At 66.7% G+C, this 56,594-nt stretch carries 50 protein-coding genes and 1 pseudogene (2 of these 51 cut by a window edge); 13 read left to right on the forward strand and 38 right to left on the reverse strand.

Annotated elements, in window-relative coordinates:
- A protein-coding gene (gene guaA / locus BVG12_RS07645; RefSeq protein ID WP_075791909.1) for a glutamine-hydrolyzing GMP synthase crosses the window boundary here: on the reverse strand, nt 1-80 show its start. Its footprint begins 1,531 nt before the window's first position; the window shows 80 of its 1,611 coding nt (coding positions 1-80); it begins with the start codon at nt 78-80; the stop codon falls past the left edge of the window.
- 60 nt (nt 81-140) lie between these two features.
- Entirely contained in the window at nt 141-1,601 is a 1,461-nt protein-coding gene (gene guaB, locus BVG12_RS07650; RefSeq protein ID WP_075791910.1) for an IMP dehydrogenase, read from the reverse strand.
- Between the two features lie 155 nt (nt 1,602-1,756).
- On the opposite strand from guaB, the gene BVG12_RS07655 reads away from it, so the two are divergent.
- The gene (locus BVG12_RS07655; protein WP_075791911.1) at nt 1,757-2,248 is read left to right on the forward strand and encodes a DUF4124 domain-containing protein; all 492 of its coding nucleotides are present in this window, start codon (nt 1,757-1,759) and stop codon (nt 2,246-2,248) included.
- 173 nt (nt 2,249-2,421) lie between these two features.
- Here the strand turns inward: BVG12_RS07655 and BVG12_RS07660 are convergent, their stop codons facing one another.
- Together BVG12_RS07660 and BVG12_RS07665 are read right to left on the reverse strand one after the other, a co-directional pair.
- Nucleotides 2,422-2,721, reverse strand: coding sequence for an RnfH family protein (locus BVG12_RS07660; protein ID WP_075791912.1), 300 nt, complete (start codon nt 2,719-2,721; stop codon nt 2,422-2,424).
- Nucleotides 2,714-3,145 (reverse strand): type II toxin-antitoxin system RatA family toxin, encoded by a 432-nt coding sequence (locus BVG12_RS07665; RefSeq protein ID WP_075791913.1) that lies wholly within the window; start codon nt 3,143-3,145, stop codon nt 2,714-2,716. Before BVG12_RS07665 ends, BVG12_RS07660 begins: the two co-directional genes overlap by 8 nt.
- A gap of 110 nt (nt 3,146-3,255) precedes the next feature.
- On the opposite strand from BVG12_RS07665, the gene smpB reads away from it, so the two are divergent.
- A complete protein-coding gene (smpB, locus tag BVG12_RS07670) occupies nt 3,256-3,705 on the forward strand; it encodes an SsrA-binding protein SmpB (RefSeq protein WP_036228601.1) in 450 nt (149 codons plus the stop codon).
- A gap of 159 nt (nt 3,706-3,864) precedes the next feature.
- Here smpB and BVG12_RS35610 read toward each other — a convergent pair whose 3' ends face one another.
- From BVG12_RS35610 to BVG12_RS07710, 9 genes and pseudogenes are all read right to left on the reverse strand, one after another.
- Entirely contained in the window at nt 3,865-4,326 is a 462-nt protein-coding gene (locus BVG12_RS35610; RefSeq protein ID WP_307189107.1) for an MFS transporter, read from the reverse strand.
- Nucleotides 4,308-5,063, reverse strand: a complete 756-nt coding sequence (locus tag BVG12_RS35615) for a Bcr/CflA family efflux MFS transporter (protein WP_307189108.1) — start codon at nt 5,061-5,063, stop codon at nt 4,308-4,310. The genes BVG12_RS35610 and BVG12_RS35615 overlap by 19 nt, the downstream gene beginning before the upstream one ends.
- Nucleotides 5,064-5,238: 175 nt before the next feature.
- On the reverse strand, nt 5,239-5,925 hold the full coding sequence (lepB, locus tag BVG12_RS07680; RefSeq protein ID WP_075791914.1) for a signal peptidase I: 687 nt from the start codon (nt 5,923-5,925) through the stop codon (nt 5,239-5,241).
- A 103-nt stretch (nt 5,926-6,028) separates the two neighbouring features.
- Nucleotides 6,029-6,220, reverse strand: a complete 192-nt coding sequence (locus tag BVG12_RS33890; RefSeq protein ID WP_156895574.1) for a hypothetical protein — start codon at nt 6,218-6,220, stop codon at nt 6,029-6,031.
- Nucleotides 6,217-6,892 (reverse strand): annotated as a pseudogene (locus BVG12_RS34995) (PepSY domain-containing protein). The gene BVG12_RS33890 and the pseudogene BVG12_RS34995 overlap by 4 nt, the downstream one beginning before the upstream one ends.
- An 84-nt stretch (nt 6,893-6,976) precedes the next feature.
- A complete protein-coding gene (locus tag BVG12_RS07695; RefSeq protein WP_075791916.1) occupies nt 6,977-7,327 on the reverse strand; it encodes a hypothetical protein in 351 nt (116 codons plus the stop codon).
- A gap of 108 nt (nt 7,328-7,435) precedes the next feature.
- Nucleotides 7,436-8,359 carry an SPFH domain-containing protein gene (locus BVG12_RS07700; protein WP_075791917.1) on the reverse strand — a complete coding sequence of 308 codons (924 nt, stop codon included), beginning with the start codon at nt 8,357-8,359 and terminating at the stop codon, nt 7,436-7,438.
- 26 nt (nt 8,360-8,385) lie between these two features.
- Nucleotides 8,386-8,808 (reverse strand): NfeD family protein, encoded by a 423-nt coding sequence (locus BVG12_RS07705; RefSeq protein ID WP_075791918.1) that lies wholly within the window; start codon nt 8,806-8,808, stop codon nt 8,386-8,388.
- Between the two features lie 111 nt (nt 8,809-8,919).
- Entirely contained in the window at nt 8,920-9,285 is a 366-nt protein-coding gene (locus BVG12_RS07710; RefSeq protein ID WP_075791919.1) for a hypothetical protein, read from the reverse strand.
- A 271-nt stretch (nt 9,286-9,556) separates the two neighbouring features.
- Here BVG12_RS07710 and BVG12_RS07715 point away from each other — a divergent pair, with 271 nt between their 5' ends.
- Nucleotides 9,557-10,507: a tetratricopeptide repeat protein gene (locus tag BVG12_RS07715; RefSeq protein ID WP_075791920.1), complete on the forward strand. Its 951-nt coding sequence runs from the start codon at nt 9,557-9,559 to the stop codon at nt 10,505-10,507.
- Between the two features lie 47 nt (nt 10,508-10,554).
- Here the strand turns inward: BVG12_RS07715 and ppsA are convergent, their stop codons facing one another.
- Entirely contained in the window at nt 10,555-12,912 is a 2,358-nt protein-coding gene (gene ppsA / locus BVG12_RS07720; RefSeq protein ID WP_229503980.1) for a phosphoenolpyruvate synthase, read from the reverse strand.
- Nucleotides 12,913-13,290: 378 nt separating this feature from the next.
- Between ppsA and ppsR the strand changes: the two genes are divergently transcribed.
- Nucleotides 13,291-14,139, forward strand: a complete 849-nt coding sequence (ppsR, locus tag BVG12_RS07725; protein WP_075791922.1) for a posphoenolpyruvate synthetase regulatory kinase/phosphorylase PpsR — start codon at nt 13,291-13,293, stop codon at nt 14,137-14,139.
- A gap of 21 nt (nt 14,140-14,160) precedes the next feature.
- Here ppsR and BVG12_RS07730 read toward each other — a convergent pair whose 3' ends face one another.
- Nucleotides 14,161-14,538 carry a winged helix-turn-helix transcriptional regulator gene (locus BVG12_RS07730; RefSeq protein WP_075791923.1) on the reverse strand — a complete coding sequence of 126 codons (378 nt, stop codon included), beginning with the start codon at nt 14,536-14,538 and terminating at the stop codon, nt 14,161-14,163.
- 85 nt (nt 14,539-14,623) lie between these two features.
- Between BVG12_RS07730 and BVG12_RS07735 the strand changes: the two genes are divergently transcribed.
- The gene (locus tag BVG12_RS07735; protein ID WP_075791924.1) at nt 14,624-15,787 is read left to right on the forward strand and encodes an alkene reductase; all 1,164 of its coding nucleotides are present in this window, start codon (nt 14,624-14,626) and stop codon (nt 15,785-15,787) included.
- Entirely contained in the window at nt 15,784-16,506 is a 723-nt protein-coding gene (locus tag BVG12_RS07740) for an SDR family oxidoreductase (protein WP_075791925.1), read from the forward strand. Before BVG12_RS07735 ends, BVG12_RS07740 begins: the two co-directional genes overlap by 4 nt.
- Before the next feature lie 18 nt (nt 16,507-16,524).
- Here BVG12_RS07740 and BVG12_RS07745 read toward each other — a convergent pair whose 3' ends face one another.
- From BVG12_RS07745 to rpsB, 17 genes are all read right to left on the reverse strand, one after another.
- Nucleotides 16,525-17,736: an EAL domain-containing response regulator gene (locus tag BVG12_RS07745; RefSeq protein ID WP_075796253.1), complete on the reverse strand. Its 1,212-nt coding sequence runs from the start codon at nt 17,734-17,736 to the stop codon at nt 16,525-16,527.
- A gap of 51 nt (nt 17,737-17,787) precedes the next feature.
- Entirely contained in the window at nt 17,788-18,588 is an 801-nt protein-coding gene (locus BVG12_RS07750; protein WP_075791926.1) for a TrmH family RNA methyltransferase, read from the reverse strand.
- Complete coding sequence (rnhB, locus tag BVG12_RS07755; protein WP_083684755.1) at nt 18,585-19,250, reverse strand: ribonuclease HII; 666 nt, start codon at nt 19,248-19,250, stop codon at nt 18,585-18,587. Before rnhB ends, BVG12_RS07750 begins: the two co-directional genes overlap by 4 nt.
- The gene (lpxB, locus tag BVG12_RS07760; RefSeq protein WP_370662842.1) at nt 19,247-20,329 is read right to left on the reverse strand and encodes a lipid-A-disaccharide synthase; all 1,083 of its coding nucleotides are present in this window, start codon (nt 20,327-20,329) and stop codon (nt 19,247-19,249) included. The genes rnhB and lpxB overlap by 4 nt, the downstream gene beginning before the upstream one ends.
- Before the next feature lie 58 nt (nt 20,330-20,387).
- Complete coding sequence (gene lpxA / locus BVG12_RS07765; RefSeq protein WP_075791928.1) at nt 20,388-21,176, reverse strand: acyl-ACP--UDP-N-acetylglucosamine O-acyltransferase; 789 nt, start codon at nt 21,174-21,176, stop codon at nt 20,388-20,390.
- Nucleotides 21,176-21,664: a 3-hydroxyacyl-ACP dehydratase FabZ gene (gene fabZ / locus BVG12_RS07770; RefSeq protein WP_075791929.1), complete on the reverse strand. Its 489-nt coding sequence runs from the start codon at nt 21,662-21,664 to the stop codon at nt 21,176-21,178. Before fabZ ends, lpxA begins: the two co-directional genes overlap by 1 nt.
- Nucleotides 21,661-22,719, reverse strand: a complete 1,059-nt coding sequence (gene lpxD / locus BVG12_RS07775; protein ID WP_075791930.1) for a UDP-3-O-(3-hydroxymyristoyl)glucosamine N-acyltransferase — start codon at nt 22,717-22,719, stop codon at nt 21,661-21,663. Before lpxD ends, fabZ begins: the two co-directional genes overlap by 4 nt.
- 90 nt (nt 22,720-22,809) lie before the next feature.
- Nucleotides 22,810-23,334 (reverse strand): OmpH/Skp family outer membrane protein, encoded by a 525-nt coding sequence (locus BVG12_RS07780; RefSeq protein ID WP_075791931.1) that lies wholly within the window; start codon nt 23,332-23,334, stop codon nt 22,810-22,812.
- A 35-nt stretch (nt 23,335-23,369) separates the two neighbouring features.
- Complete coding sequence (gene bamA / locus BVG12_RS07785; RefSeq protein ID WP_075791932.1) at nt 23,370-25,730, reverse strand: outer membrane protein assembly factor BamA; 2,361 nt, start codon at nt 25,728-25,730, stop codon at nt 23,370-23,372.
- Nucleotides 25,731-25,853: 123 nt separating this feature from the next.
- Nucleotides 25,854-27,194, reverse strand: a complete 1,341-nt coding sequence (gene rseP, locus BVG12_RS07790; RefSeq protein WP_075791933.1) for an RIP metalloprotease RseP — start codon at nt 27,192-27,194, stop codon at nt 25,854-25,856.
- A 28-nt stretch (nt 27,195-27,222) separates the two neighbouring features.
- Nucleotides 27,223-28,410 (reverse strand): 1-deoxy-D-xylulose-5-phosphate reductoisomerase, encoded by a 1,188-nt coding sequence (ispC, locus tag BVG12_RS07795; RefSeq protein WP_075796255.1) that lies wholly within the window; start codon nt 28,408-28,410, stop codon nt 27,223-27,225.
- Nucleotides 28,411-28,539: 129 nt separating this feature from the next.
- The gene (locus BVG12_RS07800; protein ID WP_075791934.1) at nt 28,540-29,367 is read right to left on the reverse strand and encodes a phosphatidate cytidylyltransferase; all 828 of its coding nucleotides are present in this window, start codon (nt 29,365-29,367) and stop codon (nt 28,540-28,542) included.
- The gene (uppS, locus tag BVG12_RS07805) at nt 29,367-30,125 is read right to left on the reverse strand and encodes a polyprenyl diphosphate synthase (RefSeq protein ID WP_075791935.1); all 759 of its coding nucleotides are present in this window, start codon (nt 30,123-30,125) and stop codon (nt 29,367-29,369) included. Before uppS ends, BVG12_RS07800 begins: the two co-directional genes overlap by 1 nt.
- A 271-nt stretch (nt 30,126-30,396) precedes the next feature.
- Nucleotides 30,397-30,957: a ribosome recycling factor gene (gene frr, locus BVG12_RS07810; RefSeq protein ID WP_075791936.1), complete on the reverse strand. Its 561-nt coding sequence runs from the start codon at nt 30,955-30,957 to the stop codon at nt 30,397-30,399.
- 28 nt (nt 30,958-30,985) lie between these two features.
- The gene (gene pyrH, locus BVG12_RS07815; protein ID WP_036228558.1) at nt 30,986-31,702 is read right to left on the reverse strand and encodes a UMP kinase; all 717 of its coding nucleotides are present in this window, start codon (nt 31,700-31,702) and stop codon (nt 30,986-30,988) included.
- 100 nt (nt 31,703-31,802) lie between these two features.
- Nucleotides 31,803-32,711 (reverse strand): translation elongation factor Ts, encoded by a 909-nt coding sequence (gene tsf, locus BVG12_RS07820; protein WP_075791937.1) that lies wholly within the window; start codon nt 32,709-32,711, stop codon nt 31,803-31,805.
- A 144-nt stretch (nt 32,712-32,855) separates the two neighbouring features.
- Nucleotides 32,856-33,602, reverse strand: coding sequence for a 30S ribosomal protein S2 (gene rpsB, locus BVG12_RS07825; RefSeq protein ID WP_075791938.1), 747 nt, complete (start codon nt 33,600-33,602; stop codon nt 32,856-32,858).
- Nucleotides 33,603-33,868: 266 nt separating this feature from the next.
- Here rpsB and map point away from each other — a divergent pair, with 266 nt between their 5' ends.
- The 3 genes from map (at nt 33,869) to BVG12_RS07840 (ending at nt 38,197) form a co-directional block, all read left to right on the forward strand.
- The gene (gene map / locus BVG12_RS07830; RefSeq protein ID WP_075791939.1) at nt 33,869-34,693 is read left to right on the forward strand and encodes a type I methionyl aminopeptidase; all 825 of its coding nucleotides are present in this window, start codon (nt 33,869-33,871) and stop codon (nt 34,691-34,693) included.
- Between the two features lie 13 nt (nt 34,694-34,706).
- On the forward strand, nt 34,707-37,286 hold the full coding sequence (locus tag BVG12_RS07835) for a [protein-PII] uridylyltransferase (protein ID WP_075791940.1): 2,580 nt from the start codon (nt 34,707-34,709) through the stop codon (nt 37,284-37,286).
- A 164-nt stretch (nt 37,287-37,450) separates the two neighbouring features.
- A complete protein-coding gene (locus BVG12_RS07840) occupies nt 37,451-38,197 on the forward strand; it encodes a pseudouridine synthase (RefSeq protein WP_075791941.1) in 747 nt (248 codons plus the stop codon).
- 3 nt (nt 38,198-38,200) lie between these two features.
- On the opposite strand, the gene BVG12_RS33895 is transcribed toward BVG12_RS07840, so the two are convergent.
- From BVG12_RS33895 to BVG12_RS07855, 3 genes are all read right to left on the reverse strand, one after another.
- Nucleotides 38,201-38,389, reverse strand: coding sequence for a hypothetical protein (locus BVG12_RS33895; RefSeq protein WP_156895576.1), 189 nt, complete (start codon nt 38,387-38,389; stop codon nt 38,201-38,203).
- A gap of 282 nt (nt 38,390-38,671) precedes the next feature.
- Complete coding sequence (locus BVG12_RS07850) at nt 38,672-42,007, reverse strand: PAS domain S-box protein (RefSeq protein WP_075791943.1); 3,336 nt, start codon at nt 42,005-42,007, stop codon at nt 38,672-38,674.
- A gap of 264 nt (nt 42,008-42,271) precedes the next feature.
- A complete protein-coding gene (locus tag BVG12_RS07855) occupies nt 42,272-44,449 on the reverse strand; it encodes a hybrid sensor histidine kinase/response regulator (RefSeq protein WP_169926800.1) in 2,178 nt (725 codons plus the stop codon).
- 216 nt (nt 44,450-44,665) lie between these two features.
- Between BVG12_RS07855 and BVG12_RS07860 the strand changes: the two genes are divergently transcribed.
- Nucleotides 44,666-45,820, forward strand: a complete 1,155-nt coding sequence (locus BVG12_RS07860) for a PEP-CTERM sorting domain-containing protein (protein WP_075791945.1) — start codon at nt 44,666-44,668, stop codon at nt 45,818-45,820.
- On the opposite strand, the gene BVG12_RS07865 is transcribed toward BVG12_RS07860, so the two are convergent.
- On the reverse strand, nt 45,817-49,578 hold the full coding sequence (locus BVG12_RS07865; protein ID WP_218921051.1) for an ATP-binding protein: 3,762 nt from the start codon (nt 49,576-49,578) through the stop codon (nt 45,817-45,819). The two genes, BVG12_RS07860 and BVG12_RS07865, sit on opposite strands and share 4 nt — an antisense overlap.
- Before the next feature lie 205 nt (nt 49,579-49,783).
- Between BVG12_RS07865 and BVG12_RS07870 the strand changes: the two genes are divergently transcribed.
- The 3 genes from BVG12_RS07870 to BVG12_RS07880 are packed head-to-tail and all read left to right on the forward strand — an operon-like array spanning nt 49,784 to nt 54,769.
- Nucleotides 49,784-50,665 (forward strand): phosphate/phosphite/phosphonate ABC transporter substrate-binding protein, encoded by an 882-nt coding sequence (locus BVG12_RS07870; RefSeq protein ID WP_075791946.1) that lies wholly within the window; start codon nt 49,784-49,786, stop codon nt 50,663-50,665.
- Complete coding sequence (locus BVG12_RS07875; RefSeq protein WP_075791947.1) at nt 50,662-53,538, forward strand: EAL domain-containing protein; 2,877 nt, start codon at nt 50,662-50,664, stop codon at nt 53,536-53,538. The genes BVG12_RS07870 and BVG12_RS07875 overlap by 4 nt, the downstream gene beginning before the upstream one ends.
- 34 nt (nt 53,539-53,572) lie before the next feature.
- Nucleotides 53,573-54,769 carry a pyridoxal phosphate-dependent aminotransferase gene (locus tag BVG12_RS07880; RefSeq protein ID WP_075791948.1) on the forward strand — a complete coding sequence of 399 codons (1,197 nt, stop codon included), beginning with the start codon at nt 53,573-53,575 and terminating at the stop codon, nt 54,767-54,769.
- Here the strand turns inward: BVG12_RS07880 and BVG12_RS07885 are convergent.
- Nucleotides 54,759-56,045 carry a hybrid sensor histidine kinase/response regulator gene (locus BVG12_RS07885; RefSeq protein WP_075791949.1) on the reverse strand — a complete coding sequence of 429 codons (1,287 nt, stop codon included), beginning with the start codon at nt 56,043-56,045 and terminating at the stop codon, nt 54,759-54,761. The genes BVG12_RS07880 and BVG12_RS07885 overlap by 11 nt on opposite strands.
- Nucleotides 56,046-56,111: 66 nt before the next feature.
- A protein-coding gene (locus BVG12_RS07890) for an ATPase domain-containing protein (protein ID WP_075791950.1) crosses the window boundary here: on the reverse strand, nt 56,112-56,594 show its 3' portion. 972 nt of this gene lie beyond the right edge of the window; 483 of the gene's 1,455 nt are visible here — the last part of the coding sequence; the start codon falls outside the window, past its right edge; the stop codon is at nt 56,112-56,114.

The raw sequence follows: 56,594 nt of genomic DNA on the forward strand, positions 1-56,594 counted from the left end.
ACGCCGGCATCGCGCACGCGGCGGGCGATCAGTTGGGTAACCTGGGAACCGAAGTCGAGGATGAGGATTTTGGAGTGCATGTGGTTTTCTAATGACGAATACAAAAACGCGGCCGCTGGCGGCCGCGTTTCGAGGAACGATTATTCCGTACGGTAGTTCGGCGCTTCTTTCGTGATCTGCACGTCGTGCACGTGCGATTCACGCATGCCGGCCGACGTGATCTCGACGAACTCCGCCTTCTCGCGCAGTTCTTCGATCGTCGCGCAACCGCAGTAGCCCATCGACTGGCGCACGCCGCCGACCAGCTGGTAGATGATCGCCAGCACGCTGCCCTTGTAGGCGACGCGGCCTTCGATGCCTTCCGGGACGAACTTGTCGGCCTTGGCCGATGCCTCCTGGAAGTAGCGGTCGGCCGAGCCTTCGGCCATCGCGCCCAGCGAACCCATGCCGCGGTAACCCTTGTAGCTGCGGCCCTGGTACAGGATCACTTCGCCCGGCGCTTCTTCCGTGCCGGCGAACATGGAACCCATCATGACGGTGTGCGCACCGGCTGCCAGTGCCTTCGAGATGTCGCCCGAGTAGCGGATGCCGCCGTCGGCGATGCAGGGCACGCCCGTGCCGGCCAGCGCCTCGGCCACGTTCGAGATCGCGGTGATCTGCGGCACGCCCACGCCGGCCACGATACGCGTCGTGCAGATGGAACCCGGGCCGATGCCGACTTTCACGGCATCCGCGCCCGCTTCCACCAGCGCGCGCGCGGCGGCCGCCGTGGCGATGTTGCCGCCGATGACGTCCACCTGCGGGTACGTGTCCTTGATCCATTTCACGCGATCGAGGATGCCTTGCGAGTGGCCGTGCGCCGTGTCGACCACCAGCACGTCGACGCCGGCTTTCACCAGCAGGTCCACGCGTTCCTTGTCCTTCTCGCCCACGCCGACGGCCGCGCCGACGATCAGCTTACCCTGGGCATCCTTCGATGCGTTCGGGTGTTCGTGCGATTTCAGGATGTCCTTGACGGTGATGAGGCCGCGCAGTTCGAACTCGTCGTTGACGACCAGCACGCGCTCCAGGCGGTGCTTGTTCATCAGGCGCTTGGCTTCTTCGGTGCCGGCGTCTTCCTTGACGTACACGAGCTTGTCGCGCGGGGTCATCTTGGCGCGCGCCTCGGCGTCCAGGTCCTCTTCGAAACGCAGGTCACGGTTGGTGATGATGCCGACCACCTGCTTGCCCTCCACCACCGGGAACCCGCTGATACCATGCTGCTGAGCCAGGGCCAGGACTTCGCGGATCTTCATCGTCGGCGGAATCGTGATCGGGTCGCGCAGCACGCCGGCTTCGAAACGCTTCACGCGCGCGACTTCGCGTGCCTGGTCGCTTGGCCTGAGATTCTTGTGGATGATGCCGATACCACCCTCTTGCGCCATCGCGATCGCGAGGCGGGCTTCGGTCACGGTGTCCATGGCGGCGGACAGCAGCGGAATGTTCAGCGAGATATTCCGGGTCAGCTTGGTACGCAGGGACGTGTTGGCCGGGAGGACGTTGGAGTAGGCCGGAACGAGCAGCACGTCATCGAACGTGAGTGCTTTCTGGAGGAGACGCATAGTTTATTTCCTATAGGCGCAAAAGCGAATTATACAGAAACTCCAGGAAAACGTCGCCAGCCTGGCTAAAAACGACTGGGAATCGTCGATGCCGTCGATTGACAGTGGGCTCCAGTCATGGCGAAATCAGGGACGTGACGCAAGGAAATCAACCAATGAATCTGAACCGCTTCCTCCCGCTGTTGCTGGCCGCGCTCGCCGCCCATGCGCCCGCGCACGCCCAGTACTCGTGGATCGACGACCACGGCACGCGCGTCTTCTCCGACCGCCCGCCGCCGCCCGGCACGCCGCCGTCGCGCATCCTGAAAGCACCGCGTACTTCGGCCGCCGCCGCGCCGTACGCCCCGGACACGCCCGCAGCGCCGGAGCCTGCGAAGCCTGCCCCGCCCTCGCTGGCCGAACGCGACGCTGAGTTCCGCAAGCGCGCGGCCCAGCGCGATGCGGACGAGCGCCAGGCGGCCGAGGAGGCGCGGCGCAAGGCCGACATGGCCGGGCAATGCGCGGCGGCGCGCCGCACCGAAGCGTATTTGAACTCGGGCAGGCGCTTGACGGACCTGGACGACCGGGGCGAACGCGTCGTCGTGACGGACGAGGAAAAGGCACGCCGGCTGGAGCAGGCCCGACGCGTGCTGGCGGATTGCCGCTGACGAAAAACGGTCATTCCCGCGCAAGCGGGAATAGTGCCCCCGGCACTATTCCCTCCGTGCGGAGCAACAGAATTCCGTATCTTGGAAACACGGCAGCGCATGCAGCAAACTGGCTGCGGACATTCAGGACGGGTTCCCGCCTCCGCAGGAACGACGTTGGACAATTTTCTCGATCAGGCCCCTGCCTGCTTCTTGGCCGCACGCTTGCGCCGCGAATCCTTGGGATCGGCCACGAGCGGGCGATAGATCTCGACGCGGTCACGCTCGCGCAGCACGGTCTCCAGCGTCTTCTTCTTGCCGTAGATACCGACCGGCTGCGTCACCAGATTGATGTCCGGGAAGCTGGCCAGCACGCCGCTCTGCTCGATGGCCTGGCCGACGGTCGTGCCGGGTGCCACGCGCAGCGGACGGATGAATTCCTGCTGCGGCAACGCGTACGTCACATAGACTTGCAGTTCCGCCTGCTCAACCATAGATGACCTCGGCGCGCTTGCAGAACGAATCGACCATCGTGTTGGCGATCATGCCGAACACGGGGCCGACGAGCTGCTCGAGGATAATGCTCGAGAACTCGTACTGCATGTCGAAGTCGATCTTGCAGGCGTCGGCACGCAGCGACTTGAAGCTCCACGTGGCTTCCAGCATCTTGAAGGGACCATCGACGAGGTGCATCTTCATCTGCGTCGGACGCTGGTTGTGGTTGGACGTGGTGAAGCTCTGCTTCACACCGTGGAAGTTGATTTGGAGGCAGGCCACCAGCTTCTCGTCGCTGCGCTCGAGCACTTTCACGCCGCTGCACCAGGGAAGGAATTTCGGATAGTCCTCGACTTTAGCGACCAGATCGAACATTTGTTCCGAGCTGTACCCGAGGAAAACTGATTTGTGCACTACTGCCATTGGTCAACCGTTTGTTATGATGTTGGTTACGTTGCATTTTGCGCCTGTATGACATTTCGTCGAAAGCGCGACAACGGTAGTTTAACCGACGCGCGGAAATTAGCGATTTCATGAGTATTATTGACAATAAAAAAGCCTTTTTCGACTACTTCATCGAGGACCGCTACGAGGCCGGCCTCGTACTGGAAGGGTGGGAAGTGAAGGCGATCCGCGACGGCCGCGTGCAGATCAAGGAAGCGTACGTCGTCGTGCGCAACGGCGAGCTGTATCTGTTCGGCGCCCACATCAGCGCGCTCACCACGGCCTCCGCATGGAGCCATCCGGAAGCGCTGCGCACCCGCAAGCTGTTGCTGCACAAGGCGGAAATCGACAAGCTGGTCGGCAAGGTGGAGCGTTCCGGCTACACGCTGGTCCCCCTCAACCTGCACTTCAAGGGCGGCCGCGTGAAATGCGAAGTCGGCCTCGCGAAGGGCAAGAAGCAGCACGACAAGCGCGACACCGAGAAAGACCGCGACGCCAAGCGCGAGGTCGAGAAGGCGATGAAGCAGCATCGCCGCTAGAGGGGTCAGAGCCCGGTGTTGCTGGTTGGGCTCTGACCCCGGTGCTTAGACGCTGCGCTGACCTTGGTGCTTGGACGCGCCGCGGGCCGGAACCGGGGTCAGAGCCCCTAAAAGAAAAACCGGGCTTTGACCCCTACCATCGCTGCCCCTGCCATCGCACTAAAAGAAAAGCCGGGCTCTGATCCCTACCACCGCATTGCCCAGCTGGCATGCGCCGAAGCTGGCGACGAGCCCTACCGTCACGCCGCACGCGAGCTTGAACGCGCTGCCGAACAACAGCGGCGCGACGAGGCCGGAGACGAGCGCGAACGACATCATCTGGATGAACGCGAGCATCGACGACGCGAGGCCGCGGTTGTCCGGGAACAGGCCGAGCGCGCTCACCTGAATCGCGGGCATCGCGACGGCGAGACCGAACGTGTAGACCATCAGCGGCAGCACGGCCCACGGCACGGTGACGGCATCGCCGGCGAATGCCGTATAGCCCACGTTCAGCACGCAGCCGAGCAGCATCGTGGCAAAGCCGATGGCGCGCATGCGCGGCGCCGGAATGCGCGCCGCGCGCTTGCCGCCCCACGCGGAGCCGATCACCATGCCGCTGATCAGGGGATGAACATCCACGCGAACGCCGTCTCGGGCAGATGCAGGATCTCCATCACGAAGTTGGCGGCCGATCCGATGTACAGCGACAGGCCGCCGAACGCGAGGCCCACGGACAGCGACAGCAGCACGAATTGCGGATGCCCCAGCACCTTCAGGTAGTTGCGCGCGATGGCCACGCCGTGGAACGCATGGCGCTTTTCAGCCGGCAGGCTTTCCGGCAGCAGCTTCCAGGTTGCGAGCAGCATCACGGTGCCGAACAGCGCGAGGAAGACGAACGTCGCGCGCCAGCCGAACGTCACGTGCAGCCAGCCGCCCAGCACGGGCGCGATGGCCGGCGCGAGGCCGAACACCATCATGATGTGCGACATGATGCGCTGAGCGTCGGCGCCCGTGAAGCGGTCCTGTACGATGGCCTGGCCGATCACGGAACCGGCGCCGGCCGACATGCCCTGCAACGCGCGGCACAGCAACAGAGCGCCGAACGTGGGCGCCAGCGCGGCGCCGGCGGATGCGAGGGTATAGATCGTCAGCGCGACCATGATCACGGGCCGGCGGCCGAACGAGTCGGACAGCGTCCCGTAGAACAGCATCATGAACGCGAACATGAACAGGAACACCGACAGCGTCTGCTGCACGGCGACGGGCCCCACGTCGAATGCGCGGCCGATGGCGGGGATGGACGGCAAATAGGTGTCGATCGCGAGGGCGCCCACCATGCCGAGGCAGGCCAGGATGACGGTCAGGAGTCTTTGCATATGCATGCCTTGGTTTACACATCGGCACTGCACCATGCGAGCGTCCGAAGGACGAAATTGTAGCCGGAATTGCACGAGCCGTGCCGGCGCGCCGCCGCGCAGAAAGGCGGCGACGCGCAAATACCGAGGGCACGCAGGCGCAGCCAGTGCCGCCTGCGCGCACGCGATCGGAAGATCAATCCGGGCGGTACAGCGACATGCCGAAACGCTCCGTGCGCGGCATCCAGTTGCCCTGGTAGTCGGCGGAGACGAGCACGCGCTCGGCGCGGCCCACGAGCAGCTTGCGCGGCACGAGGCCGATCACGCGCGAGTCGGCGCTGTTGTCGCGGTTATCGCCCAGCATCAGGTATTCGCCCTGCGGCACGGTGACCGGGCCGAAGGTGCGCGGCGCCAGCACGTCCGGCATGATCTGGATGTGGTGGCGCGGCTCGCCGGCCTTGCCGTCCCACGATTCGGCCAGCTGCAACGCGCGCATCGCCGTGCCGCCGACGGAATCGAGCGATTGTTCGACGACACGGTAATCGGCGCCGTGGCCGTTGATGAACAGACGTTCGTCGCGCATCTCGACGACGTCGCCCGGCACCGCGACGACACGCTTGATCAGCAGCGTGCGGTCGCGCGGCGAGCGGAACGTGACGATGTCGCCGCGCTGCGGTTCGCCCAGGTGCGCCAGCACGACATCCGTGAGCGGCACTTTCAGATCGAAGGCGAGGCGGTTCACGAGAACGACGTCGCCCTCGAGCAGATTCGGATGCATCGACGCCGACGGAATCGGATTCCAGTCCGCCACCGCCGAGCGGAACACGCCGAACAGGACGAGAAACGCCAGAAATCCCTTGTTGTTGCGCACCCAGTTCTTCATTCAGGCCCCCGTTCGTGGTTATTGTGCGGATGTTATACGCGGCTTGGCCGGGCACAGGCTTAACAGAGAATTAAAAGGCGCGTATGCATGCCGGCCGCCCGGCTCAATGCGGCGGCCGCGCGGGCCTGAGCGCATGCCACGCGCCCACCAGCACCGGCAGCGCCAGCGCAGTAACGGCGACGAGGTCCCACACGACATCCGCCAGCAGACCCACGACGAGGCCGGCGAGCGTCAGCACGCCCAGCACGACCGGCATCACCCACGCGTGACGGAACGCACTCGTTGGCGGCGTCACCGCGCCTCCCCTTCACGCCCGAGCGCGGGCGCATCGTGCGCGGGCGAGGTGCGCGCGACCGCCCGGCCGCGCCGCAGCCACGGATACAGGCCGCTGCCCAGCACGACAATCGTCGCCGCGTCGAGCAGCGTCCACGCCACCTTGATGCCGGCGCCGCCGTAATCGCCGAAGTGCAGCGGCTGCGACAGCAGCGGCGCCGTCAGATACCACGGCAGGCCGCGGCGGTCCGTGAGGGCGGCCGTCTGCGCGTCGACCAGCACCGGTCGATAGAGCCGCGACGTCAGCGCCGCGCCGCCGTGCAGGTAGATGCCGTGGTGATGCGGGCTCGCGAACGGCGTGCCGGTAAACGCGACGAAGCCGGCGCGCATGCCCGGCACGGCGCCTTCCGCGTGGCGCACCGTCGTCCCGACCGATGCAAGCGTGACAGGTGCCGGCTGGCCCGCATACGGCTTCGTCATCGCCGCGATTTTCCGTGGCCTGCCACACCTTCAGCAGCACGTCGGCCAACGTGTCGACGACGCCCGTCGCGCCGACGACGAGCGCCCACACGAGCGTCACGATGCCCAGCAGGTCGTGCAGGTCGAGCCATGTCAGGCGCGCCGTGCGGCCATGGCGGACCGTCCCGGAATCCAGCTTGCGAATGAACGGCGCGTACAGTGCGACGCCGGACACGGTGGCCTGCGGGCTACGGCTATCTCGTGCTCGGTGCGCCGCGCACGGTGACCGTGTCGGCAACCGTCGGCTTTTAATGGCGGATCAAGTTAATCCGATGTGGATGGCCATGCCCACCCACACGGCGAACGCCGCGGACGCGAGATAGGCGGCGTACGTCATCAACGCGCGTCCGCGCTCCCCGTCGCGACGGCTGCGTACGAGGTAGTAGGGAATCGTCGCCACCGCGCACGCCACGACGGCCACGCTGAGCCAGCGCGACCTTTGAAAACCGCGTGCATCGCTGTCGCCGCGGTACCACAAGAAGCACAGGCAGCTGACGACCGCGCCCACCACCGCATGCAGCTGCGCGGCGGCCTCGGCGTGACCGGCGTCCACCACGCCCGTACCGGCCATCAGAATCATGATCCACAACACGACACGCTGGTGACTCATCGCGGCTCCCGTGCGCCGCCGGCGGAAGGCCCCGCCCCTGTCAGCGCAGTCTGACGTCGACGAACAGCTTACGGAACCCGCTGGATTTGCCGTTGACCGTCATCACAATCACGGCTTTTGCGACTTGACGATCGTGAGGGCCGACGCGATCAAGCCGCTCATGTCCCCCATGTCGGCCGGGACGATGATCGAATTGTTGGTCTTGGCCAGCTTGCCGAACGCGTCGACGTAGTGCTCGGCCACGCGCAGGTTGACGGCATCGATGCCGCCCGGCGACCGGATCGCGTCGCCCACCTGGCGCAGCGCGCTGGCGCTGGCATCGGCCAGCGCGATGATCGCGGCGGCCTCGCCCTGCGCGCGGTTGATGGCGGCCTGCTTCTCGCCTTCCGAGCGGGCGATGGCCGCTTCGCGCTCGCCGCTGGCGAGGTTGATGGCTTCCTGGCGCCGGCCTTCCGACGCGGCGATCAGCGCGCGCTTCTCGCGCTCCGCCGTGATCTGGCGCTGCATCGAATGCAGGATCTCGGCCGGTGGCGTGAGGTCCTTGATCTCGTAGCGCAGCACCTTGACGCCCCAGTTGGCCGCCGATTCGTCGATCGCGTTGACGACCGTCGTGTTGATGTGGTCGCGCTCCTCGAAGGTCTTGTCCAGTTCCATGCGGCCGATCACGGAACGCAGCGTGGTCTGCGCCAGCTGCGTGATGGCGGCGATGTAATTCGACGAGCCGTACGACGCGCGCATGGGGTCCGTCACCTGGAAGTACAGGATGCCGTCCACCTGCAGCTGCGTGTTGTCCTTCGTGATGCAGACCTGCGGCGGCACGTCGAGCGGGATCTCCTTCAGGCTGTGCTTATACGCGATGCGGTCGATGAACGGCACGACGATGTTCAGGCCCGGCGCCAGGGTGGCGTGGTATTTCCCGAGCCGCTCGACCACCCACGCATGCTGCTGCGGCACGACGTTGATGGTCTTGAAGACGAACACCAGGGCGACGATGAAGATCACCAACGCGAAGGTTCCGAACGTGAATTCCATGGGTTTCCTTTCGATGGACGGACAGATCAGAGGTTCGCCACCACGAGGCGGCTGCCCTGCACTTCGACGATACGAAACTCGCCCGCATGGGGCGGGGTGCCCTGCGTGAGCTCGACGTCCCACAGCGCGCCGCGGTACATCACGCGCGCGCGGCCGTTGTCCCAGGCCGGCACGGTCACGCGCTGGCCGATGTCGAGGTTGACGTTGCGGTCGCGCCGCGCATCGGTCTTCGCGGGGTGGCCGAAACGCGAACGGTGCAGCAGGCCGGTCGCGAGCACACCCACGACGGCGGCCGCAATCGCCTGCAGGGGCGTCGATGCGCCGGCCAGCGCGACGATGCCGCCGATCGCGAGGCCGATGGCGATCATCAACAGGTAAAAGGTCCCGGTGAACAGCTCCAGGATCACGAGCACGCCGGCCGTTACGAGCCAGCCCATCCAGTCAGCCATGGTGTCCTCCATGTCGGATCGAACCGATAACAAACCCCCGCCGCCCACTCCGGGTGACGAGGGTTGCAGTGCGTGGGCGGCGCTGCCAGTCTACTGCGTCCGCACGCGGCGTCAACGGCTGGACGCCGGGTTGGCCCCGGACGACGCGGCCGGCGCGGCGCACGCGCGGGTGCAGTGCAGGTACGTGTCGTCGCACTGGCTCGCATGGCGCATCCGGCGCGATTGCGTCCCGGCATTCTCGAGCGCCCGCGACGATACCGCGGGCACCTGCATTTGTGCGCCGCGCGCCAACGGATTTTTTTCCGGCATCTCGAGCAGCGGCGCACCGTCTTCCGCGGCCGATTCCCTTCCGTGCGCGCGGCATTCGCGCTTGTCGGCGTCGCACATCGATTTGCACAAGCCGGGCTCGGCGGCGTGGCCGGCGCCCGCCCCCAGCGTGGCGGCCAGGACCGCAAGCCAAGTTAAAAGTTTCTTCATTTCTACACCGTCGACACGAAAATTTGCCAAAGTGTAACGCTTTTCCGTGACGAGTCAACTTAGGTGTTGCTTAAGATTCAACAAATGGTTAATGTGTTACACTCGGACTTTACAATATGTTAATGTTGCTGTGCCTTAGCCAAGGGTTGCTGCTATCCTGCGCCGACCTCGTTTGACCGATATCGCATCTCGGTCCGGTCACCGGGGAAGATCAATTTCCAAGCGGAAATGAAATTTGATAATGCGCTGTATTGCCCACCTGGAGATTGCCATGTTACAACGCCTGCTCGCCGCTTTCCGCCCCCGCAACCCTGCCGCGCCGGCGCCAGCCACGCACGACGCCATTGCGGCGTATGACGACCAAGGCCGGCAGGTGATGATGCCCAGGGCCGAGTGGCGCGACAAAGTCCTGCATCCGCAACTCAAGCAGCACTGGAACACGCCGGATGCGTTGTACGGCACGATTCAATCCGCGCTGTCGGACGGCTTCGCGCGGGAACTGATGACGGCGGCGGCCCGCCTCGTGGAGATCGACGACCGGCCGGAACGCAGCCACGTCACGCATGGCATCGTCCTGCTGGAAAGCGGACGGCCGGACGAGGCCGAAGCCGTGCTGCAAGCCGGCATCCGGCTCATCGGCGAAACGGCCGCGCTGCTGACCAACCTGGCCAAGGTGACGCACGACCGGGGCGACACGGCGGCGACGTCCGACCTGCTGCGCCGCGCCGTGCGGCTCGATCCCAACTTCGAACATGCCTTGAGCGGCTGGCTCGCCGTCGAGCGCGAGCGCGCGGGCGAGGCCGGGAGCCTGGCCGCGCTGCGCGAGGCATGCGGCATGCCAAACAGCTGGCGCGCGCGGGTCCTGCTGGCCCGGCACCATCTGGCCGCGGGCGACCTGCCGGCGGCTCGCGAACAGTACACGGCCGTGCTGGCGGCGGCCGACGTGGACGGCGGCGCGCTGATGACGATGTCCGCCGACCTGGCCCGGCACGGCCATACGGGCCTGATCGTCATGCTCGTGGGCCCCGTCTACGAACCGGCCAAGCACGGTCCGCAGGCCGGCTTCAACCTGCTGCGCGCCTGCCTGGAAACGGAACGCGTGACCGAAGGCGAGGCACTGCTCGCGCGCCTGCGCCCGCTCGCGCCGCCGTCGTTCACGCGCCATCTGGACGAGTTCCAGCGGGCGTTCCGGCGATTGCACGCCACGGAAGCGCACGCATAAAAAAACCGCTGCCGAGGCAGCGGTTTTCTCATCGAGCGTTCAGCGGCTTATTGCATCGACGCCAGCTTCTGCCACGTATCGATCACCGAGTCCGGATTCAGCGACATCGACTCGATGCCCTGCTCCATCAGCCAGACGGCGAAATCCGGGTTGTCCGAAGGACCCTGGCCGCAGATGCCGATGTACTTGCCCTGCGCGCGGCACGCCTTGATCGCCAGCGACAGCATGGCTTTCACGGCCGGATCGCGCTCGTCGAAGTCCTTGGCCAGCAGCTCCATGCCGGAGTCGCGGTCGAGGCCCAGCGTCAGCTGCGTGAGGTCGTTCGAACCGATCGAGAAGCCGTCGAAGTACTGCAGGAATTGCTCGGCCAGGATCGCGTTGGACGGCACTTCGCACATCATGATGACGCGCAGGCCGTTCTCGCCGCGCTTCAGGCCATACTTCGCCAGCAGGTTGATGACCTTCTCGGCCTGGCCCAGCGTACGCACGAACGGGATCATGATCTCGACGTTCGTCAGGCCCATCTCGTCGCGCACGCGCTTCATCGCCATGCATTCCATCTCGAACGACTCGGCGAAGTCCTCGGCCAGGTAGCGCGCGGCGCCGCGGAAGCCCAGCATCGGGTTCTCCTCGTCCGGCTCGTAGCGCGAACCGCCGATCAGCTTCTTGTACTCGTTCGACTTGAAGTCGGACAGGCGCACGATGACGGGCTTCGGCCAGAACGCGGCGGCGATGGTCGCCACGCCTTCGGCCAGCTTGTCGACGTAGAACGCGCGCGGCGACGCGTGCCCGCGCGCCACCGATTCCACGGCCTTTTTCAGGTCATTGTCGATGTTCGGGTACTCGAGGATCGCCTTCGGGTGCACGCCGATGTTGTTGTTGATGATGAACTCCAGGCGGGCCAGGCCCACGCCGCCGTTCGGGATGGCCTGGAAGTCGAACGCGAGCTGCGGGTTACCGACGTTCATCATGATCTTGACCGGGATCTTCGGCAGCTCGCCGCGCACGGATTCCGTCACTTCGGTTTCCAGCAGGCCGTCGTAGATCTTGCCCTCGTCGCCTTCGGCGCAGGACACGGTCACGAACGTGCCGTCCTTCAGCGTTTCCGTCGCGTCGCCGCAGCCGACGACGGCCGGCACGCCCAGTTCACGGGCGATGATCGCCGCGTGGCAGGTACGGCCGCCGCGGTTCGTGACGATGGCGGAGGCGCGCTTCATGACCGGTTCCCAGTTCGGGTCGGTCATGTCGGCCACGAGCACGTCGCCCGGCTGCACGCGTTCCATTTCGGACGGATCGTGGATGACGCGGACCGGACCGGCGCCGATCTTCTGGCCGATCGCGCGGCCACTCGTCAGCACGGTGCCCGTGCCCTTCAGCTTGAAGCGCTGCTGGGAATCGGTCGCCTTCTGCTGCGACTTCACCGTTTCCGGACGCGCCTGCAGGATGTACAGCTTGCCGTCGCGGCCGTCCTTGCCCCACTCGATGTCCATCGGGCGGCCGTAGTGCTTCTCGATGATGACGGCGTACTTGGCCAGCTCGACGACCTCGTCGTCCGTCAGCGAGTAGCGGTTGCGCTGCTCGACCGGCACGTCGACGGTCTGCACCGAGCGGCCCGCCTTGGCTTCCTTCGTGAATTCCATCTTGATCAGCTTCGAGCCGATGTTCTTGCGGATGACGGGCTTCTTGCCCTGCTCCAGCATCGGCTTGTGCACGTAGAACTCGTCCGGGTTGACGGCGCCCTGCACGACGGTCTCGCCCAGGCCATAGCTGGACGTGACGAACACGACGTCCTTGAAGCCGGATTCCGTGTCGATGGTGAACATGACGCCGGCCGCGCCGGTATCGGAACGGACCATGCGCTGCACGCCGGCCGACAGGGCGACTTCGGCGTGCGTGAAGCCCTTGTGCACGCGGTACGAGATGGCGCGGTCGTTGTACAGCGACGCGAACACGTGCTTCATCGCTTCCAGCACGTTGTCGATACCGACGACGTTCAGGAACGTCTCCTGCTGGCCGGCGAACGAGGCGTCCGGCAGGTCTTCCGCCGTGGCGGACGAACGGACGGCGAACGACACTTCGGTCTCCGAATCGGCGACGAGGCGGTCGTAGAAGCTGCGGATGTCCTGTTCCAGGCGCGGCTGGAACGGGGTGTCGACGATCCACTGGCGGATTTCCGCGCCGGCCGCGGCCAGCGAACGGACGTCGTCGATGTCCAGGCCTTCCAGGCGCTTGGCGATGCGCTCGCCGAGGGAATCGCCGCCGTCGACCGAGTGGTTCAGGAAGTCGCGGAAGGCTTGCGCCGTGGTGGCGAAGCCGCCCGGCACGCGCACGCCGGCTTCGGCCAGCTGGCTGATCATCTCGCCCAGCGACGCGTTCTTGCCGCCGACCGACTCGACGTCGGTCATGCGCAGGTTTTCGAACGACGCGACATACACGCTCGCGTCGGCCGCCGCGGGATCGGGCGCCTTCAGTACTGCATTCGACAGGTTAGTCATGGTAAAACACCTTTTTGATGATGGAAATCTGTACGGCGGAGCGGCCGACGGCCCGATTCCGGACAAGCCTGGCGAGGCAGCGGCGGCGGGCCGGGCGCTTCCGTGCGGACACACGTGCGCTCCTGGCCGGCTTCGCGCGGCAGGCAGGTCGGTTTTCGGGGGATTTCTTGTTATTCTTGGCGTCGTACAGCACAATCTCACAACCCGTTGCCGAGCATTTTACCCCGTGCGACTGGGTTTCACAGCCCTGAGGCTGCAACTTTGTCATTCTCTGTCCAAAAAAACATCATGTCCCTCCCGAGCACCCCCGCCGATCCGAGCGCAGCGCGCACCGTTTTCTTTGTTTCGGACGGCACCGGCATCACGGCGGAAACCTTCGGCCATGCGGTGCTGAGCCAGTTCGAGATGCGCTTCCGGCAGATCCGCCTGCCCTTCATCGACACGATCGAAAAAGCCTACGAGGCCGCCCGCCGCATCAACGATGCGGCCATCGCCGACAACCAGCGCCCGATCGTGTTCTCCACCCTCGTCAAGCACGACCTGTCGAGCGTGATCCGCGCCGCGCAGGGCATGCACATGGATCTGTTCCAGACGTTCGTCGCGCCGCTCGAGCAGGAATTGCGGGTGAAGTCGACGCACACGATCGGCCGCATCCACAACGTCGTCGACACCGAGGAATACAAGAACCGCATCGAGGCCATCAACTTCTCGCTGGCGCACGACGACGGCCAGTCGCACAAGAACCTGGCCGATGCGGACGTGATCCTCGTGGGCGTGTCGCGCTCGGGCAAGACGCCGACGAGCCTCTACCTGGCGATGCAATACGGGATCAAGGCGGCGAACTACCCGCTGATCCCGGACGATTTCGAGCGCAACAAGCTGCCGTCGGCGCTGCCGCCGTTCAAGCACAAGATCTTCGGCCTCACGATCACGCCGGAGCGCCTGTCGGAGATCCGCAACGAGCGGCGCGCGGGGAGCAAGTATGCGTCGCTGGAGAATTGCCGCTACGAGGTGAACGAGGCCGAGCGGCTGATGCAGCGCGAAGGAATCCGGTGGCTGTCGTCGACCACCAAGTCGATCGAGGAGATTTCGACGACGATCCTCCAGGAGATCAAGCCGGACCGCAGGGAGTACTGACGCCTCCGTCCATCGCGGCGCCTACCTGGCGCGCGGCCGCACCACCGCTTCGCACGGCAGCAGGCGTTCCAGATCGTCCTGCTGCTCGGCATGGTGCGTTCCCCATTCGATGAGGGACGCCAGCAGCGGCCGCATGCTCGCGCCGAGCGGGGTGAGCAGGTACTCGACACCCTGACGCTCTCCCCGGCTGGGCCGCCGCATGACCATTCCATGTTCTTCCAGGGTCCGCAACTGCTCGATCAATACCTTTTGCGCGATACCGGCAATACGCTTTTCGAGTTCGCCCGTTCGTTGCGGCCCATCCAGCAGCACATGCAGGATGACTGCTTTCCAGCGCCCCGACAGGACGCCGAGCGCGCGTTCGACCGGCAGTCCGGGCAGCTTCTTGATGATCTTCATTCGTCCACTGACTCATTGGTGTGTAGATCGGGCGACGGTCGAACACTAAGCTCTGGTTTCGTTCCAACCGAACCGACGAGAGCTAATGATAGACCTGTTTGATTCCTTTTTCATGGGCGGGACCGTTCCGCTCAAGAACCGCATCGCGATGGCCCCGATGACGCGCACGCGTACGTCCGACGGCGACATCCCGAATGCGCTGATGGCGACCTACTACGCGCAGCGGGCAAGCGCCGGCCTGATCGTCACCGAAGCGACCGACGTCGCGCCATCCAGCAAAGGCTATGCGATGACGCCCGGTATCCACACCGACGCCCAGCGAGACGGCTGGCGCGAGGTGACCCGACAAGTCCATCGGCACGGCGGCACGATCTTCCTTCAACTGTGGCACGTCGGCAGGATGGCCCATTCATCGCTCATGCCCGACAACGAGGCCCCCTGGGGAGTCACCGCGGAGCGGGCCGATGCCGCCGTCTTCGCCCACCGGCCGGACGGCACGCTGGGCCATATGGCCGCCAGCGCCCCGAGGCGCCTCTCCACGGGTGAAGTCGCGGCCCTGACGGACACCTTCGCCTCGGCCTGCGCTGACGCGCGGCAGGCCGGCTTCGACGGCGTCGAACTGCACGCGGCGAACGGTTACCTGTTCGACCAATTCGTGAACTCGGTGCTCAACACGCGCACCGACCGCTATGGCGGCAGCCGCGTCGAGGACCGGACGCGCTTCCTCCTCGACGTCGCCGCCGCGGCCGTGCGGGAGCTGGGTCCGGGCCGCGTCGGCGTCCGCCTATCGCCATTCGGCCGGTTCAACGCGATGCCCGCCGACCCGCTCGCCGAGCAGACCCTCCTGTACCTGGCCCGGGAGTTGGGCCGCCACGGCGTCGCATACCTGCACCTGGTGTATGAGCTGATGCCTACCGAAAATATGGAGGTCGCCGAATTCACGGCGCGCCACCTCGATCACGCGTTGCTGGCGAAGGTGCGTGACGCGTTCCCCTGGACGATCATCTGGTGCGGCGGATTCACCGACCGTGCGGGCGCGCAGAACGCGCTGGACACGGGCCTCGTCGACGTGATCGCCTTCGGCCGGCCGTACATCGCCAACCCGGACCTGGCCGAGCGCCTGCGCAACGGCTGGCCCCTGGCCGCCGCCGCCAGGTCTGCGTACTACACGCGACGCGACGCGGCCGGCTACACGGACTTCGCCCCCTACGCCAACGACGGCACGACAACACGAGAGGACTTGCAATGAAAAAACGCACCTTCCTGATTTCCGGCGCCAGCAAGGGCATCGGCCGGGCACTGGCCGAACGCCTGGCCCGCGACGGCCACCACGTCGTCGGCCTGGCGCGCAACGCGGACGATCCGCGGTTCCCGGGCACGCTGTTGTCCGTCGACCTTGCGGACGAGGCGGCGACGGCACGCGTCCAGGCGGAGGTTGGCCGGGAACACGCGATCGACGGCGTCGTCAACAACCTCGGCTTCATCCGACTGAACAAACTGGGCGACATCGATCTGGGTGAGCTCGAAGAGAGCCTGCGCCTGAACCTGCGCCCGACCGTCCAGGTGACGCAGGCCATGCTGCCGGGTATGCGCGAGCGCGGCTGGGGACGTATCGTCAACATGTCCAGCCTGGTCGTCCTGGGCATGGCGGAACGTTCGACCTATGCCGCGGCGAAGAGCGCCATGATCAGCTTCACTCGTACATGGGCGCTGGAACTCGCGCAGACCGGCATCACGGTGAACGGCGTCGCGCCCGGGCCGACCGAAACCGAAATGTTTCGTCAAAACACCAAGCCGGGCAGCGATGCGGAGCGCCGCTACCTGACGGCGGTGCCGATGGGCCGCTTCGGCAAACCTGACGAGATCGCCGCTGCCGTGGCGTTCCTGTTGTCCGATGATGCGGCATTCATCACCGGACAAACCCTGTTCGCCGATGGCGGCGCGTCGATCGGCAAGGCGCCGTTCTGATCGGCACCCCGCACATCGTCAGAAGAAATGGCGCCAGTCTTCGAGCCACCCGGGGAATTCATCCGCCGCCATCGGATTGGCGATGTGATACCCCTGCGCGTACGTGCACCCGAGCCCCTGCAGGAAATCCCAGTCCTGCCGGGTCTCCACGCCGACGGCGACCGACATCCGGTCCAGGCTGTGCGCGAGCCCCATGCACGATTTCAGCACGGTGCCCAGCGGCCGCTTCTTCGACGCGCCGTCGACGAACGAGCGGTCGATCTTGAGTTCGGAGAACGGGATGCGCGCCAGGATCTGCAGGTTCGAGCGCCCCGTGCCGTAGTCGTCGATCGCGAGGCCGAAACCCATCATGCGCAAGCGCACGAGGCGTTCGATGAAGTCGACGTCGAAGCTCAGAATCGACGATTCCGTCATCTCGAACGTCAGGTAGTCGGGCAGCACGCCGTGGCGCTGCATCGTCGACGCCACCTGGCGGATGAAGTTCGGATGCGCCAGCGTTTCCGGCGCCAGGTTCAGCGAGATGGAGATCGGGATGCCCTGGTCGTGGTAGCGGCGGCAGCGCTCCACCGACATCTCCAGCATCGTCCAGTCGAGGAAGTCGACCCGGTTGTTCTGCTCCAGCGCCCCGATGAAGGCCGATGGACCCAGCATGCCGTGCTCGGGATGGCGCCAGCGGGCGAACGTCTCCAGGCCTTTCACCTGCCCCGTCGCGAGTTCGATCTTGGGCTGGAAGAACGGTTCGAACTGACGCTTCTGCAGGCCGACGCCCACTTCGGCGAACGAGAAACTGGGGCCGGGCGCCGGCGCCGGCGCGGGGCGCGGGGCCTGGTAATTGTCCAGCAGGCCGCGCAGCTTGGTGCTCGTGACGGGCTTGGCGATCGTCCCGAGCAGGTCGACGCCATGCGCCTGCGCGAGGCTCTCGACGGAAAACAGCACGCTGGCCGGCTGGGCGCCCACGACGATCAGGCGCACGGTCGACTTCAGCGCCGCGATGGCGCGCAGCAGTTCGAGGCCATCCATGCCCCCCAGGTCGAGGTCGATGACGGCGACGTCCACCTTCGGCGTGAAGCTGGCCTGCAGGGTGCGCAGGGCCATCGGGCCGTCCGGCACGTCCGTGACGCGCGTGGCGCCCACCTGGGCGAGCGCCTCGATCAGCGCGCGGCGCTGCACCGGGTCCGCTTCCGCGACCAGGAAATGCAAAGACTGCAACTGCGATTGCCCAATGTCCATCATCACTCCGTCGTTACCTCCACGAAGCGTAACCGAACCGGCAGGTCGCGTCTATGCCCCCTGTTGCTGGCGCAGCTGTTCGAAGAAGCATACGGCCGCGCAGGCGGCCACGTTCAGCGATTCCACCGCGCCCGCGTGCGGGATGACGACGCGGTGCGTGGCGAGGTTCAGGAGCGTGTCCGACACGCCCTTCCCTTCGTGGCCCAGCAGCCAGGCGACGGGACGGGACAGGTCGACGTCGTAGATCCGTTCGCTCGCATAGCCGCTCGTCGCGAGCACGGGCACCCGCGCCGCGCGCACGAGCGCCGCCAGGTCGACGTTCTCGAAGATCTCCAGCACGAAATGGGCGCCCATCGCGGCCCGCAATACCTTCGGCGACCAGATCGACGCCGTGCCGGGGCTGCAATACACCTGCCGGATGCCGGCCGCGCCGGCGCTGCGCAGGATCGAACCGGCATTGCCGGGGTCTTGCACGCCGTCCAGCAGCACGGCCGATTGCACCAGCGCTTCCGGTGTCGCGGGCCGCGGCGTGTCGACGAGGAACAGCAGATGGATGCCGTGTTCGACCTGACTCAGCGCGCCGAACAGCGCATCCGGCAGCGAAATCACGGTCGACTGGGCGGACGCCCGTGCCGCTTCCACGCGGTCGACGATGGCGGCCACTTCGGGATTGGCCAGCGCGCCTTCGGACACGATGCAGTGCAGCGGCTGGCCGATCAGATCGAGGTAGGCCTGGCACAGGTGCACGCCGTCCAGCAGCGAACGCCCCGCCTTGCGCAGCGCGTGGCTGCTGCCGGCGAGGTGCTTCAGTTCTTTATAAAACGGGTTGTCGCGCGAGGTGACACTCTTCATGCGAACTCCCCGAACAGGTCCGGCTCGATCAGCGCCCGCACGGGCGCGAAGCTGCGCCGGTGCACGGGACTCGGGCCATGCTCGCGCAGGCGCGCCAGATGCAGCGCCGTCGAGTAGCCCTTGTGCTGGTCGAACGCGTATTGCGGATAGGTCTCGTGCAGCGCGACCAGAGCGGCGTCGCGCGCCGTCTTCGCGAGGATCGACGCGGCCGAAATCGCATGCACCTTGTCGTCGCCCTCCACCACCGCGTGCGCGCGGATGTGCGGCGCGAACTGCGGGCAGCGGTTGCCGTCGATGAGGGCGATGGTGGGCACGGTCGCCAGCTGCTCGACCGCGCGGCGCATCGCCAGCATCGTCGCCTGCAGGATGTTCAGCGTGTCGATTTCCGTGTGCGAGCATTCGGCGATGGCCCATGCCAACGCGTGCGCCTTGATGAGCGGGGCCAGCTCGTCGCGCCGCGCTTCCGTCAGCTTTTTCGAGTCGCGCAGGCCCTCGATCGGCCGCGCCGGATCGAGGATCACGGCGGCCGCGAACACGGGGCCGGCCAGCGGGCCGCGCCCGGCCTCGTCCACGCCGCAGACGATGTCCTCGAGCGTGAACGGCCGGTTCTTCACGGGCAGGCCTGGGTAGAAATTGACCGCCTTCGTTCTCGTGTTTCTCATGCTTTGCCTATCACCTGCAGCACGGCGCGGGCGCTTTCGCGCGCGCTGTCGCGCAGCAGGCTGTGATGCATTTCGGTGAAGCGCTCGCGCAGCTTCACCCGGTTGTTCTCGTCCTCAAGCTGGAACCAGAGGGCGTCCGCCAGCGCTTCCGGCGTGGCCGCGTGCTGCAGGAATTCCGGCACGACGAAGTCGCGCGCCAGGATGTTCGGCAGCCCGATCCACGGCAGATACCCCATGTTCCGGATGAGCAGCCACTCGGCCTGCAAGACCTTGTACGCGATCACCATCGGCTTCTTGAACAGCGCCACTTCCAGCGTGGCGGTGCCGGATGCGGCCAGCACGGCGTCGGCCGCCGCGATGCACGCATGCGATTCGCCGTCGATGAGCTGCAGCGGGACGTCCTGCAAGCCGGCTTTCGCCACCAGCTCCATAAAATACGCCTTCTGGCGCGCGCCCGCCATCGGCGCGATGAAGCGCACGCTGGAATCGCGCGCCGCCAGCAGCTTCACCGTGCGGACGTACGGCTCCGTCAGGTATTTAATTTCCGACATGCGGCTGCCCGGCATGACGGTCACGACTTTCGCAGTCTCGGGCAGGCCGAGCTGGCGCCGCGCGGCCGCTACGTCCGGCACCAACGGAATCGTCTCCGCCAGCGGATGGCCGATGTACGTGACGGGGACGCCGGCCTTCTGATAAATCTCTTCCTCGAACGGGAAGATCACGAGCATGTGCGACACGGCGCGCTGGATCTTCTTGATGCGGCCGCCCCGCCACGCCCAGATCTGCGGGCCGACGAAGTGCACGGTCGGGATGCCGGCCGCGCGCAGCTGTTCTTCCAGGCCGAGATTGAAGCCGGGGTAGTCGGCGCCGATGAACGCGGCCGGACGTTCGGCCAGCAGGCGGTCGCGCAGGCGGTTCTGGATGCCCTTCAGTTCGCGGTAACGCATCAAGACGGGCAGCAGGCCGCGCACGGTGAGCGTGTCCATCGGGACGTCGGAGACGAGGCCCGCTTCCAGCATCCGCGGGCCGCCGATGCCGGAAAACGATACGCCCGGCAGATGCGGCTTGAGGCCTTCCATCAGGCGCGCGGCCAGCAGGTCGCCGGAGACTTCGCCGGCCACGAGGGCGAGCTTCACGTCAGCGCACGATCCCACGGGTCGTCGTGTCGAGGAACTCGCGCATCGCGCGAATCTGCGGCGCGGCGTCGCCGGCAGTGCCTTCTTCCTCCGCCAGCTTCGCCTTCGCCTCTTCCAGCGTGAGGCCGGAGCGGTAGATGTGCTTGTACGCGCTGCGGATGCCGTTGATCTGCTCGCGCGTGAAGCCGCGGCGCTTGAGGCCTTCGATGTTCACGCCGTGCGCCTCGGCCGGGTTGCCGGAGACGAGGACGAACGGCGGCACGTCCTGCGTGAGGCTCGTGTACATGCCGATGAAGGCGTGGGCGCCGATCTTGCAGAACTGGTGCACGCCGCAGTAGCCGGACAGGATCGCCCAGTCGCCCACGTGCACGTGGCCCGCGAGCTGCGCATTGTTCGAGAAGATCGTGTTGCTGCCGACCTGGCAGTCGTGCGCAAGGTGCGTGTACGCCGACATCCAGTTGTCGCTGCCGAGGCGCGTCACGCCCGCGTCCTGCGCGGTACCGAGGTTGAACGTGCAGAATTCGCGGATCGTGTTGCGGTCGCCGATCTCCAGGCGGGTCGGCTCGCCGGCCCACTTCTTGTCCTGCGGGGCGGCGCCCAGCGACGCGAACTGGAAGATGCGGTTGTCGCGGCCGATCGTCGTGTGGCCTTCGATGACCACGTGCGGCCCCACCACGGTGCCGGCGCCGATGCGCACGTCCGGACCGATGATCGAATACGGGCCGACCTCGACGGAGCTGTCCAGCTCCGCCTTCGGGTCGACGATCGCGCTCGGGTGCACCTTGCTCATCACTGCCCCGCTTTTTCGTTTGCCCGGATGGTGCACATCAGTTCCGCTTCGACGGCGACCTTGCCGTCGACGCTCGCGGTGGCCTTGTACTTCCAGATGCCGCGCGACGTGCGCAGGATCTCGACGTCCATCTTGAGCTGGTCGCCCGGTTCGACGGGGCGCTTGAAGCGCGCGTTGTCGATGCCGACGAAGTACACGACGGAGTTCTCGTCCGGCTTGACGTTCATGGTCATGAACGACAGGATCGCGGCCGTCTGCGCCAGCGCCTCGATCATCAGCACGCCCGGCATCACCGGCTTGTGCGGGAAGTGGCCGTTGAAGAATTCTTCGTTGACGGTCACGTTCTTGATGGCGGTGATGGTCTTGCCCAGTTCATAGTCGACCACACGGTCCACCAGCAGCAGCGGGTAGCGGTGCGGCAGGTATTCCTTGATCTCGTTGATCCCCAGGGTTTTCGCGCTGTTGGCGTTAGTAGCTTCGGTGGTCATTTTTGTTCTGGTGCTTGTGTGAGTTGTTTGATCTGTTTTTCGAGGCTGCGCATCTTCTCGCGCAGCGAGGACAGGTTGCGCACGATGGCGGCGCTCTTTTCCCATTCGGCGTTCTTGGCCAGCGGATAAAAGCCGGTGTACTGCCCCGGTTCCAGCACGGAGCGCGACACCATGCTGCCGGAGGAGATGTGGACGTTGTCCGCGATTTCCAGGTGGCCCAGCACCATGGCCGCGCCGCCGAACGTGCAATTCTTGCCGATCTTCGCGCTGCCGGCTACCCCCACGCAGCCGGCCATCGCCGTGTTCGCGCCGATGCGGCAGTTATGGCCGATCTGGATCTGGTTGTCGAGCTTCACGCCATCCTCGATGACGGTGTCGTCGAGCGCACCGCGGTCGATGGTCGTGTTGGCGCCGATGTCGACGTCGTCGCCCAGCAGCACGCGGCCCGTCTGCGGGATCTTGATGTACACGCCGTTCTCGCGCGCGAAGCCGAAACCGTCGGTGCCGATCACGGCACCCGAATGCAGGATGCCGCGCTTGCCGATCCGGCAGCGCGCATGGAACGTCACGTTCGCGAACAAATGCGTGTCCTCGCCGATCTCGGCGTCGCGGCCGACGAAGGAGCCGGCGTCGATGCGGACGCCCGCTGCGATCACGGCGCCCGCCTCCACCGTCACGTTCGGGCCGATGTGCGCGCTCGGATCGATTCGCGCCGTGTCGTGCACGACGGCGCTGGGGTGGATGCCGGCCGGCGGCACGATCTCGTCCAGCGCCGCGAAATACTGGGCGGCGCGGGCGAAGTAGGCGTAGGGATTGGTGGTGACGATGCGCGCGCCGGCGTAGGTCGTGGCGACGGTGGCGTCGTCGAGCGGCGAGACGATCAGCGCCGCTGCCTGGCTCTGTGCGGCCAGCGCGCGCAATTTACTGTTGCTGAGAAAGCTGATGTGCGAATCGCCGGCGCTATCGAGCGGTGCGATGCCCTGAACCTCGAGGTTCGGGTCACCCACCAGCTGCCCACCGAAGCGTTCGACCAAATCACCCAGTCGAGTGCCCATCGTGGTCGTTCCGTAAAAGAAGTGAAAACTGCCGGCCGCTCATCAAGCCGGCCGGCGTCCAGAGCCGTGTTGGCCTACTTGCTCGCGCGCTTACTTGTCGAGCAGTTTGAGGATGCGATCGGTGATGTCGATGCGCGGACTGGTCCAGATGGCTTCCTGCAGCACGACGTCGAGATGGTCCTGCTCGGCCACCTGTTCGATCAGTTTATAGGCTTTCTGCGCGATGGCGGCGCGCTCCTCGTTCTTCCGCTGGAACAGGTCCTCGTTGTACTCGCGCTGCATGCGCTGCACATCCTTTTCCATGTCAAGCAGTTCGCGCGTGCGCTTGGTGCGGTCGACGTCGGACAATTTCGGCGCCTCGTCGTCGAATTTCTCGCGGCTTTGCTTATAGCGCTGCAGCATGTCGTCGACCTGCTTCTGGCGCTTGGAGAATTCGGCCTGCAGCTTCGCGTCCGCCGCCTTGGCCAGCTTGGACTCGGTCATCAGGCGTTCCGTGTAGACGAATCCGATGCGGCCCGGCGCAGCGGTCTGCGCGGACGTCTGCGCCATCGCGCCGGCACACAGCAGCGCCAGCACCAGGCTACGCGGCAGCGAGGCTAACGATTTTTTCAACATATTCTTCGCAATCCTTGTTCTGGGCGATGGGCGGATCAGAAACCGGTACCCATCTGGAACTGGAAGCGCTCCAGGCGGTCGCCCGGCTTCGCGTTCAAGGGCTTAGCATAACTCAACTTCAGCGGGCCCACCGGGGAAATCCACGACAGGCCGATACCCGCCGAGTAGCGCAGCTGCGACGTGCGGATCGGTTCGTGCTCCTGGAAGACCTGGCCCGTGTCGGCGAAGGTGAACCAGCGCAGCGAGCGGTCCTGGCCGCTGCCCGGGAACGGGAACTGCAGTTCGGCGTTACCGATCACGCGCTTGGCGCCGCCCAGGGCGTCGTACGTGAACGGGTCGACGATACCCAGCGACGAACTTTCGTAGCCGCGCACCGAGCCGATGCCGCCGCCGTAGAAGTTCTTGAAGACCGGGTACGAGTGACCGCCGAGGCCCGCGCCGTAGTCCAGTTCACCCTTCAGCGCCAGCGTCATCCAGCGCGTGATCGGACGGTACCACTCGTGGTCGTAGACGATACGGTAATACTTGGCGTCGCCGAGGAAGTCGACTTCCAGGTTCGCGCGCTGGTAGCGGCCGCGCGTCGGGGTGATGGCGGAATCGCGCGAATCGCGGCCCCATGCCACGGTGAACGGGATCGCGTTCGTCGTCGCGGTGCCGACGCCCGTGCTCTTCGCGACCGCGTCCTTCGAGTTCTGCATCACGAACTGCTTGTACAGGGTGGGCGAGCTCTCGTCCGTTTCGAGACGCGTGCGTTCCACGCCGGCGCCGAAGTAGACGGTGTCGATTTCCGAGAACGGTACGCCGAACGTCAGGTTGCCGCCCTGCTGGCGCACGGTGTACGAACCGATGTTCAGCGCCGGCGGACGCGACGTGCGCAGGTACAGCTGGAACGCGCGCGAGATGCCGTCGTCCGTGAAGTACGGGTTGGTCTGCGCGAACGAGATCGTGCGGTTGTAGCGGCTCGTGTTCAGTTCTACGCCGACGGTATTGCCGCTGCCGGCGAAGTTGGCCTGCGTGACGGATGCCGTGAAGGTGAATTTTTCCGCCTGCGAGAACGCGCCGCCGACCATGAAGTTACCGGTCGGTTTTTCGACGACGGCGATGTTCACGTCCACGGCGTCGTTGGTGCCCTGCGCTTCCGGCGTCTCGACCGTCACGTCCTTGAAGTAGCCGAGGCGGTCGACGCGGTCGCGCGACAGCTTCACCCGGTTCGGGTCGTACCACGAGCTCTCGAACTGGCGGAATTCGCGGCGGATCACTTCGTCGCGGGTGATCGTATTGCCCGAGATGGTCATGTGGCGCACGTACGCGCGCTTGCCCGGGTCGACGAAGAACGTGAAGGCGACTTCGCGCTTCTCGCGGTTGATCTCGGGGTTCGCGGTGACGTTCGCGAACGCGTAGCCGAAGCTCGCGAGGCGGTCGGCGATGCGCTTGTTCGACGCTTCCTGCAGGTCGCCCGAATAGGTCTGGCCCGGCTTCAACAGAATCAGGTTCTTGAGCTCTTCCTCGCGGCCGAACATCTCGCCGTCCATCTTGACGCCGGAGACGGTGTACTTCTCGCCTTCCGTGATGTTGATGGTGAGGTAGATGTCCTTCTTGTCCGGGGTGATCGAGACCTGCGTGGACTCGACGTTCACCTCGAGGTAGCCGTGATTCAGGTACCACGACTTGATCGATTCCAGGTCGCCCGTGAGCTTCTGCTTCGAGTACTGGTCGGCCTTCGAATACCAGGTGAACCAGCCGGACGTGTTCAGCTGCAGCAGCGCGCGCAGCTCCTTGTCGGAGAACGCCTTGTTGCCGACGATGTTGATCTGCTTGATCTTGGCGACGTCGCCCTCGTCCACGTTGAACATGATGTTCACGCGGTTACGCTCGATCGGGGTGACGGTGGTCGTGATCTTGACGCCGTACAGGCCATGCGACAGGTACTGGCGCTTGAGCTCCTGCTCGGCGCGGTCGACCGACGCCTTGTCGAAGATCTTGGTCTCGCCCACGCCGATTTCCTTCAGCGCCTTGACGAGCATGTCCTTTTCGAATTCCTTGGTGCCGGTGAATTCCACCGAGGCGATGGCCGGACGTTCCTCGACCAGCACCACCAGCACGCCGTTTTCTTCTTCCAGGCGGATGTCCTTGAAGAAGCCGGTCGCATACAGCGCCTTGATCGCGGCCGTGCCTTTTTCATCGTCGAAGGTCTCGCCCACGCGCACCGGCAGGTAGCTGAACACCGTGCCTGCCTCGGTCCGCTGGATGCCTTCGACCCGGATGTCCTTCACGACGAAGGGAGCGACGGCGGCAGCGTGGCCGGCGCACAGGGCCAGCACGGCTGCGCCGATCATGCTGCGACGGGAGGGCAAGGCAAAGCGCGATTGGGCAAAACGTTCGGGTTGTAAATTCATCGGTTAGATCAATGGGTCAGTCATTGGACAACGTTACGTATTCTTCGCCGGGGCTTGTACCACCTAAGCCGGACACTCCGATGCCCGCCGCGGGCGCAGCGTAGGTATCGGAGTGCCGTGTGTTCAGAGCAGCCGCACCAGGTCGTTGAAGACGGCAAGCGCCATCAGCATGAACAGCAGGCCCACCCCGGCACGCTGCGCGATCTCGCCGATCCGCGCGGGCAAGGGTCGCCCGGTCAAAACTTCCAGCGAATAATACAGCAAATGGCCACCGTCCAGAACGGGAATTGGTAACAGATTCATTACGCCCAGGCTGATGGAGATGAACGCGATGAACTCCAGGAAGGGCTCCAGCCCCGAGCGGGCGGTCTGTCCGGCGACGTCGGCGATGGTGATCGGACCCGTCACGTTTTTCAGCGAGACCTCGCCCACGATCATCTTGGCGATCATCTTGACCGTCATCGCGCTCGTCTCCCACGTGCGCTGCGCCCCCTTCGCCAGCGCATCGAGCGGGCCCGCCTTCACGGTCACCATCTCCGGCGCCTGCGCGATCATCAGTTTGACCAGCCCCTTGCCCGACTGCGGGTCGCGGTCCGGCGTGAGCGCGAGCATGAGCTGCTGGTCGCCCCGCTGCACCCCGACCTGCAGGGTCTTGCCGGCCGCGCCGCGCACCGCCTCGATGAAGGCGATGCCGTCCGTGATGGCTTTACCGTCGATGGACGTCACGAGGTCGCCCTGGCGCAGGCCCGCGCGCGCGGCGGCGCCGTCCGGCAGCACCTTGTCGATGACGGGCCGCGGGCGCCACAGCTGCATGCCGAGCGCGCCCAGCACGTCGCCGTCGACGTCCAGGCTCGCCATGCGGTCGGCCGGCAGCACGGCGCGGTAAGTGGCCGTGCCCGTCCCGCGCAGGGTCAGTTCGGCCGCGCGCTTGTCGATGGCCGCGCGCACGATTTCCCAGCGCAGCTCCGTCCACGATTGCACGGGGCGGCCGTTGACGGCCGTGACGACGTCGCCGCCGCGCACGCCCGCCATGTACACGGCGGACGTCGGCGCCATGGCGCGCAGGCGCGTGCCCGGCTCCTCTTTCCCGTGCATGAACAGCGCGGCCATCACGAGGATGGCGAGGATGAAGTTGGCGATGGGGCCCGCCGCCACGATGGCGATGCGCTTCCATACGTTCTGGTGCGTGAATTCGCGCGGCAGGTCGCGGTCGTCGGTGGGCGCGGTCGACGGATCGCGCGCGTCGAGCATCTTGACGTAGCCGCCGATGGGCAGCGCGGAGATCGCCCATTCCGTCTGGTCGGGGCCGAAGCGGCGCGACCAGACGATGCGGCCCATGCCGATCGAGAAGCGCAGCACCTTCACGCCGCACAGGCGCGCGACGACGTAGTGGCCCAGCTCGTGGAAGATGATCAGGGGGCCCAGCGCCAGGATGAACGCCAGCAGGGTGTGGATCAGGTTCATGACTTTCTCCCGTCAGGGCCCGCAGGATTTATGCTGACAACGCATGCACGATGCGTCCGGCCGCGGCGCGGGCACGCGCGTCCTGGGCCATCACGGCCTCGATGCTGGAAGCCGCGCCGTGCGGGTTCTCGTCCATCACGCGGCGTACGACGCGGTCGATGGCGCGGAAGCCGATGCGGCGCTCCAGGAAGGCTTGGACCGCGACTTCGTTCGCCGCGTTCAGCAAGGCCGGCGCCGTACCGCCCGCGCGCAACGCGTCGAACGCGAGCGCGAGGCATGGGAAGCGGTCGAAGTCGGGCTTGTGGAAGGCCAGCGCGGCGAGCGTCGTCAGGTCGAGCTGGTCGACGCCGGACGCGATGCGTTCCGGGTAGGCGAGAGCGTGGGCGATGGGCGTGCGCATGTCCGGGTTGCCCAGCTGGGCCAGCACGGAGCCGTCGACGTACGACACCATCGAGTGGATCACGCTTTGCGGGTGGATGACGACGTCGATCCGGTCGGCCGGCGCGCCGAACAGCCAGTGGGCCTCGATCACTTCGAGCCCCTTGTTCATCATCGTGGCCGAGTCGACGGAGATCTTGCGGCCCATCGACCAGTTCGGATGCTTGCAGGCTTCCTCCGGCGTGACGTGTTCCAGCGTCTCGACGGCGCGCTGCAGGAACGGACCGCCCGATGCCGTCAGCAGGATCTTGGCCACGCCCGCCGCGTCCGGCGAACGACCCGCATGACTCGTATAGTTGCCCGGCAGGGACTGGAAAATGGCGTTGTGCTCGGAGTCGATCGGCAGCAAGGTCGCCTTGTGTTCCTTGACGGCGTCCATGAACAGCTGGCCGGACATGACGAGCGCTTCCTTGTTCGCCAGCAGGATCTTCTTGCCCGCGCGCGCGGCCGCGAGCGTGGGCGCGAGGCCGGCGGCGCCGACGATGGCGGCCATCACCGTGTCGGTGTCGGGACTGGACGCGATCTCGCACAGCGCCGCCTCGCCATGCGCGACGTCGATCGCCAGGTCCGCCAGCAGCTCGCGCAGGCGCGCGGCAGCCTCCGGCGAGCCGACGACGGCGCGCTGCGGACGGAACGCGCGGCACTGCGCGGCGAGCGCGTCCACGCGTTCATGCGCGGACAGCGCGTAGACACGGTATTTGTCGGGATGACGCGCGAGCACGTCGAGGGTCGAGACGCCGATCGAACCGGTGGCGCCCAGAATAGTGATGCGTTGCATGTTGCGTTCCATTGTCAAGGTCGCTCCAACATGGGCCGGCGCCGGAGTTGATTTACGCCACGGCGATGAATCATTCTGGCACGGCGGGCGTAGCGACGGCGCCCGCCCGCGTTGGAACGGCCTGGTGTCTTACAGCCGCGCGCCGATCAGGGCGGCGAGAGGCAGCACGGGGACCAGCGCGTCGATGCGGTCCAGCACGCCGCCATGGCCGGGCAGCAGGTTGCTGCTGTCCTTCATGCCGGCGCGCCGCTTGAGCTGGGATTCGAACAGGTCGCCGACGATGCTGGCGGCCACCATCAGCACGAGCACCACGACGAGCGCCGGCCAGCCGTAGTGATGCTGGACGCGCGCGGCGAAGGTGTTCGCAAAGGCGTCGCCGCCGAACTGGACCGAGAGGCCGCCCAGCACGAGCACGGCGATGCCGCCGCCGACCGCGCCTTCCCACGATTTGCCGGGCGAGATCGATGGCGCCAGCTTGTTCTTGCCGAACGCCTTGCCGGAGAAATAGGCGCCGATGTCGGCCACCCACACGATTGCGAGCACGGACAGCAGGAACAGCGGCGAATGCGAGTACAGGTCGACGATGGCGGCGAAGCAGCCGACCACGGCGAACGCATACACGAGGCTCAGCAGCGTATTCGCCGGCGTGCCCAGCGGCGGCAGGCCGATCTTCAGCGACGGCGCGAACCGGGCGATCCACAAGGCCACGCTGAGCGCGGCCCAGAACGACAGGTTCGTATGCCCCGTGAACACGGACATCGCGAAGACGGCCGCCCACACGATGGCGATCACGTGGGCATTGTGCGTGTGCGGATTGAACAGCCGGAAGCATTCCCAGATGGCGGCGCCGAAGAACACCGTCGCCACCACCGCGAATGCCGTGTAGTTGTTGAAGTAAAGGACCGGCAGCAACACTGCCAGCAGGACGACGGCGGTAATGACGCGGGTCTTGAGCATCAGTTTGTCTTGGCCTTGTTTGCGACCTGCTCGCCGGTGCGGCCGAAGCGCCGCTCCCGGCTCTGGTAGGACGCGATCGCCGTGTCGAGCGATTCGGGCGAAAAGTCCGGCCAGAAGGTGTCGGTGAAGTACAGCTCCGAATACGCGAGCTGCCACAGGAGGAAGTTGGAGATGCGCTCCTCGCCGCCGGTGCGGATGAACAGGTCGGGCTCGGGCGCATAGGCCATCGCCAGGTGCGGGGCCAGCATCTCTTCGGTGAATTCCGTCACGCCCGGGTTGGCGGCGACCATCTTGCTTGTCGCCTGCATGATGTCCCAGCGGCCGCCGTAGTTGGCGCAGATGGTGACGGTCAGGCGCGAATTGTTCGCGGTGCGGCGTTCGGCGTTGGCGATCATGTCCTGCAGCTTGGCGTCGAAGCGCGACAGGTCGCCCACGACTTTCAGGCGGATGTTATTCGCATGCATCTTCGCCACTTCGCGCTCGAGCGCGGAGACGAACAGGCCCATCAGGTAGGACACTTCATCGGCCGGGCGGCGCCAGTTTTCCGACGAAAACGCGAACAGCGTCAGGTATTCGACGCCACGCTCCACGCACGCTTCGACGATCTTGCGCACGGCGTCCACGCCCTTGACGTGGCCGGCCACGCGGGGCAGCAGGCGCTTGGTCGCCCAGCGGCCATTGCCATCCATGATGATGGCGACGTGGCGCGGCACCTTGGGCGCTTCCGGGACTGCGGTGGTCGAACTTTTGAAAATCATAAATCTGGCCAAATGGCGGTCAAACGGGCTGCAAAAGGAAAGCAACAAAAGGTGGAACGGACCGGTCAGGCCTTGCCTGCCGGTCCGACGTCCACAACGATACGCGGCACTTGCCAGTGCCGCAATACGGACACGTCGATAAACCTGCTGCGCGTTGCACTGTCGTCCTGCGATGCTCCGCTACGGCGGACCGGCTGTACTGCTCGTACAGCTGCGCTTCTCGACCGACATTGCCGCCGCTCGCGACGGTTTCTCGAGGTGCCCTTGACGATCACACCGTCATGACTTCTTTTTCTTTTTCGGCGACCAGCTTGTCGATGTCGATGACGGCCTTGTCGGTCATCTTCTGGACATCGTCCTGGGCGCGGCGCTCGTCGTCTTCCGAGATCGCCTTGTCCTTGACCAGTTTCTTCAACTGCTCGTTGGCGTCACGGCGCACGTTGCGGACGGCGATCTTCGCGTCTTCCGCTTCCGACTTGCACAGCTTGACCATTTCCTTGCGGCGCTCTTCGGTCAGGGCCGGGGTCGGCACGCGGACGAGATCGCCGAACGTCGACGGGTTCAGGCCCAGGTCGGATTCGCGGATCGCCTTTTCGATGACGTTCAGCATCTTCTTTTCGTAAGGCTGAACGCCGATGGTGCGGGCGTCGATGAGGGTCAGGTTGGCGACCATCGGCAGCGCGGTCGGCGAACCATAGTAATCGACCATCACGTGGTCCAGGATGCCGGTGTGGGCGCGGCCGGTGCGAACCTTGGCCAGATTGCTTCTCAGGGTTTCGATGGACTTGGCCATCTTATCCTGGGCACTTTTTTTAACGTCAGCTACGGACATGCTGCTCTCCTGTGTTTCTAATATTGAGTTAAACGTGTACGAGTGTACCCTCGTCTTCGCCCATGATCACGCGCTTGAGCGCACCCGGCTTGACGATCGAGAACACCTTGATCGGCAGCTTCTGGTCGCGGCACAGGGCGAACGCGGTGGCGTCCATCACCTGCAGGTGCTTGGCGATCGCTTCATCGAACGAAATCTGCTCGTAGCGGGTCGCGTGCGGATCCTTCTTAGGATCGGCAGTATATACGCCATCGACCTTGGTTGCCTTCAACACAATTTCGGCCGAGATTTCCGAGCCCCGCAGCGCGGCGGCGGTGTCGGTGGTGAAGAAGGGGTTGCCGGTACCGGCTGCGAACACGACGACCTTGCCCTCTTCCAGGTATTGCAGCGCCTTCGGGCGCACGTACGGCTCGACCACCTGCTCGATGCCGATGGCCGACATCACGCGCGCGGTGATGCCCTGCTGGCGCATGGCGTCGGCCAGCGCCAGCGCATTCATCACGGTGGCCAGCATGCCCATATAGTCGGCCGTCGCGCGGTCCATGCCCTGCGCACCCGGCGCCACGCCGCGGAAGATGTTACCGCCGCCAATCACCACTGCCAGTTCCACACCCAGCTTCGACACCTCCGCGACGTCGGCAACCATGCGTTCGATGGTGGCGCGGTTGATGCCGAACGGATCGTCGCCCATCAGCGCTTCGCCAGACAGTTTGAGGAGGACTCGTTGATAGGCTGGTTTTGTCATGAATGGGGCTCCTGAGGTCATTGAATGTTTCTGTTTCGGTACTACGCCGGACGGGATCGCCGCCGGTTGTAAAAACGGGCCTTGCGGCCCGTTCTCTTTATTACTGCTTGGCAGCAGCCATCTGGGCCGCCACTTCCGCTGCGAAGTCGTCGACTTTCTTCTCGATGCCTTCGCCGACCACGTACATCGTGAATGCTTTCACGGTGGTGTTGGTGGCCTTCAGCATCTGCTCGATGCTCTGCTTGTCGTTCTTCACGAACGCCTGGTTCAGCAGCGACACTTCCTTCAGATACTTCTGCACCGAACCATCGATACGCTTGGCGACGATCTCGGCCGATTGCGGCTGCTTGCCTTCGGCGACGGCCTTGTCGGCGTCTTCCTGGGCTTTCAGCTGAGCGACCGAACGCTCTTTCTCGATCAGCTCGGCCGGCACTTGCTCTGCCGACAGGGCGACCGGCTTCATCGCGGCGATGTGCATCGCGACGTCTTTACCGACTTGCTCGTCGGCGCCGTCGTAGTCGACGATCACGCCGATGCGGGTGCCGTGCAGGTACGACGCCAGCTTGCCGGTGGTTTCGAAGCGCTGGAAGCGGCGGACGGTCATATTCTCGCCGATTTTGCCGATCAGTGCCGTACGCACGTCGTCGAACGTCTTGCCATCGACCGGCAGAGCGGCCAGCGCGGCGACGTCGGCCGGGTTGTTTTCGGCGACCAGCTTGGCGGCCAGGTTGCACATGGCCAGGAAGTCGTCGTTCTTGGCGACGAAGTCGGTTTCGCTGTTCACTTCGACCAGCGCGCCGACGTTGCCGGCGACGTAAGCGGCAACCACGCCTTCAGCGGTGATACGCGACGCCGCTTTCGAGGCCTTGCCGCCCAGCTTGACGCGCAGGATCTCTTCGGCACGTGCCATATCGCCTTCGGCTTCGTTCAGTGCCTTCTTGCATTCCATCATCGGTGCGTCGGTCTTGGCGCGCAGTTCGCCAACCATCGCTGCAGTAATCGCTGCCATGTCATTTCTCCTAAAGTCGGAGCAAGCCGTCGGTGCGACGTCTTGCAAGATTGTTGATCTGTCCTGGAATTGCTTGCAAAAAGGGGCGCTCGATCTTAGGCTCGGCGCCCCTTTACAGCTCAGCGGGCCGCGGCCCGCCGGGAATTAAGCTTGCTCGGAAACTTCGACGAAGTCGTCAGCCGACTTGACCATCTCGGCGACTTCGTTGGTGGCGTTCGCACGGCCTTCCAGGATCGCATCGGCGACGCCGCGTGCGTACAGGGTGATGGCCTTCGACGAGTCGTCGTTACCCGGGATGACGTGGGTCACGCCTTCGGGCGAGTGGTTGGTGTCGACCACGCCGATGACCGGGATGCCCAGCTTGCCGGCTTCGGTGACGGCGCCCTTGTGGTAGCCGACGTCCACGACGAAGATCGCGTCCGGCACGCCTTGCAGGTCCTTGATGCCGCCGATCGACTTCTGCAGCTTTTCCAGTTCGCGCGAGAACATCAGCGCTTCTTTCTTGCTCATCTTCTCGACTTCGCCCGACTCGATGGCGGCTTCCATGTCCTTCAGGCGCTTGATCGAGGTCTTGATGGTCTTGAAGTTGGTCAGCATGCCGCCCAGCCAGCGCTGGTCGACGTACGGCACACCGGCGCGCTGTGCTTCGGCGGCGATGATGTCGCGGGCCTGGCGCTTCGTGCCCACCAGCAGGATCGTGCCGCGGTTGGCGGCGATCTGCTTGATGGTCTTCATCGCATCCTGGTACATCGCCATGGTCTTTTCCAGGTTGATGATGTGGATCTTGTTGCGATGACCGAAGATGAACGGCGCCATTTTCGGGTTCCAGAAACGGGTCTGGTGGCCGAAGTGAACACCGGCTTCCAGCATTTCGCGCATAGTGACAGACATTGTAATTCTCCAGGGTTGGTTTCTTGAACAACGGCCAGTACACCCTTCCGGGCACCCTTGTCGGCCGCGTTCGCGATTTAAAAAAAGCTCGATTTCACAAGCTTGCCCGATACGAACACGAGCAACCCGAGATTCTAGCGGGATTCGACACGAATTTCAAGCTCGCTCGCGCATGCACCTCCCCGCCGGGGGGCCGCCCCGCGGCCCGACCGGCTGCCGGATCACATATAATGCCCGGTACAGAACATATTGCAGAACGGATCATTATGGCCATCTCCATCAAGTCCCCGGAAGACATCGAAGGCATGCGCATCGCCGGCCGCCTCGGCGCCGAGGTGCTCGACTACATCACGCCCTTCGTCAAACCGGGCGTCACGACCGGCGAACTGGACCGCCTTTGCCATGAATACATGGTCAACGTGCAAGGCACTGTCCCCGCCCCGCTGAACTATGCGCCGCCGGGCTACCCGCCGTTCCCGAAAGCCGTCTGCACCTCCGTCAACGATGTGATCTGCCACGGCATTCCGGGCGACAAGGTCCTGAAAAACGGCGACGTCGTCAACATCGACGTCACCGTCATCACGAAGGACGGTTATCACGGCGACAACAGCCGCATGTTCTTCATCGGCGAACCGTCCAAGCTGGCGCGCCGCCTGACGGAGATCACCTACGAATGCATGTGGCTGGGCATTTCGAAAGTGAAACCGGGCGCGCACCTGGGCGACATCGGCCACGTGATCCAGCAGCACGCGGAAAAGGCGGGTTACTCCGTCGTGCGCGAATTCTGCGGCCACGGCATCGGCAAGGTCTTCCACGAAGAGCCGCAGGTGCTGCACTATGGCCGTCCCGGCACGGGCGAGATGCTTGCAGCCGGCATGATCTTCACGATCGAGCCGATGATCAACGCGGGCCGCCGCGAGATCCGCGAAATGCCGGACGGCTGGACCATCAAGACCAAAGACCGCAGCCTGTCGGCCCAGTGGGAACACATGATCCTCGTGACCGAGACGGGCTATGAGGTGCTGACGACGTCGGCCGGCACCCCGCCGCCGCCCGCCATCATCAAGCCAAAAGACGCCGTCCCAGCCTGATTCCGACACGCTTATGTCCATCGCCACCGCCCCCCTGCAGCCGCTGCAACTGAAGCAGCGCCTCAAGGCCGAGCGCCAGCTCGTCATCGCCGAGTTCCGCGAGAACGGCAAGCCGGAAAAACTGTTGCGCGGCCTGCGCCACGGCGTGGACGCCGTGCTGACCGACGCGTGGCACGCGGCGGGCCTGCCGCAGAACGCCGCCCTCGTCGGCGTAGGCGGCTACGGCCGCGGCGAACTGTTTCCGCAGTCCGACGTCGACCTGCTGATCCTGCTGGGCACCCCGCCCGACGCGCTGGTGCAGGCGAAGCTGGAAAACTTCGTCCAGCTCCTGTGGGACCTGGGGCTGGAGATCGGCCACAGCATCCGCACGGTCGACGAGTGCATGACGGAGTCCGCCGCCGACATCACGGTGCAGACGAGCCTGTTGGAAGCGCGCCTCGTGACGGGCAGCGAGACGGTGTTCAACGAACTGCTGCGCCGCTACGACGAGGCGATGGACGCGCAAGCCTTCTTCCAGGCCAAGACGGCCGAGATGCGGCTGCGCCACGCCAAGTACGAATTCACGCCGTTCTCGCTGGAACCGAACGTCAAGGAAAGCCCGGGTGCCCTGCGCGACCTGCAGGTGATCCTGTGGGTCGCGAAGGCGGCCGGCCTCGCGAATTCCTGGAGCCAGCTCGCGATCCGCGGCCTGATCACGCGCGAGGAAGCGCGCCAGCTGATGGAAAAGGAACGCGCCTTCAAGGACATCCGCATCCGCCTGCACCTGCAGACCAACCGGCGCGAAGACCGCCTCGTGTTCGACGTCCAGACCGCGATCGCGGAAACGTTCGGCCTCACGTCGACGGGCGCGGGCCTGGAGGCGCGCCGCGCCAGCGAATTCCTGATGCAGCGCTACTACTGGGCCGCGAAGACCGTCACCCAGCTGAACACGATCCTGCTGCAGAACATCGAGGCGCATCTGTTCCCCACGCCGTCGCAACCGGTGCCGATCAACCCGCGCTTCAACGAAGTGGGCGGCTTCATCGACATCGCCGCCGACGACACGTTCGAATCGATCCCGTCCGCCGTGCTGGAAATCTTCGTGCTGATGACGGAGCGCCCGGACATCAAGGGCATGACGGCCCGCACGATGCGCGCGCTGTGGCATGCGCGCACCCTCATCGACGACGCCTTTCGCGCCAACCCGCAACACCGCGCGCTGTTCCTGCGCGTGCTGCAGGCGCCGGTCGGTCTCGTGCACGCGCTGCGGCGCATGAACGACATGGGGATCCTCGGCCGCTACCTGCCGAACTTCCGCCGCATCATCGGCCAGATGCAGCACGACCTGTTCCACGTCTACACGGTCGACCAGCACATCATGATGGTGGTGCGGAACATGCGGCGCTTCACGATGACGGAGCATGCGCACGAATACCCGTTCTGCAGCCAGCTGATCGCCAATTTCCGCGACCGCTGGCTGCTGTACGTGGCCGCCCTCTTCCACGACATCGCCAAGGGCCGCGGCGGCGACCACTCCGAGCTGGGCAAGACCGACGCCCTGGAATTCTGCCGCGACCACGCCCTGTCCGAGGAAGACACGGAACTGGTCGTGTTCCTCGTCGAGCACCACCTGACCATGTCGGTCGTGGCGCAGAAGCAGGACCTGTCCGACCCGGACGTGATCCAGTCCTTCGCCCGCCTCGTGCGCGACGAGCGCCACCTGACGGCGCTGTACCTCCTGACGGTGGCCGACATCCGCGGCACGAGCCCGAAAGTGTGGAATGCGTGGAAGGCGAAGCTGCTGGAAGACCTGTACAAGATGACCCTGCGCGTGCTCGGGGGCGAGCCGCCGTCCGCCGACCGCGAACTGCGCGCGCGCCAGCAGGAAGCGCTGGCGACGCTGCGCCTGTTCGGCCTCCCGGCCGACGCGCACGAAGCCTTGTGGAAGCAGCTCGACATGGCGTACTTCCTGCGCCACGACGCGTCCGACATCGCGTGGCAGACGCGCTGCCTGTACGACAAGCTGGGGCGCGACAAGCCCGTCGTGAAATCGCGCCTGGCGCCGATCGGCGAGGGCCTGCAGGTGACGGTGTACGTGAAAGACCAGCCCGACCTGTTCGCGCGCATCTGCAGCTATTTCGACCGCAAGAATTTTTCCATCCTCGACGCCAAGATCCACACGACGAAGGACGGCTACGCGCTCGACACCTTCCTCATCACGGACGAGCACTTCGCCAACAGCTACCGCGACATCATCAACCTGATCGAGCATGAGCTGTGCGAGGTCCTCGTGCACCAGGAGCCTTTGTCCCCGCCGCTGCGGGGCCGGCTGTCGCGCATGTCGCGCAACTTCCCCATCACGCCGACGGTCGACATGCGTCCGGACGAGCGCGGCCAGTTCTGGGTGCTGTCCATCGGCGCCAACGACCGCAACGGTCTGCTGTACTCGATCGCGAGCGTGCTGGCACGCTACCGCATCAACCTGCACACGGCCAAGATCATGACCCTGGGCGAGCGCGTCGAGGACGTGTTCCTCATCGACGGCCAGGCGCTGAACAACCAGCGGGTGCAAGTGCAGTTGGAGACCGAGTTGCTGGATGCTGTGAAAATTTAAGTTGGCACGTCATTCCCGCGCAGGCGGGAATCCATGTTGAGCTACAGGATTCTGTACTTCGGAAGCCACCGTAGCCGCTCGACGGAGTGACTGCGGCACTTCAGCATGGGTTCCCGCCCGCGCGGGAACGATGGTATTTGTTTTCGTAATTTTTTTGAACGACCATGACTGAACCCGTACGCCTCTCCAAACGCATGTCCGAACTTGGCCTCTCGTCCCGCCGCGAGGCCGACGAGTGGATCGCGAAAGGCTGGGTGCGCGTCGACGGCCAGGTGGTGTCCGAGCTCGGCAGCAAAGTCTTGCCGCATCAAAAAATCACGGTCGAACGCCAGGCCGCCGCGCAGCAGGCGAAGCGCGTGACGGTGCTGCTGAACAAGCCGGTCGGCTATGTCAGCGGCCAGGCGGAAGACGGCTACAAGCCGGCCGTCGTGCTCGTGAAGCCGGAAAACCGCTGGGCCGACGATCCCTCGCCGGAACAGTTTCATCCCACCCAGCTGAAATCGCTCGTGCCCGCCGGACGGCTGGACATCGATTCCGTCGGCCTGCTCGTGCTGACGCAGGACGGCCGCATCGCCAAGCAGCTGATCGGCGAAGACACGTCCATCGAGAAAGAATACCTCGTCCGCGTGCAGTACACGAAGCCGGGCCGCCTGCCGGATGCCGACCTCAAGAAGCTGAACCACGGCCTGTGGATGGACGGCAAGCCGCTGCTGCCCGCCAAGGTGCGTTGGCAGAACGATGACCAGCTCAGCTTCACCCTCAAGGAAGGCCGCAAGCGCCAGATCCGCCGCATGTGCGACATGGTCGGCCTCAAGGTCCTGGGCCTCAAGCGCGTACGGATCGGACGCGTGAAGCTCGGCGAATTGCCACCGGGTCAATGGCGTTATCTCGGGGCCGACGAGCGGTTTTAACCGTCAATGCGCATGACGCGTGCTGGTCCATGGATCGAGCACGCGCAACTCGTCCAGCACGGCCCGCGGCCCTTCGACGGTGCCGCCGCTGTCCTGGTCCCACTCCAGCCTCAGCTTCGATCGCCCCCTGCGCAAATCCACCCGCGCATAGTCGACCCACGCATCCTCGGCATCGTATTCGAACGTCTTCAACCAGCCGGTCCGCAGCAGCGCGTCCAATGTTTGGCGCAACGCGAACGGTGGGAGGTCCGAAATCGTCTCCGGATGTAACTGGGGGTCTCTGAAGACGCCCAGGTATCTGACAAATTGTGAAATCCACGCCATCGCTGCCTCCCAACATCGGTTGACGTTGATTTCAGTCTACGCAGGCGACGATGGCATTGACGTTAGCTAACGCACAGAGCGGAACAAAATGCAGGTCGCATATGTCATGAATTTGTAACTTTTTGTTTCAGTGAGCCGACTTGATAACTGTTAAACAAGAATCGAGTGCAAGTCCTCGAGGCTGACGGGCTTCGTGAGGTGATGGGAAAACCCGCGGTTGCGCGTCTGGCGCCGGTCGGCGTCCTGGCCCCAGCCCGTCAGCGCGACAATGCGCAGGCTGGCGAAGCGCTCGTCCTGGCGCAGGCGCCGGGCGACCTCGAAGCCGTCCATGCCGGGCATGCCGAGGTCGAGCAGGACACTGGTCGGCATGAAAGTTTCCGCCATCGCCAGCGCGGCGCGGCCGTCGTACACGACTCTTACCTCGGCCCCGTCCGCCTCCAGCAGCAGGCCCAGCGTATCCGCGGCGTCGCGGTTGTCGTCCACGACGAGGATGCGCTGGCCGTGGAACGGCGCGGCGGGACGCGCCTGCCCCAGCTGCGGCCTTTCCTCTTCCGCGTCGTGGTCCGGCGCGAGCGGCAGCCGCACGATGAATTCGCTGCCCTGGCCCGGCCCGGCGCTGTGTGCTTCCACGGTGCCGTGATGCATCTCGACGAGGCTGCGCACCATCGTCAGACCGATCCCGAGCCCGCCCTGCCCCCGTCCGGCGGACCGGTGCGCCTGGGCGAACATGTCGAATACGCCGGGCAGCGCGTCAGCCGGAATGCCGATCCCGGTATCGCGCACGCTGGCCACGGCCTGGTCGCCCTCGCGCCGCACGTCGAACCAGATGCGGCCGCCCGTGTCCGTGTATTTGGCGGCGTTGTTGAGCAGGTTCGCGAAGACCTGGGTCAGGCGCACACGGTCGGCCTCGAGGCACAGCTTTTGCTCCGGCAGCGCGACGGCGAGCTGGTGGCCGGCCCGGTCGATCATCGGCTGGCTCGTCTCGACGGCGCTGTGGACGATCTCGGCGAACGGCACCCGCTCCAGCTTGAGGTCGATCTTGCCGCGCGTGATGCGCGACACTTCCATCAGGTCGTCCACGAGACGCGCCATCTGCTTCACCTGGCGCCCCACCATCTCGACGACGCGGTCGGACTGGCGCCGGCCGTCCGGACGGCGCATCAGCTGCACGGCGTTGCTGATCGGGGCCAGGGGATTGCGCAGTTCGTGGGCCAGCGTCGCAAGGAACTCGTCCTTGCGACGATCGGCCTCCTTTAGGGCCTCCTCGGCCTGCACGGCCCCCGTGATGTCGAGCGAGATGCCGACGTAGCCACGGTGTTCGCCGTCGCCCGAATGCCAGGGCGACGCATGGGATTCGAACCAGTGCCAGCTGCCGTCCTTGACCATCGTGTGGACCCGCTGGGTAAAGGCGCCGCGCGTGCGGATGCCTTCGTACACGTCGCGCAGGTAGGCATCCATCTTGTCCGGCCGCGCGATGTTCTTCCAGCCGCTCGTGCCATCCCCCGCGGCAACCTCGTCCGTCACGCAGCGCTGGTTCAGGTAGATGACGTTGCCGTCCACGTCGAACTGGTACACGAGGGCGGGCGATGCGTCGGCCAGTGCGCGGAACCGGCCCTCGCTCTCGCGCAGGGCGTCCTCGGCGCGCTTGCGCACGGTGATGTCGTGGAACAGGATCGCCACCCGCGGCACCTGGCGCCCGCCGACGGGATAGACGAAGAAGTCGTACCAGCTGGCCAGCGGCTGCGAGAAGCATTGCGAGCGGCTGGACACGCCCGTGCGCACGACCTGGGCGCAGGCGTCCAGCCAGCAAGGTTCGTGCTCGGGGCGCATGCGCAGCAAGCCCGGTCCCACGTAGGCGATGTTGGCCATGCGCACGGCGGCCGGATTCGCCTCCGCATAATCGAGACCGACGGCCCGCCCCTCGTCGTCGAAGCGCACCGTCGCCAGCAGGAAGCCCTCGTCCATCGCCTCGAACAGCATGCGGTAGCGCCGCTCGCTCTCGGCCAGCGCGGCCTGGGTGCGGCGGCGCTCGTCGACGTCGATATGCATGCCGACCCATTTGCGGACACTGCCGTCGCGGTTGAACAGGGGCGCCGCGCGCGCATTGGTCCAGCGCCAGCCGCCGGACGCCGCCTGCACGCGGAATTCGGCGTTCAGGATCCGCCGCGTACCCACGGCCGCGCGCCATTCGCGCAGCGCATACGCGCGGTCGTCGGGGTGGACGGCCTCGATCCAGCCGACGCCCAGCGACGCCGCTTCCGACTGCCCCGTATAGGCCGTCCAGCTGGGCGACCCGTTGACGATGCGGCCGTGCGCATCCGCCTCCCATACGGTCTGCGCGAAGCCCTCGACCATCGCGCGGAAGCGTTCCTCGCTCTCGGCCAGCCGGGCCTCCGTCTCCTTGTTTTCCGTCACGTCGATCACGAACAGCACACAGCGCGCGTTCGCCCCGCCGCCCGAGATGCGCGCGGGCGCGAACAGGCCCCACCAGCGGGTGCCGTCCTTGCGCGTCATCTGCTTGGTGTACGGCAGCGTGACGCCGTGGTCGATGAGGTCGCGCAGGGCGCGCGCCGACACGTCCCAGAATTCGGGCGGCGTCATCTCGCGCCAGTTCGGCATCGCGCGCAGCTCGGCGCACGTGTAGCCCGTCATCCGCTCGAACGCGGGATTGACGTCGTGGACGGTGCCGTCGATGTCGAAGTACAGCACGCCGACGGTGCTGATGCTGAGGGTGGCGTCGATGAGGGCCTTGTGTTCGCGCAGCGCCCGCTCGGCCGCGCGGCTTTCCTCGACCTCCCGCTCGAGGTGTTCCTTGCTTTCGAGGACGGGCCGCAGGCGCTCCTCGACCTTGCGTTCGATCTCGACGCCCTCGGCGCCCTTGCTGCCGCCGGCCTGGTGGGCGGCCGCGGCGAACGGCGCGCAGGCGCGCAGCAGGCGCAGGTCGTCGGCATCGAAGCGGGCGTTGCCGCCTTCGGTCAGCACGACCGCCAGCGCGCCGAGCGTGCCGCCACGGACCCGCCAGGGCACGCCGAGGAATTCGGTCAGGGGGACGCCGCTGGCGCGCAGCGACGGGAACTGCTCGTTCGGCCGCTCGACCAGGACGGGGCCGTCGGCCCGGATGACGGTGCCGCACGCGCACTCGCCCAGCGACCACTGCCTGCCGCGGTTCCCGTCGAGCGCGCCGGACACGACGCACCAGCGCACCTTGTCCGCAGCGTCCGGCGGCACCGTCCCGGCCCCGTTGCCGGCGCCGTCGAGCACGGCAACGACGACGGCATCGGCCCCGCACAGCGCGCGCACGGCGTCGGCCAGGCGCTGCATGGCGTCCTCGGGGTCGTCGGCCAGCGCCTGCGCCAGCCCGGCCAGCGTGCCCGCTTCCTCCGCCCCGTCGCGCGTGGACAGGTGCGCCGCGCGTTCGCGCAACAGGGTTTCCACGGCTTCGTCGTCGTGGACTCCGATCGATGCGTCAGGTGTCGAGTCGGCCATGGGTATCGATCTATCGATTGTTGGTTGCCTGCGCCCTGCAACCCAAGATTACTTGACAATTCGATCACTGCCAACCGAATTTCAATCGTGTTCACCATGTTTAACAATATTTAAAGAAATAGGACTCGGCGACCGCCGAAACTGTGGCGAAGGCGCCAAATCAGCCTGTTTGGCCGGACAGCATGCTATTTCACGATATAAAAAAGATAGCGATAACAACCGGCTCGCCGGCTAACATGGCGATCGCAATCAAAATGACCGCGTTCAACGCACGGAATCGGGCTCGCCGAGCGCGCGCTCCAGCTCGTCCAGGCGGACGGGCTTTTTCAGGTGCAGATCGAAGCCCGCGGCCAGCGCGCGCCGGACGTCGTCGGGCTGGCCGTAGCCGGTGACGGCCACGAGCCGGATGCCCCCCTGGTGCGCCAGCTGCCGCGCCACCTCGTAGCCGGACATGTCGGGCAGGTCGATGTCGATGAAGGCCACGTCCGGGCGTTGGCGCTCGGCCAGGGCGAGCGCGGCCCGGCCGTCGGGCGCCGTCATCACGGTGCAGCCGCGCGACTGCAGCAGCGCGCACGTCATGTCGCGCAGGTCGTCGTTGTCTTCCGCCAGTAACACGCGCCGGCCCGGCCGCGGCGGCGGCGTATCGCCCGTGCCGTCGGCCGCGGCCCCGATTGCTTCGGTCCCGGCCAGCGGCAGGCGGATCGTGAAGGTGCTGCCCTGCTGCGGCCCTCCGCTTTCGACGGCCACGCTGCCGCGCTGCTGCTCGACGAGCGATTTGACGACGGCCAGGCCGATCCCGAGGCCGCCCTGCGCGCGGCTGAGCACCTTGCCCTGCACGAACACGTCCCAGACGCGCGGCAGCAGGTCGGCGTCGATGCCCTTGCCGTTGTCGGCCACCACCAGCTCGCCCATGCCGGCATGGGCGCGCGTCGACACGCGGATCCGGCCGCCGGCCTGCGTGTACTTGGCGGCGTTCTCGATCAGGTTGCCGAGCACCTGCTGCAGCCGCGTCGGGTCGCAGCTGACCCACACCGGCTCCAGGTCCAGCTCGACCTCGTGCTCCGCCGTCGTGCCCTGCGTCTGCAGGGTCTGCGCCACGTCGCGCACCGCGGCCGCCAGGTCGAGCGGCACGGGCGCGAGCGTCACGCGGCCGCTCAGCACGCGGTTCGCGTCCAGCAACTCGTCGACGAGGTGGGCCAGGTGCCGGCTCTGGCGTCCGATGATCTGGTGCGCGCGCTCGGCCGCCGGGCCGCTGGCACCCATCTGGACGAGGGCGATCGCGGAGCTGATCGCGCCCAGCGGATTGCGCAGCTCGTGGCCCAGCATGGCGAGGAATTCGTCCTTCGCGCGGTTCTGCGCCTCGGCCAGGCTGCGCGCCGCCTCGGCGTCGGCCAGGTGGCGCTGGCGCGCGCTCTCCAGCCGGATCAGCCGGCTGGACACGGCGTGCAGCACCTTCTGCAGCGCGTTCAACTCCGTGATGTGCAGGTCGACCGGCGGCGGCAGCCAGCCGTCGACCATGCCTTCCGTCGCGGTGCTGAGGTATTCGGTGGCGGCCAGCAGGCGCCGCGCGAACAGCAGCGCGCCCAGGCACGCCAGCGCCACGGCGCACAACAGCGTGCCGGCCGTCAGCGAGACGGCGTGCGCGGCCGTCGCCTCCAGTTCCGCGACGGGCACGCCGACGGCGGCCGTCCAGCCGGTCAACGGCGACCGGGCCAGCGCGATATACATCGGCGTGCCCTCGCGGCTCTCGCTGCGCACGATCGTCGCGCCGGCGCGCAGGCCCGCCATCAACTCGGGACGCGGCCTGCCCGTCACATAGTCTTCCCACCGGTGGTTGCGCGCGATGGTTCTGCCTTCGCGGTCGAACACCGAGACCAGCCAGCCGTCCGGCACGTCCCGGGGCAGCTTCTCGTTCAAGTAGCGCGCTTCGATGCGCTGGCCCAGCACCATGCGGCGCCCGTCGCCCAGGGTGACGGGGATCTGGGCCGCGACGACGATCTTGCGCGACAGGTCGCCGACGATCAGGTCGGACACGGCCGGCACGTCGCGCTCGAGCACGGCGCGCACGCGTTGGCGCGTGGCGGCCGAGGGTTCGGCGCCCGGGACGCCGTAAGGACGGGCGGTATTGAACACCTGGTCGCCGTCGGCGCGCAGCAGCACCGTTTCGCGCCCGCCCGCGTTGACGCTCTTCGCCTGGCTGTAGAACGTGGCGAAATCGCCGCGGAACAGGCTCAACGACGTCGTCAGCGCCTGGCCGCTGGCCAGCGCGGCCGTCAACTCCCGGTCCATCGTCAATACGGTGGCACGCGCCATTTCCTGCATGCTGCGCAGCACGGCCTGGCGTTCCGCATCGAGCAACAGGCGGATGGCGATCGCCGATCCGAGGATCACGGGCAGGAAGACGGCGGCGGCCAGCAAGGCCAGATGCGTACGCACTCTCATGGTGTCCGATGTCGCGAATCCGAATCTTTCGATTGTATATTCAGCAAGTTTGAAACGGATCATGCGCAACCAAATAAATGGATACGCCTCGCCGGGCCGGCGCGCACGGACCGGCGCGCGCCGCCTACCCGTTCCGCATACCTCTGATTCTCATCAGAGAGCGACGCGGGAACCCCCCTAAGCTGGCCTCGGAATCCGACAATCCAGGAGGCTAGCATGCGCGCGTCATCGCACATTTCCCGACTGATCCTGTCCGCGGCCCTGGCTCTGCCTGGCGCCGCGGCCGTGGCCGACCCGTTGTACTCGATCACCTTGCTGGGCGGCACGGGCAGCGCAGCCAGCGACATCAACCGCTGGGGCGACGTCGTCGGCAGCATCACGAGCGCCGGCGTCACCCACGGCTTCCTGAATGCCGGCGGCACGTACACGGACCTCGGCACGCTGGGCGGCACGAACAGCAACGCGAACGGCATCAACGACTCCGGCCAGATCGTCGGCGGGTCGGACAACGGCGCGGGCCAGTACCACGCATTCACGTATTCCGGCGGCACGATGAGCGACCTCGGCACGCTGGGCGGCGGCCGCAGCGAGGCGTTCGCCATCAACAACCACGGCATGATCGTGGGCGATTCGCAAAACGGAGACCCGGCGACCTATGGTTTTTCGCAAGCGTTCAGCTATTCGGGCGGCACCATGAGCGCGCTCGGCACCCTGCCCGGCGGCCTGGGCAGTACCGCGTACGCGATCAACACCAAGGGCACGATCGGCGGCTCGTCCTTCGAGGGGCCGCTCACCATGCCGGAATATCCGTTCCACGCCGTCACGTTCGGCGGCGGTACCGCCCATTCGATCGGCGCCCCGGACCTGGGCGACAGCGCGATCCACGGTCTGAACGACCACGACCTGGCTGTCGGCGGCATCCCGACGTCCACGATGATCCACGCGTCGCACGCCTTCCTGTACGACCACGGCACGATCACCGACCTCGGCGTCCTCGATCCCACCCAGGACGACAGCATCGCCTGGGACATCAACAACCTCAAGCAGATCGTCGGCACCTCCGCCGTGACGGTCGACCCCGAGCACTACGGCTACCACGGCTTCCTGTGGACCGGTGCCGGCCTCGTCGACCTGAACACGCTGGTCGATCCATCCTCGGGCTGGGTCATCACGAGCGCCAACGCCATCAACGATGCCCGACAGATCGCCGCGACGGCCTGCCACGGCGGCGTCGCGGGCGACTGCCGCGCGGTGCGCCTCGATCTCATCTCGGCCGTGCCGGAACCGGACAGCTGGGCCATGCTCGCCCTCGGGCTCGGCCTGGCCGGCGTGCTGAGGCGCCGCCGCCCGGCCCGCGGGACGGCGCCCTAAGCGGCGGCGCCGACGCGGCGCTGCCCCAGCGCGTCGAGCAGCGCCGCCAGTTCCGCCGGCGCGGGCGGCTTCACGAGGTGGGCGCAGAAGCCTGCGCTGAGCGAACGGGCGCGGTCTTCCGGCTGGCCGTAGCCGGACAGGGCGATGAAGTCCGTGTCCGCGCAGCCGGGCCGGGCACGCAGCGCGGCCAGCAGTTCGTAACCGTTGAGGCCGGGCAGGCCGATGTCGAGCAAGGCGATGTCGGGCGTGTACTCGTCCGGCAGCGCCAGTGCGGCCTGCGGGTCGCCCAGCGCCGTGACGGCGTGGCCGCCCAGTTCCAGCAGGCCGCGCATGGCCTCCAGCACGTCGGCATTGTCGTCCACGAGCAGCACGCGCAGGCCGTTGCGGCGCCGCGCGGGGCGGGCGCCCGCGTCGCCGGTGCAGGGGTCAAAGCACGCATCGGCCAGCGGCAGGCGCAGCTCGAACACGCTGCCGTGGCCGAGACCGGGGCTGCGCGCCGTGACGGTCCCGCCGTGCAAGGCGACGATTTCCCTGACGATCGCGAGGCCCAGCCCGAGGCCGCCGCGCGATCGGTCGAGGGCCTGCCGTTCCTGCACGAACTTGTCGAACAGGCGCGGCAGCATCCCGGGCGAGATGCCGATGCCGTTGTCCTCGACCTGCAGCACGGCGTGGCTGTCCTCGGCCCAGGCGCGCACGTGGATGCGGCCGCCGGGGTTCGTGTACTTGGCCGCATTCGTCAGCAGGTTCGACAGCACCTGGGTCAGGCGGACCGGATCGCCGTGCAGCGGCAGGCCGCTTGGCGCCACGTCGGTCAGCAGATGGTGGCTGCGCTCGGCCAGCAGCGGCGCGTTCGCCTCGACGGCCAGCGCCACCAGCCGGCCCAGTTCCACGCGTTCCGGCCGCAGCTCGATCTTGCCGCGGGCGATGCGGGCGACGTCGAGCAGGTCGTCGACGAGGCGCACGAGATGCCGCGCCTGGCGCTCCATGATCGCCAGTTCGCGCTCGTGGCCCGGCATGCGGCGCGCGCGGATCAGTTCCAGCGCGATCAGGATCGGCGCCAGCGGGTTGCGCAGCTCGTGCCCCAGCATGGCGAGGAAGTCGTCCTTCGCGCGGTTGGCCACTTCGGCTTCGCGGCGCGCGCGCGCGAGTTCCGTCACCTCGAACGCGACGATGGCGATGGCTTCGACGGCGCCGCGCGCGTCGAGGATAGGCTGGTAGACGAAGTCGAAGAAGCGCTCTTCCGGCGCCGCGCCGCGCGCCAGCATGAAACGCTCCGAGCGGCCGACGTACGGCCGGCCGCTGGCGCGCACGCCGTCCAGCAATTCCTGGATGCCCTGCCCCGCCAGCTCCGGCAACGCCACGAGCAGCGGCTGGTTCAGGATGGGGCGCGGGCCGACGAGACCCTGGTAATGGTCGTTGACGAGCTCGAACACGTGGCGCGGCCCGCGCACGATGGCGATGCCGGCCGGGACCTGGCGGAAGATCGACGCCAGGCGCGCCGCGTGCGCGCGCTCGAGGGCGCGCATGCGTGCCTGCATCACCTGCGATTCGACCCGCGTGATGAGTTCGCGCGCGCCGAACGGCTTCACGAGATAGTCGTTGGCGCCCTTTTCCAGGCCCTCGATGCGCGCTTCCTCGCCGGCGCGCGCGGACACGAGCACGACGGGCGTATCGGCCAGCTCGCGGTCGGCGCGCAGCCGGGCGATCAGGCCGAAGCCGTCCAGGCGCGGCATCATGACGTCCGCCACGACGACGTCCGGCCGTTCGCGCCGCACCATCGCGAGCGCGTCCACGCCGTCGGCCGCCACGCTCACTTCCCAGTGCTGGCCGAGCAGGCGCGCGAGGTAGTCGCGCATGTCGGCATTGTCGTCGGCCACCAGCACGCGGGCCATCGACAGCACGACGGGTTCCTCGGGCCGGCGCGGCGCCGGCGCGGCCGGCGGCGCCGGCAGCCAGCGCCCCGCCTCCTCCGCGAAGGCGGCCAGCACGCGGCCCGTGGGCGGTCCGGACGGCGCGTCGATGTCGCTGTCGCCCGGCCCGTGGTCCGGACCACCGGCGGGCGCGAACGGCAGGGTCACGATGAAGGCGCTGCCGCGGCCCGGCGCGCTCTCGACGGCGATGGTGCCGCCCTGCAGCTCGACGAGGTCGCGCACGAGCGCGAGGCCGATGCCCGATCCCTCGTTGGAGCGCGAACGCGCGCCCTCGATACGCTGGAAGCGTTCGAACACGGCGTCCAGGTGTTCGGGCGCGATGCCGATGCCCGTGTCGCGCACGGTCACGCGCGCCGCGCCGGCGCTGGATTCCACGGTCACCGAAATGGCGCCGTCGAACGTGAACTTGAACGCGTTCGACAACAGGTTCAGCACGATCTTTTCCCACATGCCCACGTCCACCCGCACGGGCCGCGGCAGCGGCGCGCAGCGCACGTCGAAGACGAGGCCGGCGCTTTCGATCACGGAGCGGAAGCCGCTCGCCAGGTCGGCCGTCAGCGCGGCCAGATCGGCCGGCGTGACGTTCGCCTGCATGCGTCCGGCCTGCACGCGCGAGAAATCCAGCAGGGTGTTGACGAGCCGCTCCAGGCGCAACGCGTTGCGCCGCACCAGTTGCAGGCGCTCGCGCTGGGCGTCCGGCAGCGGCTGGTCGGCGTCGGCGAGACTGTCCTCGATCGGTCCCAGCATCAAGGTGAGCGGCGTGCGGAATTCGTGGCTGACGTTGCTGAAGAACGCCGTCTTCGCCCGGTCCAGCTCGGCCAGCATGTCGACGCGGCGGCGCTGTTCCTCGATGGCGCCGGCGTTCTGGATCGCCGCCGTCACCTGGGCCGCGACGAGGTCGAAGAACGTGCGGTACTCGGCATCGAGGCGGCGTACGGGGCTCACGCCGAGCACCAGCGCGCCCAGCACGCCGCCATGGCCGGGCGTGGCGAGCGGCAGCACGAGCGCCTGGCGCAGCGGCTGGCCGGACAGGCCGGCGGGCAGGCCACCGATGCCGTCGAGGTCCACCAGCATGGGCATGCCGTCGCGGCAGGCTTGGGCCACCGGGAACGGGCCGGCATCGGCATCGGCGTCGGGCAGCCCGGCCGTCCCGCGCAGGCGCAGCTTGCCGTCGGCGTCGGCCACGTAGAGCAGCACGAACGGCAGGTCGGCCGGATTGTCGGCCAGGGTGCCGATGGCGGTGGCGCAGGCGCCGGCCACGGTGGGTTCGCGCAGCGCATCGGCCGACAGGCGCGACAAGGTGCCCAGGCGGCGCGCGTTCAGTACGCTCGCGCTGACCTCCGTCGACGGGCAGAACAAGCCGCCGACCCGGCCGTCCTCGCCGAGGATGGGGCTGTACGAAAACGAATACCACGTCTCTTCGAGGAAGTCGCCGCGGCGCATGAACAGCTGGATGGCGTCGATGAACGTGGCTTCGGCGCGCTGGAACACCTTGTCGGCCAGCGGACCGCACACATCCCAGATCTCGCTCCAGACCTCGCTCGCCGGCCGTCCCAGCGCCCACGGATGCTTGGCCGCGCCCAGCACGTCGACGTAGGCGTCGTTGTACAGGAAGGTGGCTTCCTTGCCCCAGCCGATCCACATGGGATGGCGCGCGCCCCGGATCAGGCTGACGGCCGTGCGCAGGCTCTGCGGCCACGCGTCCAGGGGCCCGAGCGGCGTCGCGGCCCAGTCGAACGCCTCGATCAGCCGTCCCAGTTCGCCGGCCGACGCGAGGAAACCGGGTGGCGACCTGTCCGGATGCGGCATCTCGGCCCCCTTTCCCATATGCCCTCCGCAGCGTTGGTTGGAGTGCGACTGTAGCACGACAGTTCAGCCAGCTTGCGGCCGATTGTCGATGATTCTCACCACCATGTCGTAAAGATGATGCAAATCCGACATTAGCAAAAGGTTTCGCGTTGTTGCAAACCAGAAATATGTTATAGTCGCCCGGTCCTGCCGGACGTGCCGCCGGCGCCATGTCGATGACCCCATGCACCGTCTATTCTTCGTCCGCTCCGTTCTCGCCATCGTGGCCGGCCTGCTCGCCGCCGGCGCGGCGTTTGCGGGGGCGGCGGCAGCAGGGACGCCGGCCGCGGGGACGCCCGTCTACAATTTTTCGCCGGTCAATCTATACAACCTGCAGGTGTCGGCCAGCTTCTGGAATCCGATCATTCGCTACGTCTCGCGAAAGAGCGGCATACGCCTGAACCTCAAACTGGGGCGCACCTCGGCCGACACGACCAGTTATGTGCTCGCGCGCGAAGTCGACTTCGCGTACACGAACCACCTGTTCAGTCCGGCCCGCGCCAGGTTGGGCTGGACCGTGTTCGGCCGCCGCAACGCCCCGCCCGTGCGCGCGCAAATCGTCGTGCCGGCCGATTCGCCCATCAAGAGCCTCGCCGAGCTGGCCGGCGGCGCCGTCGCCTTCCCGGGTCCGGAGGCGCCGCTCGCCTACAAGATGACGTATGCCCAGCTGCTGCGCCAGAACATTCCCGTCGACGTCGTCTTCGCCGGCAATACGGATGCCGCGTTCACCCAGCTGTTCGCCGGCAAGGCCCGGGCCGCCGGAGCCAGTTCCGAGCTCGTGGACAACTACCGCGGCCGCGAGCGCAAATCGTTCCGCGTGCTGTGGCGTTCCGAACCGTTCATCGACCTCGCGCTGATGGCCTCGCCGCGGGTGCCGGCCGACCAGGTCCGCGCCGTCGCCCAGGCCTTCTTCGGCATGGACAAGGACCCGGAAGGCCAACGCATCCTCGAGGCGGCGACGGAACTCGTGCACATGGAAACGCCGCTCTCGTTCGTCGCCGCGAGCGACACCGACTTTGCCAATTACCGCGCGTTCCACGCGAGCGCACCGCCGACCGTTCGATGATCCCGAGCCATTCACCTTTCCGCGCGCGCCTGCCGCGCCTGCTGCCGCGTTCCCTCGTCGGCCGCGTGTTCACCGTGTTCAGCCTCACCCTGCTGCTGTCGATCGGCACGGGCCTCGGCCTGTTCTATCGCTACCAGTTCCTGCAACACATCGAGGAGACCCAGGACACCGCGCTGACCCTCGTCGAAGTGGCCACGCAGACGATCGAGGACAGCGTCGTGATCGGCGACTACGACACGGTCAAGCGCACGCTCGGCAAGATGCTGTTCCAGTCGCCGTTCAAGCGCGCCGAATTCATCGACGTGGGCGGCAGCACCGTCCGCGTCGACGCCCCCCGCGTCACGCGCGCGCTGGCGCCCGCGTGGCTGACGACCCTCATCGCCGCCAAGCTGTACGACGTCAACCGCATCGCCAACGTGGGCGGCAAGGACTACGGCGTCGTGCGCCTGCAGTTCGACGAAGGCAAGCTGGCGGCCCAGTTGTGGAGCCTCGTGCTGGACACGGCGGCCGTCGCGCTCGTCGTGTTCGTCGCCAGCCTGGCGCTGATGCGCACCCTCGTGCGCAGCTGGCTCGACAACCTGGGGCGCCTGCGCTCGTTCGAGAACGACGTGGCGGCCGGCCGCGTCACGGCCGAAGCAGCGCTGCTGGCCGATGCGCCGACCGAGATCCAGGAAGCGATCCGCGCCGTCAACCGCAGCACGGCCAGCCTGCGCGACCAGTTCGGCCAGCGCATCGATTCCCTGATGAACTCCCTCATGCAGCACAAGAGCGCGATGGACCAGGCGGCGATCGTGTGCGAGGCCGATGCGGCCGGCGTCATCAACGGCGTGAACGACCTGTTCGTGACGAGCAGCGGCTTCACACGGCCCGAGGTCGTCGGTCAGCGCCTGGCCGACGTCGGCCGCCCCGCCGGCGCGCGCCTGCCGTGGCGGCCGTCGGACCGCGTGTGGAACGGCGAAGTCGTGATCGCCGGGCGCCATGGCCGGCGCCACTGGTACCGCACCATCGTCCCGATGTTCGACGCCGCCGGCAAGGTGGAGCGCTACATCTGCATCGACATCGACATCACGGAGCGCAAGGAATTCGAGCGCACGATCGTCGAGAACGCGCAGCGCCAGACGCTGATCGCGGAACTCGGGCGCAAGGCGCTGGCCGCGAACGGCCTGGACGAGCTGTTCGCGGACGCCGCCGACGCCGCCGCGCGCGGCCTGGGAGCGTCCTGCGCCGGCCTGTTCGAAGCGACGGCGAACGGCATGGTGGTGCGCGCCGGCGCGGGCCGGCTGGCGCGGGCCGCCGGCCAGCAGCTGGGCCACGTGCCGGGCGCGCCGCTCGGCGCGGACGAGCCGGCCGCGCGGCGTTCCTGGTTCGCGCCGCTGGCCGCCGTGCACAATCTCGCGTCGGGCATCGACACCGCGATCATGTGCGGCGAGCGGACGTTCGGCGTGCTCGGCGTGTATGCCGACGGCGCGCGCCGCTTCAGCACCGACGATGCCAACTTCCTGCATGGCGTCGCGAACATCCTGGCGACGGCCGTCGAACGCCACGAGGCGCGCAACCGCCTGACCTGGCTGGCCCAGTACGACCCGCTCACGAACCTGCCGAACCGGCGCCGCCTGTCCCAGTGCCTCGAGGATGCGATCGGCGCGGCCTGCCGCGAAAACGGCCGCGCGGCCGTCATGTTCATCGACCTGGACCGCTTCAAGAACGTCAACGACATGCTGGGCCACGGCGTGGGCGACCAGTTGCTCGTGCAGGCCGCGAAACGCCTCATGGCGTGCGCGCGCGACGCCGACGTCGTGGCGCGGCTGGGCGGCGACGAATTCGCGCTCGTGCTGCCGACGCTGGCCGGCGACGCCGACGCGGCCGCCATCGCCGCCCGCGTCATCGAGGCGCTGGCGCAGCCCTTCTATCTCGAAGGCCAGCAGCTGTTCGTGTCGGCCAGCGTGGGCATCGCCACGTATCCCGAGAACGGCCGCGACGCGGAGTGCCTGCTGAAGAACGCCGACACGGCCATGTACGGCGCCAAGAACGGCGGCCGCAACAACTTCCAGTTCTACGTCGCCGAGATGCACGAGAACGCGACGCAGCGCCTGCAGACGGAAACCCAGCTGCGCCAGGCGCTGGAGCGCGGCGAATTCCTGCTGCACTACCAGCCGAAGCTCGACCTGGCCACCGGCACCATCAGCGGCTTCGAGGCCCTGTTGCGCTGGAACCACCCGCAACGCGGCCTCGTACCGCCGCTGGAATTCATCGCGATCCTGGAAGAGACAGGCCTGATCCTGCCCGTGGGCGAATGGGTGATCGGCGAGGTATGCCGCCAGCTCAAGGCATGGCAGGCGCAGGGCATGACGGTGCCGCACGTGGCGATCAACCTGTCGGCGCGCCAGCTGCAGCAGGCCGACCTGGCCGGCGCCGTCGAGCGCATCGTCGGCCGCGCCGGCGTCGATCCGGCGCTGCTGGAATTCGAATTGACGGAGTCGATGCTGATGGCGAACCCGGAAAGCGCGGTCGAGATCCTCACGCGCATCAAGGCCCTCGGCATGCGCCTGTCGGTGGACGATTTCGGCACCGGCTATTCGAGCCTCGCCTACCTGAAGCGCTTCCCGCTGGACGCCCTGAAGATCGACCGCACCTTCGTGCGCGACCTGCCGGACGATCCGGACGATGCCGCCATCACCAAGGCCGTGATCCGCCTCGCGCACAGCCTGAGCCTGAAGGTCGTGGCCGAGGGCGTGGAGAACGTGGACCAGCTGCGCGAACTGGAACAATACGGTTGCGACGAGATCCAGGGGTACTACGTCGGCCGGCCGCTGCCGGCCCAGGGCTGCCTGGCGCTGCTGGCCGGCGAAGTCGCCGCGGCGCATTTCGGCTAATATAGCGGGATTCCTCCGTTTCAAAAATCCCACCATGCCTCACAATCCCCTCCAGGTGGCGCGCCGCGTCGACGCCATCGAACCCTTCCGCGTGATGGAAATGGTCAAGGCCGCGGCCGCGATGACGCGCGCCGGCCAGGACGTCATCAGCATGAGCGTCGGCGAGCCCGACTTCACGGCACCGGACATGGTCGCGCGCGCCGCCGTCGACGCCATCCAGCGCGGCGCCACGCAATACACCGAATCGCTGGGTCTACCGGCGCTGCGCGAGGCCATCTCGGCCCACTACGCCCGCGCCTATGGCCTCACTGTCTCCCCGCAGCGCGTCGTCGTGACGGCCGGCGCGTCGGCCGGACTGCTGCTGGCCTGCGCGGCGCTCGTGGCCGAGGGCGACGAGGTGCTGATGCCCGATCCGAGCTACCCGTGCAACCGCCACTTCGTCAGCGCGTTCGGCGGCAAGGCCGTCCTCGTGCCGTCCGGCCCCGCCGAACGCTACCAGTTGACGGCGGCCCAGGTGGCCGAACGCTGGACGGAACGCACGCGCGGCGTGATCGTCGCCTCGCCGTCGAACCCCACCGGCACCTCGATGACGCCGGAGCAGACGAAGGGCGTCGTCGCGGCCGTGCGTGCGCGCGGCGGCTTTTCCATCGTCGACGAGATTTACCAGGGTCTGTACTACGGCGAGCGCCCGGGCGACCGCGCGACCAGCGCCCTGTCGTTCGGCGACGACGTCATCACCGTCAACAGCTTCTCCAAGTATTTCAGCATGACGGGCTGGCGCCTGGGCTGGCTGGTGCTGCCGGAATCGCTCGTGCCGGCCGTCGAAAAGCTGGCGCAGAACCTGTTCATCTGCGCGCCCGCGATCGCCCAGCATGCGGCGCTGGCCGCGTTCGATATCGAGGCCATCGCCATCTTCGAAGAGCGCCGCCAGGAATTCCGCCGCCGCCGCGACATCCTCGTACCCGCGCTGCGCGACCTGGGCTTTACGGTGCCCGTGCTGCCGGATGGCGCGTTCTACGTGTATGCCGACATCTCGCAGGTCGGCCACCGCGAGGCGCACGACAGCAGCGCGTTCGGCATGGCCGTGCTGCGCGATGCGCTGGTGGCGATCGTGCCGGGCGACGATTTCGGCTTCGCCGCGCCGAAACAGCATGTGCGGTTTTCCTACGCGACGAAATACGAACGGATCGAACAGGCGGTGGACCGCCTGGCGCGCCTGCTCAGGCGCTGAGGTTTGCGTTTGATGGGGGCGGGTCGGCGAGGTGGGCCTCCGCGACGACGCTCAGCAGCACGGCCGCGCCGACCGGCTTGACGAGATAGCGGTCGAAGCCGGCCGCCAAGCCGCGCGCCGCATCGTCCGGCTGGCCGTAGCCCGTCAGCGCGATCGCGTACGGCCGCGCCCCTTCCTGCTGTGCCCGCAACGCCTGCATCAGCGCGAAGCCGTCGATTTCGGGCAGCCCGATGTCGCACACGATCACGTCCCAGCGTTCGCCCAGCGCGCGCGCCAGTCCTTCGCGGCCGTCCGTGGCGCACGTCACGTCGTGGCCTTCCACGGCGAGGATGTCGGCCAGCGTGGCGCAGGCATCCGGATTGTCTTCCACGAGCAGGATGCGGCGCCGCACCGTCGCCAGCTCCGCCGCGGGCTGCATGGGCGCGGCGGGCAGGCCGGCGGCGCGCGGCAGGCGCACCGCGAAGCGGCTGCCGGCACCGGGACCGTCGCTGTGCGCTTCCACCGTCCCCTGGTGCATGCCGACCAGGTTGCGCACGACGTTCAGACCGACGCCGAGACCGCCCTCCGAGCGTGCCAGCGAGCGCGGGCCCTGCGTGAACAGGTCGAAGATATACGGCAGTACCTCGGGCGCGATGCCGGTGCCGTTGTCTTCGATCGTGACCACGATTTCTTCATGGCCGGCGTGCGCGGCCAGCCGCAGACGCCCGCCGTCGCCCGTGTACTTCGACGCATTGCCGAGCAAATTCGTGAACACCTGGGCGAGGCGCACCTTGTCGCCCTCCACCGCCACCGCTGCCGGCGGCAGTTCGACGTCGAGCGTCTGGGCGCGCTCCGCGATGCGCGGCTGCACGGTCTCGATGGCGTGGCGCAGCACGTCGGCCAGGGACAGCGTTTCGACATCCAGCGTGATCTTGCCGCTGCTGATGCGGGCCGCGTCGAGCAGGTCGTCGAGCAGGCGCGCCATGTGGTCGACCTGGCGCCCGATCACGCGCGCCAGCTTGAGCTGCTGCGGCGCCGCGCCGGGATCGCGTTCCAGCAGCGACGCGGCCATCGCCAGCGGCGACAGCGGATTGCGCAGCTCGTGCGCGAGCATGGCGAGGAATTCGTTCTGGCGGCGGTTGGTCGCCTCGGCGTCCTCGCGCTGGTATTCGGCGTTGACGGTGGCGAGAACGAGGTGCTCGTTGGCTTCGCGCAGCTGGTCCAGCTCGGCCTCCAGCGCATGGATGCGGCGCAGCAGGAAGGCTTCCGGCAGCGTGTCGTCCGCCGCCCTGTGCATGGCGTCTTTACGGGAACGCTGCTCGGAGGCAGGCGGCGGTTGTCGGTACGTTCCCATCGTCGTCCTTTACTTGTGCGGCTCCCGCCGCGTGGGGTAGCCCGTCATCAGGCCGTCGAGGTTCGTCGTGTGCGGGGAGACCTCGATGCCAGCGTCGGTGATGCGGTATTCGCGCAGCTCGTTGCTGTGGCTCGTGCCCCGCACCTTGATGATGGTGAGGAACTTGCAGATATGCCCTTCCACTTCGACGAAGCGCATCGACAGCACGGCGTCGGCCAGGAAGCACAGGTTGTCGATCGAGAAACGCCAATTCGGCTGGTTGTCCTCGTAGCCGACGGTGACGAGCGCGGTGACGCCGCGCCGCGCCAGCAGCGACAAGGTACGGAACACGGACAGCCGCAGGTCGTAGCGGAATTCCGGCGCCAGGTACAGCCCGATCTCGGACAACGAATCGATCACGACGCGGGTCGCGCCCGTGCGCTCGATCGCTTCCGTCAATTGGTCGAGCAGTTCCTCGACCGTGAGCGACAGCGATTGCAGCACGGTCACCTG

It is taken from the genome of Massilia putida (assembly GCF_001941825.1).
GTDB classification, from domain to species: Bacteria; Pseudomonadota; Gammaproteobacteria; order Burkholderiales; family Burkholderiaceae_D; genus Telluria; species Telluria putida.

What these genes read in the sequence shown, in the direction of transcription:
- guaB (WP_075791910.1), bottom strand. Translation starts at nt 1,601, where the DNA reads ATGCGTCTCCTCCAGAAAGCACTCACGTTCGATGACGTGCTGCTCGTT.
- BVG12_RS07655 (WP_075791911.1), top strand. Translation starts at nt 1,757, where the DNA reads ATGAATCTGAACCGCTTCCTCCCGCTGTTGCTGGCCGCGCTCGCCGCC.
- BVG12_RS07660 (WP_075791912.1), bottom strand. Translation starts at nt 2,721, where the DNA reads ATGGTTGAGCAGGCGGAACTGCAAGTCTATGTGACGTACGCGTTGCCG.
- BVG12_RS07665 (WP_075791913.1), bottom strand. Translation starts at nt 3,145, where the DNA reads ATGGCAGTAGTGCACAAATCAGTTTTCCTCGGGTACAGCTCGGAACAA.
- smpB (WP_036228601.1), top strand. Translation starts at nt 3,256, where the DNA reads ATGAGTATTATTGACAATAAAAAAGCCTTTTTCGACTACTTCATCGAG.
- BVG12_RS35615 (WP_307189108.1), bottom strand. Translation starts at nt 5,063, where the DNA reads ATGCAAAGACTCCTGACCGTCATCCTGGCCTGCCTCGGCATGGTGGGC.
- lepB (WP_075791914.1), bottom strand. Translation starts at nt 5,925, where the DNA reads ATGAAGAACTGGGTGCGCAACAACAAGGGATTTCTGGCGTTTCTCGTC.
- BVG12_RS07695 (WP_075791916.1), bottom strand. Translation starts at nt 7,327, where the DNA reads ATGAGTCACCAGCGTGTCGTGTTGTGGATCATGATTCTGATGGCCGGT.
- BVG12_RS07700 (WP_075791917.1), bottom strand. Translation starts at nt 8,359, where the DNA reads ATGGAATTCACGTTCGGAACCTTCGCGTTGGTGATCTTCATCGTCGCC.
- BVG12_RS07705 (WP_075791918.1), bottom strand. Translation starts at nt 8,808, where the DNA reads ATGGCTGACTGGATGGGCTGGCTCGTAACGGCCGGCGTGCTCGTGATC.
- BVG12_RS07710 (WP_075791919.1), bottom strand. Translation starts at nt 9,285, where the DNA reads ATGAAGAAACTTTTAACTTGGCTTGCGGTCCTGGCCGCCACGCTGGGG.
- BVG12_RS07715 (WP_075791920.1), top strand. Translation starts at nt 9,557, where the DNA reads ATGTTACAACGCCTGCTCGCCGCTTTCCGCCCCCGCAACCCTGCCGCG.
- ppsA (WP_229503980.1), bottom strand. Translation starts at nt 12,912, where the DNA reads ATGACCGACGTCGAGTCGGTCGGCGGCAAGAACGCGTCGCTGGGCGAG.
- ppsR (WP_075791922.1), top strand. Translation starts at nt 13,291, where the DNA reads ATGTCCCTCCCGAGCACCCCCGCCGATCCGAGCGCAGCGCGCACCGTT.
- BVG12_RS07730 (WP_075791923.1), bottom strand. Translation starts at nt 14,538, where the DNA reads ATGAAGATCATCAAGAAGCTGCCCGGACTGCCGGTCGAACGCGCGCTC.
- BVG12_RS07735 (WP_075791924.1), top strand. Translation starts at nt 14,624, where the DNA reads ATGATAGACCTGTTTGATTCCTTTTTCATGGGCGGGACCGTTCCGCTC.
- BVG12_RS07740 (WP_075791925.1), top strand. Translation starts at nt 15,784, where the DNA reads ATGAAAAAACGCACCTTCCTGATTTCCGGCGCCAGCAAGGGCATCGGC.
- BVG12_RS07745 (WP_075796253.1), bottom strand. Translation starts at nt 17,736, where the DNA reads ATGGACATTGGGCAATCGCAGTTGCAGTCTTTGCATTTCCTGGTCGCG.
- BVG12_RS07750 (WP_075791926.1), bottom strand. Translation starts at nt 18,588, where the DNA reads ATGAAGAGTGTCACCTCGCGCGACAACCCGTTTTATAAAGAACTGAAG.
- rnhB (WP_083684755.1), bottom strand. Translation starts at nt 19,250, where the DNA reads ATGAGAAACACGAGAACGAAGGCGGTCAATTTCTACCCAGGCCTGCCC.
- lpxB (WP_370662842.1), bottom strand. Translation starts at nt 20,329, where the DNA reads ATGGAAGGCCTCAAGCCGCATCTGCCGGGCGTATCGTTTTCCGGCATC.
- lpxA (WP_075791928.1), bottom strand. Translation starts at nt 21,176, where the DNA reads ATGAGCAAGGTGCACCCGAGCGCGATCGTCGACCCGAAGGCGGAGCTG.
- fabZ (WP_075791929.1), bottom strand. Translation starts at nt 21,664, where the DNA reads ATGACCACCGAAGCTACTAACGCCAACAGCGCGAAAACCCTGGGGATC.
- lpxD (WP_075791930.1), bottom strand. Translation starts at nt 22,719, where the DNA reads ATGGGCACTCGACTGGGTGATTTGGTCGAACGCTTCGGTGGGCAGCTG.
- BVG12_RS07780 (WP_075791931.1), bottom strand. Translation starts at nt 23,334, where the DNA reads ATGTTGAAAAAATCGTTAGCCTCGCTGCCGCGTAGCCTGGTGCTGGCG.
- bamA (WP_075791932.1), bottom strand. Translation starts at nt 25,730, where the DNA reads ATGAATTTACAACCCGAACGTTTTGCCCAATCGCGCTTTGCCTTGCCC.
- rseP (WP_075791933.1), bottom strand. Translation starts at nt 27,194, where the DNA reads ATGAACCTGATCCACACCCTGCTGGCGTTCATCCTGGCGCTGGGCCCC.
- ispC (WP_075796255.1), bottom strand. Translation starts at nt 28,410, where the DNA reads ATGCAACGCATCACTATTCTGGGCGCCACCGGTTCGATCGGCGTCTCG.
- BVG12_RS07800 (WP_075791934.1), bottom strand. Translation starts at nt 29,367, where the DNA reads ATGCTCAAGACCCGCGTCATTACCGCCGTCGTCCTGCTGGCAGTGTTG.
- uppS (WP_075791935.1), bottom strand. Translation starts at nt 30,125, where the DNA reads ATGATTTTCAAAAGTTCGACCACCGCAGTCCCGGAAGCGCCCAAGGTG.
- frr (WP_075791936.1), bottom strand. Translation starts at nt 30,957, where the DNA reads ATGTCCGTAGCTGACGTTAAAAAAAGTGCCCAGGATAAGATGGCCAAG.
- pyrH (WP_036228558.1), bottom strand. Translation starts at nt 31,702, where the DNA reads ATGACAAAACCAGCCTATCAACGAGTCCTCCTCAAACTGTCTGGCGAA.
- tsf (WP_075791937.1), bottom strand. Translation starts at nt 32,711, where the DNA reads ATGGCAGCGATTACTGCAGCGATGGTTGGCGAACTGCGCGCCAAGACC.
- rpsB (WP_075791938.1), bottom strand. Translation starts at nt 33,602, where the DNA reads ATGTCTGTCACTATGCGCGAAATGCTGGAAGCCGGTGTTCACTTCGGC.
- map (WP_075791939.1), top strand. Translation starts at nt 33,869, where the DNA reads ATGGCCATCTCCATCAAGTCCCCGGAAGACATCGAAGGCATGCGCATC.
- BVG12_RS07835 (WP_075791940.1), top strand. Translation starts at nt 34,707, where the DNA reads ATGTCCATCGCCACCGCCCCCCTGCAGCCGCTGCAACTGAAGCAGCGC.
- BVG12_RS07840 (WP_075791941.1), top strand. Translation starts at nt 37,451, where the DNA reads ATGACTGAACCCGTACGCCTCTCCAAACGCATGTCCGAACTTGGCCTC.
- BVG12_RS07850 (WP_075791943.1), bottom strand. Translation starts at nt 42,007, where the DNA reads ATGGCCGACTCGACACCTGACGCATCGATCGGAGTCCACGACGACGAA.
- BVG12_RS07855 (WP_169926800.1), bottom strand. Translation starts at nt 44,449, where the DNA reads ATGAGAGTGCGTACGCATCTGGCCTTGCTGGCCGCCGCCGTCTTCCTG.
- BVG12_RS07860 (WP_075791945.1), top strand. Translation starts at nt 44,666, where the DNA reads ATGCGCGCGTCATCGCACATTTCCCGACTGATCCTGTCCGCGGCCCTG.
- BVG12_RS07865 (WP_218921051.1), bottom strand. Translation starts at nt 49,578, where the DNA reads ATGGGAAAGGGGGCCGAGATGCCGCATCCGGACAGGTCGCCACCCGGT.
- BVG12_RS07870 (WP_075791946.1), top strand. Translation starts at nt 49,784, where the DNA reads ATGCACCGTCTATTCTTCGTCCGCTCCGTTCTCGCCATCGTGGCCGGC.
- BVG12_RS07875 (WP_075791947.1), top strand. Translation starts at nt 50,662, where the DNA reads ATGATCCCGAGCCATTCACCTTTCCGCGCGCGCCTGCCGCGCCTGCTG.
- BVG12_RS07880 (WP_075791948.1), top strand. Translation starts at nt 53,573, where the DNA reads ATGCCTCACAATCCCCTCCAGGTGGCGCGCCGCGTCGACGCCATCGAA.
- BVG12_RS07885 (WP_075791949.1), bottom strand. Translation starts at nt 56,045, where the DNA reads ATGCACAGGGCGGCGGACGACACGCTGCCGGAAGCCTTCCTGCTGCGC.